The sequence below is a fragment of the Acinetobacter sp. ANC 5378 genome (assembly GCF_013004315.1).
Classification (GTDB): domain Bacteria; phylum Pseudomonadota; class Gammaproteobacteria; order Pseudomonadales; family Moraxellaceae; genus Acinetobacter.
On the sequence record NZ_JABERK010000018.1, the window covers coordinates 1 to 40,463 of the forward strand.

Here is a 40,463-nt window from a genome sequence, read left to right on the forward strand (position 1 = left end):
AAGAGCGGATAGAACAGATAGAGACTGCTCTAAATAATCGTCCTAGAAAGACACTGGGCTGGTATACACCCAGTGATATTATGGCTGGTTTTTATACTGTTGCACTTGCCGCTTGAATCCGCCTTTTTAAAACATGACTATTTTGTGACATAAACATGTCATTCATATGACAGCGGAAAAATAGTCTGGATTAATTGTGATTAGAAATCAGGGTTTAGGCTTCTCGGTTGATAAATCAGAGTTTTTCAAAATATAGTCAATTTCATCTTGGCTGGCTTGATGTAACTTGGCACGAAAGACCGTCACCGCCTGTTCAATGAGTGTTTCCGCTTCTAACTCTAGACGTAAACGCACGCTTTCCAGTTCCGAGAGCACTTCATGGTCATGAATCGACAGCATGCCTTTGGAAAAGTTCAGTGCCGAGCCTTCAGGATTCTTATGATAACGCGCTGTATAAACTTGGGTTTCATGATCTAAAGTTTGACGAATAAAGGCCAAAGTTTGGGTTTGCTCGGCAAATTGTCTGGCTTCATCTAACTGCAAGGCTTGAGCATAGGCAGCTTGTGCTGCACGTTTATTTTCCAGTGATTGCTCTAAAGCACGTTGCTTGCGAAGACGGGCTTCTTCAATCAATTGTGCCTTACGTTCGATATAAGCACGTTCAATTTTTTCATAAGAGAGCTGTTGTGCTTCTTTATCCTTTTCCAACCACTTTTGAATATTGGTTTCAGGTTTCAGTACATTGCAGACGCGGTGTAGGTCATCAATAAATGCCTGACGAACAGCCTCAGGCACATTTAACCAGCGCTGTTTAAAATCTTGACCGACATTTAATGCCACCACATATCTCCTTATTGCAATTGATCGGCTAAAGCTTGAACGTTCGCGGTTCAATACCTAGGCGTCGATATTGTTTAAATTTTTCACGCCCCAACTGTTTTGCCGATTCATTATTTTCGATGATTTCTATAATGTGACTAAATTTATCAATCTGTTCAAGGGCTTGATTGTTAAAATTAAACACAATCCAGTCAGATTGTTCCGGCAGCCGAGATGAAATACAAATCGTGGCCTGTTCCTGATCAATCCCATGCGGAATAAAACTGCTGGGATCAAAACTCCATAATCGTTCATCTAACTGCTGTTGCAAGTCCAAATTTTCACAATACAACCAGATACGTTCCGGTTGTTTCAGAATCTTGCGGCATAAACGGCAAGTGCTTTCCACTTGCCGTTCGGGACTTTTTTCAAATAAGTAAAAGCTAACTTTAGCCATTCGACTGCGCACGATTCGCCAGGAATTGAACCAGTAATGGAACAGGGCGGCCGGTTGCACCTTTCGCTGTACCTGAGTTCCAGGCTGTTCCAGCGATGTCTAAATGTGCCCAGCGGTATTCGCGGGTGAAGCGTTGCAAGAAACATGCTGCAGTCACCGAGCCGGCTTTAGGGCCACCAATATTGGCAATGTCGGCAAATGGAGAATCAAGTTGCTCTTGATAGTCTTCAAGTACCGGCATGCGCCACACACGGTCAAATGAGGTTTGACCAGCAGCACTGATTTCCGCCGCCAGTTCGTCATCCGGGGTGAACAGGCCGGTTAGAACCGAACCTAAAGCCACCACACATGCACCGGTTAAGGTTGCGATATCAATCACCAGAGCTGGGTTGAAACGTTTGATGTAGGTCAGGGTATCGCATAAAACCAAACGACCTTCAGCATCGGTATTTAAAATTTCCACTGTTTGACCGCTCATCGTGGTCACGATATCGCCCGGACGGGTGGCATGACCTGAAGGCATATTTTCAGCTGCAGCAATGGTACCGACTACATGAATTGGCAGTTTTGATTCACACAGCGCACGCATCGTACCAAGTACAGAAGCTGCACCACACATGTCAAATTTCATTTCATCCATACCCGCACCAGGTTTGAGTGAAATACCGCCGCTATCAAAAGTCACGCCTTTACCAACCAGTACGATAGGCGCCTGTTCGGTATTGGCCTGGTATTCCATGGTAATGATGCGTCCCGGACGATTTGAACCTTTGCTGACGGCCAGGAAAGCGCCCATACCAAGGTCGGTCATTTGCAGTTCATCAAGAACGGTTACTTTTAATAGATCCGGATATTCAGCCGCCAATGTTTGTGCCTGTTCCGCCAGATATTCAGGAAAACAGATATTGCCTGGACGGTTACCCAAATCACGGGCCAAGCTTTGACCGGATTGCACTGCATGGATCAAGTCAAGTTGTTGTGAATTTAAAGTGCTATTGTTTGCAATCAGATGAATGTCTTCAAGGATGAATTCATTTTTCTTCGATTTATATTCATCAAAAGCATAACTGGCTTGAGTCAAAGCCAAAGCAAATAAATAATGATGTTCAGGTGCTAAGGCAGAAATATCAATACTGATCTGTTTGAATTTTTTTTGTGACGCTTTGATAATGGTTTGTGCGATTTTTGCTAATTTAGCAGGCTGAATTTCAGCGGCTTTATCGATTCCAATGAGCGCACTATTGGTACATGCTGCCACTTTCCCGACAAGAGCTAAAGATTCGCTTAGACCGGCTTTAAATTGTGCGGCTTCTACTAAAGTATTTAAATCATTGATTTCATAAGCAGTCGCTGCGTTTTGAAGCTGCTCAGAATCGACTAATATCAACAAATAGGGGCTAGATGCATTCTCTTGGAATGACGTATTAATTGTCAGTTTCATGTTCTGTATTCATGCCTTTGAAAGTTTGCAAACCATTAAACCATTGAAACATTTCTATGAATAGAGTTTCAATGCGCAACAACAGTATAGGTTTTATATTTTCACCATTCGGGTAAACTAGCGCTAGTTTTTATTAGCCTCTTTTTTGGAAGAATTAATTTGATTATTCGGCGTTATCTGGTCAAGCAAGTGGTGTCTACATCCTTGGTTGTGATTGCCTTGCTTACCTTGATCATGATGGGTGGTCGACTGATCAAGTACTTTGGCATTGCGGCACAAGGTCGTTTAGATGTCAGTATTTTGTTCAGCATTATTGGTTATCGACTGCCAGAATTTTTAACCCTGATTCTTCCACTCGGCTTTTTTATCGGTTTGATGCTGGTGTTTGGCCGTCTGTATGTCGACCATGAAATGGCGGTAATGAACGGCAGTGGTATCAGTCGGCATCAGCTGGGGCGCTTACTGATTCCGCTGACCGTAGTTTTTCTGGCAGCTCAAACTGTATTGATGGTGTGGATGTCGCCTTGGGGGCTGCGTCAGTTTGAAGAGTTGACCACCAATCAGGCGGTCAGAACCGGTTTCGATCTGGTGCGTCCTAAAGAATTTATTTCCTCGGGTCCCTATACCATTTATGCCGGGGACTTGTCAGAAGACCGTCGTAATCTCAAAGATGTGTTTTTCTACCAACGCGCGGAAAAACCGGGTAAACCTGATGTCATGATTCTGGCCAAGGAAGCAACTCGTGTAGAAGTTGCCAATGAAACGGCCAGTATTGTCGATTTATCTGAAGGGCGCCGTTACGAAATTTTCCCAGGCACACCCAAATATACTCAGGCTGAGTTTCAGTCTTACCGTTTACGTCTGGAAAGTGATAAAGAAGCCAAATTTGAAAGTGCTGAAGTGGAAGGTTTACCGATTGCTAAGCTATGGAGCAATCGTAATGATCCAGTGGTTGTGAGTGAATTGGGCTGGCGGATCTTCGTTCCATTTTCAGTGCTTGTGGCTTTAATCTTGGCGATTGCACTTTCAGAAGTCAGTCCTCGTCAAGGACGTTATTTAAAACTATTCCCGGCTTTACTGATTTTCGCCAGTTTGATTGTGGCACTGATGGCAGTGAAAACCCGTGTCAGTAAAGATGAGTTAGGAATTTGGGCATATCCTTTGGTATTGGTCGTGTACGGCATTGCTGGAGCCTTGTTCTCCCGAAAACAAAAGCTCGCCCCTAAAATCAAGAAACGAATTCAGCAGGCGAGGTCTTAAAATGTTAGCACGTCGAATAATTGCCAAACATGTGACCAAAACCACGGCCCTAGCCATGCTGGGTGCAACGGCTATTTTGTCGGTTCTGCAAGTTTTATTTACCTATTTAGGTGAATTAGGTTCCTTGAATGAAACCTATAATGCATGGCAGGCACTGCAATATGTGTTATGGGGTGCACCCAATTACCTCTATGAAATTTTACCGATCTCTGCATTGATTGGGGCGGTACTTGGTCTGGGCACTTTGGCTTCCAATAGTGAACTGGTGGTGATGCGTTCAGTCGGTATTAGCTTATGGCGCATTGTCGGTTGGGTGATTCGCTCCGCATTAATCTTGGTGGTTTTGTCTTTTGTACTCAGTGAATGGGTGATTCCATATACCAATGAACAGGCTAAAAGTGTCAAAGACCATCGTAGTGTAAGCGAGCTCGGTGAAGTCAATGGTTACTGGACTCGCGAAGGTCAGCGCTTTATTTACATTGATTATGCCAATGCCAAAGGGCAGCTGAAACATGTTCAGGTGGTTGACTTTGATGATAATTATCGCTTGAAAGGTGTTTTAAATGCCGAGCAAGGTCAGTTTGTTAAAGATGGTGCTTGGAATCTAAAAACTGCTGCGCAAATGGATATTCTGCCGCAAGGTAATTCAACCCTGGTGAAAACCGATCAGCTGCCTCTGGCTTTAGCCTTGCAACCGAAATATGTGCATATGGTTACGATTGACCCTGAAGATTTATCGCCGAGTCAATTGGTGAGCTTTATGAGTTATATGCATGAATATAGCCAAGTCCCAAAAACCTATCAGCTGGCATTTTGGAAAAAAGTCGGTTCGCCATTTGCACTCATTGCCTTGGTACTGATTGCCTGTTCCTTTATTTTCGGTCCCTTGCGTCAACAGTCGATGGGTTTTCGTTTGGTGATTGCCTTATTTATTGGCTTGGGATTCTTTTATCTGCAAGACTTTTTGGGCTATGCAAGTTTGGTGTATTCACCTTCACCGGCATGGTTCGTATTTGTACCGATTATTTTCATGATTGTCGTCGGCGGTTATCTGCTGCGACGCGCACGTTAACAGACCCTACAGTGATAAAAACAATGTGCATGATCAGCTTTAGTCATGATCTGCACATAGAGTCTTGACCGAAAATTCGGTAAGATATGACGATTAAATTGTAAACAAAAGAGTGTTCATTATGACGGATGCAACTGCTGGCAAAATCCCTCACGTATTGGTAATTATGGATGGTGTGGGTCATCGCGAAGCGGTCGAAGACAATGCTTTCCTGGCAGCAAAACGACCAAATTTAACTGCTATGCAACAAAAGCATCCCCATGGTTTGATTTCAGGTTCGGGTGAAGATGTCGGACTGCCTGATGGTCAAATGGGCAACTCTGAAGTGGGTCACATGAACCTCGGTGCAGGTCGTGTGCTGTATCAAGATTTTACCCGTATCACCAAAGATATCCGTACTGGCGCTTTTTTTGAACATGAAGTGTTGATTGATGCGGTAGAAAAAGCCAAAGCAGCGAATGGTGCTGTGCATATTTTGGGTTTATTGTCACAAGGGGGCGTGCATGCGCATGAAGACCATATTGTGGCAATGGCTGAACTGGCACTAAAACGCAGTGCTAAAGTTTATCTGCATGCATTTTTAGATGGTCGTGATACGCCACCGAAAAGCGCGCAACCGTCTTTAGAAAAATTAGATGCATTGTTTGCCCAATATCCGGGTCAAGGCCGTATTGCGACCATGATTGGACGTTATTTTGCCATGGATCGTGACAATCGCTGGGATCGTGTTGAACAAGCCTACCGTCTATTGACTGAAGGTGAAGCAGTACGTATTGCCGCAACCGCGGTTGAAGGTCTGGAACAGGCTTATGCTGCAAATGAGTCTGATGAATTTGTAAAAGCCACCCGTATTGGTGAGCTGGCTAAAATTCAGAATGGCGACAGCGTTGTATTTATGAACTTTCGTGCCGACCGTGCGCGTGAAATTACCAAAGCTTTTGTTGAAAAAGATTTTGCCGGTTTTGAACGTAAAGTGGTTCCAAACCTGTCTAAATTTGTGATGTTAACGCGTTACCAGGCGACCATTGATGCGCCTGTGGCCTATATGCCAGAAGCGTTGAAAAACTCGATTGGTGAATACTTATCTGATTTGGGTAAAACACAGCTGCGTATTGCGGAAACAGAAAAATATGCGCATGTGACCTTCTTCTTCAGTGGTGGACGTGAAGATGAATATCCGGGTGAAAAACGTATCCTGATTCCATCGCCAAATGTTGCGACTTATGATCTTAAGCCTGAAATGAGCGCTTATGAAGTTACCGATGAACTGGTTGCTGCTATTAATTCGGGTGAATATGACTTGTTGGTGGTGAACTTTGCCAATGGTGATATGGTTGGACATACTGGTGTATTTGATGCTGCAGTGAAAGCTGTTGAAGCGGTTGATACTTGCCTCGGCCGGGTATATGAAGCAGTGATGGCACAAAAAGGCCATATGCTGATTACCGCTGACCATGGTAATGTCGAGCAAATGCAGGACTATCACAGTGGTCAGGTACATACCCAACATACTACAGAACTTGTGCCTTTCATCTATGTGGGGCCAACTTCAGCGACCATTGCTGAAGGTGGCGTACTTGCAGATGTCGCACCAACCTTGTTGAGCCTCATGCAAATTCCTGTACCTGAAGAAATGAAAGGTCGCAATTTGATTACTTTAAAATCATAAAATTAACCCGATAAACAGGTGAAAGGATGGCTTTACAACGCTGGAAGATGGTTGTCACTTTAACAACGTTATTCATGTGTGTGAGCCATTCTGCACTTGCTGCAGTGAAGGACCAGCCTGTTTTAGATTTTGATGATGAAGTCGAACAGAATTATGCTGAAGTTCCAGTGGAATCGATTCAGCAATTTGTTCAAATCTATAGCATTGTCAAAGAAAATTATGTTGATTCCAAAAATGACGAAGCCTTGTTTCAGCAAGCGATTAAAGGTCTGGTCAGTGGCCTAGACCGCTATTCTCACTACCTCAGTCCTGAAGATTATAAGCAATTATTACAATATACCGAAGGCGATATCGCCTCTGTCGATTTTGAACTGATTTATGATCAGCAGTTACATCAATGGGTGATTCAAGGCTTAAAGGATAATGCCGATTCGGCCAAGCAAGGTTTGCGCAATGGCGTGGCTGTATTTAAGATTGATGATCAAGAACTGAAAAAACTCAATCCTAATCAGGTTAATAGTCTACTCAATGGCTCGATTGGTTCGACCTTAACTTTGCAACTGGCACAAAATAGTCCCCCAATAAGTTTGGTTCGCAGTAAAAAAATAGAAACCGATATACAAGCCAGCGTTTTGCATAATCAGGTTTTAGTGATCAAAGTCAAAGTTTTTCAGCAAGATACTGCCAATGAGATTAAACGCTTAATTGAAGAACATTCTTCCTCACGTCTGAAAGCGGTGTTGCTGGATTTAAGAAATAATCCAGGTGGATTATTGTCGGCTGCCGTTGAAACGGCCGACTTATTTTTGAATCAGGGCGTGATTGTTTCTACCAAAAGCCGTTCTGAAGGCGATCAACAATTTCAAGCCTTACCGAGTTTTGAATTTCAAAATTTAAAGCTGGGTATTTTAATCAATAACCGCTCTGCATCAGCCGCCGAAGTCTTTACTGCGGCAATGAAAGACCATGGCCGCGCTTGGGTAGTGGGTGAAAAAAGCTATGGAAAAGGGGTGGTACAAAAACTTTTCCCGCTTTCCAACGGTGCCGCTTTACAGATGACGGTATCGCATTATTACACCCCGAAAGGGCAGATGATTGAAGGTGTCGGAATTCAGCCGAATCAGCAATACCTGCTGCAACATGAGATGAAAGAGGAAAACTATCTTGAACATGTTGCAGAAATCATTCTAAACCGTAAATAACGGTTTATTCATCATCAGTATCTAAGCCAAATTTCTTTAAGCGGTAACGCAAAGAGCGAAAAGACATGCCCAGTTTTTTGGCTGCGAGTGTTCTGTTCCAGTGGGTTAAGTTTAAGGCATTGAGTAAAATATCTTTTTCAATATTTTCCAGATAAAGCTCTAAACCTTCATCGGGTAACTTTTTAGAAGAAACCAGAATTTCACTACGAAAAGTAGGGCTAGATTCTTGCTGATGATCTAATGATGGGGCTGATGGATAACGTAACGGTGCACTTTGTAGATGCTGTAGGTCAATTTTATCTTCATCACTTAGGGTGATGGCGCGTTCGATAATATTACGCAGCTCTCGAACGTTACCGGGATAATATTGGCTCAGCAAAAAGTTTCTTGCACGTTCAGTCAGTTGTTTTTGTGGAATATCCCATTCTTGGCTAATTTTTTGAATAAAATGATGCGCCAATAAAATAATATCATCACCCCGTTCACGCAGTGGCGGAAGCACCAGATCCATCACATGAATACGGAAGAATAAATCTTGTCGAAATCTGCCTTGTTGCACCAAGGCATCCAAGTCTTGATGGCTGGCACTAATCACGCGAAAATCGACATCAATTTCAGTATCTGAGCCGACGGGACGAATCCGTTTTTCCTGTACGGCACGAAGCAGTTTGACTTGCATGGTTAAAGGCAGTTCAGCAATTTCATCCAGAAATAGACTACCGCCATGTGCAGATTGAATTAGACCTTGTTTGTCTTGAGTCGCTCCGCTAAAGCTGCCTTTCTTATGCCCAAACAGTTCACTTTCCATCAGTTCAGTTGGAATGGCACCGCAGTTAATCGCAATAAAAGGACCTTCATTACGATTACTTAAACGATGTACCAGATTGGCAATGACTTCTTTTCCGGTTCCCGATTCACCGCTAATAAATACAGGCGCCTGAGAACGGGCAATTTTATTTAAGGTAATGCGTAATTGCTGGATCGGCAGCGATTGTCCAATCAATAATTTTTGTTCCAGACGATCTTCTTTGCTTTGGAAATTTTCGATCGGTTTGTTCAACGCTTTTTGTAAGAGTTGTTCCAAATGTTTCTGATTGATGGGTTTGCTGACAAAATCAAAAGCACCTGCTTTTAATGCAGCAATCGCAATTTCCATATTGCCATATGCGGTCAGCACAGCCACAGGTAGGGCTGGAAGATGTTGACCAATCCATTCTACCAATTGCAGTCCATTACCATCCGGTAAATTTAAATCCGTTAAACAGGCATCATATTGATGATCGGAAAGGCATTTTTTTGCCTGTTCAAGACGATGTGCTATATGCGTTTTGATGCCCATGCGTGATAAAGACATTTGCATCAACGTACACAAATCTTCCTCATCATCCACCAATAAAACAAGTGGTTGTCTTTCCACAATTACACCCCAGCAATATTAATTTAAAGCAACACGTAGGCATTCTATTTGAAAGCATGCCCCTTGTTTTTGTTCTACATAGTTAAGTTTTGCTTGGTTTGCTTCACAAAAACTATGTGATAAGTACAATCCTAAACCAGTTCCCGTGATTTCGGTACTAAAAAAAGGTTGAAATAAATAGCTTAAGTTTTTGGATGCCACACCTGTACCAAAATCGCGAACTTCAATTCGGACATTGGATTCATGTGAGTAAATGTTTAACTCAATATGGGAGTGTTCAGGTGAATTATGACGAATGGCATTACGAATCAGGTTAATCAGAACTTGGCGAAATTGTGCTTCATCAAAAGTAATCGAAATTTTATTTTCTATCGTGCATCGAATTTGCTGGATGATATCAGATAAATCTTCTTGAATCATTTGCGGGATAAATTGATTCAGGTGGATCTGTACCGGATGGGTTTCCCTATTTCGCACCATATTCAGGGTGTCTTGGATGATGCGGTCAATACGCTGTGCTTGCTTTGAAATCATCTGGCTTAATAGCTTTTGTTGATCTGGATCGCTATCTAGCAACAGTTCGTTGGCTTGGGCAATCGCAGCCAAAGGATTGCGAATTTCATGGGCAATACTGGCCGACAGTTGCCCTAAAGCAGCCAGTTTTAATTGCTGTACCCTTTGATTCAGCTTACCGGCATCTTGCAGCACCAACAGGGTGAGAGTTTGATGGGGAACCATTAATTTTTGCACTTCGATATGCATATGATAACGGCTCAGCTGTGACTCGAATTGAAATTTTTCACCATCCTGAAGTTGCTCAAATTTAATGAGTTCAAATAAATCAGGCTGTATTTTGTATAAAGGGGATTTGTCATAGGCATAGAGTGGGGGAATCCCTAACAGCATGCACGCTGCAGGATTGCTCAGTACGATATGACAGTTTTCATCTAAAACCAGATAACCCAGTTCAATCTGTTCCAGAATATAACGGTTCAAATTTTGCAGTCGATTGAGTTCCAGAGATTGAGAAAAATTTAAATTTTCCAGCAATTGGAAACGCCGTACCGCAACCTGAGCACTGCCATAGACCACAAAAAACAGAAAAGCCAATAAGGCACTATTGCCAATATTATTGAGTGAAGAAAAATCAAAAATGCTGCCTAAAAAGATTTGATAAATCACGCTAATAACAGCAAAGAGGGTAATGATTAAGGCTTTTTTTGCATCTAATAATAAAGAAGCGGCAAAAATGGTAATCACGAACAGCAGACTTACATGCAGATTCGGACCATCCAACGCTAAAGTCAGTAAACTTAAAGCAATGACATCGACAGCAAATAACAGCGTCAGTTGTTGTGGAATGTTGGTTCGTATTTTTTTAAGACTCAGCAGTTGCATGCAGCCTATCGCTACAAAGCAAATGAGTACGTAAAGATAGAGCTGTGGATAGCGGTAATCTGTATTTAGCTGTGGGTAAGTGAGTGAAAAAATCAGCAGAAGACATGTTGCAATAATCAGTCTGTAGGCGCCATACCAGATGCCTAAATGATACTGATTAAACTCAAAATTTTTGGTGTTTTGCGTCATGCATGTCTTCTAGAAAGCTCAATCAAAAGTATTAAGGTTTAATCAGCCCATAACGAATGGCTAAGTGAGTCAGTTTCACATCACTGTCTAAATTTAACTTTTCAAAGATACGATAACGATAAGTATTGACGGTTTTGACACTGACAAAAAGTTTATCGGCAATTTCTTGTGCACTAATACAATTTACAACCATCATCGCAACCTGCATTTCACGTTCAGAGAGTGCATCAAATGGTGATTGTTGGGTATCTGAAAGGTATGAACTGGCTAGTTGCTCGGCAATGTCTGCACTGAAATACTTGCCCCCTTGCATGACTTTATTGATGGCACGAACCATTTCGGTGACAGGTGCACCTTTGGTGATATAACCTTTAGCGCCTGCTTTAAGCAATAATGATGGATAAGGTTCTTCAGCCAAGCCACTCACTGCAACAACTTTGGTTTCAGGTGCACTTTGCAACAGACGACGAGTGGTTTCTACCCCACCGATGCCCGGCATATTCACATCAAGTAAAACCACATTTGGATGATGGTGACGGACTAAGGTAATCGCTTCTTCCCCAGATTCAGCCTGACCAATCACTTGAACATCCGCATGGTCTTCGAGCATTCGGCAAATCCCGGTACGTACTAATTCATGATCATCTACTACTAAAACTGTGATCACCTATTTCTCCCCTCATATAAAAAAAGCAATTTTTTTGTTACATAAAGCAAAATAAGCTTGCAATGAAATGACAAAATTAGCAATCCTATTATTAATCTTTAAATGAAATGTTAAGCATAAAGGTTTATGCATAAAAGATGTTCACCTTTGTGTTTAAATGTAAGGCATATTTGAGGTAATACACAAATGTATCTTGCCTCCATGAGTTGAGTAAACCATCGTGAAAAATTCAAACAAGTCTTTAATGCATGTGCTGGGTATGTCCATCTTACTGAGCATGAGTTCTAGCAGTTTTGCAGAACTTATCATGGATGCTTCTGGAGGCACAGGTCAAGCTGCTTTAAACTGGTCTTCTGAAGAGGCCAAACAATTACTCAATGGCGATGTTTCGACATTTAGCGAAGAAGCAACGCCACAAGGTTCAACTAAAATTACCACTTCGGTGCGTAGTTCTAATGGTGTGGTTAAACAGTCTGCACCTAAAACTGTACAAATTCTGAATAATTCAAGCTTTGGCGATCAACCCTCTGTCAATGCACGTGCTGCTTTAGTGATGGATGGTCAAACAGGCGAAGTGTTATACAGTAAAAATAGTAATACCGCTTTCCCGATCGCATCCATTACTAAACTCATGACTGCAGTGGTGATCTCGGACGGACGTTTGAATATGTCGGAAAAGATCACTTTGCAACAAGCAGACTTTTCTTGTTCAGGTTGTAAAAGCTCAAGTTCAACCTTGCGTGCCGGTGACAGCATGAACCGTGCAGAAGCCTTGCTTTTTGCTTTGATGAAATCTGAAAATCCAGCAGCAGCTGCTTTAGCCCGGACTTATCCAGGTGGTCGTGCCGCTTTTGTGAGTGCGATGAATGCTAAAGCCAAATCCTTGGGTATGAATTCAACCCATTATTTAGAATCAACGGGTTTGCATCCAGGAAATGTTGCTTCTGCGCGTGACTTGGGGATTTTAGTCAATGCGGCATCACAATATGGCTTGATTCGTCAGTTCTCCACTACGCCGACCTACGATTTTAATTTAGGTTATCGGGTATTGAAATCGAACAACACCAATGCTTTGGTGCGTAATGGTGGCTGGAATATTAATATTTCAAAAACCGGTTATATCAATGAAGCAGGGCGTTGTGTGGTCATGCATACCACATTAAATAATCGTCCAGCGGTTGTCGTATTGCTGGGTGCAGATTCTTCCCAAGCACGTACCAATGATGCAACCCGTTTAATGAGTTGGGTAAGCCAACTTCCAAAACGTATCTAATTTCGTTGATCTAATATCGCTTTATTTATAGCGTAAAAAAGCCCTGCAATTGCAGGGCTTTTTTTATTTCTAATGATGCTAAAAGAATTACATATTAGAAAGAATAGATTCTTTCACTTGATTCATCGTTGCATCAATCGACAGCATGACTGCATCAGAACATTGTTTGATGGCAGTGTCAGGGTCTTTCAAACCGTTACCTGTCACAGTACAAACAATCACTGAACCTTCTTTAATTTTGCCCGCTTTAATGTCACGAATTGCACCGCCCACAGACGCTGCAGACGCAGGTTCTACGAACACGCCTTCGTACATTGAAAGTAAACGTTGTGCTTCAAGAATCTCGGTATCAGTCAGTTCATCAAACCAACCATTCGAGTCACGAACCACTGCTTTCGCATGGTTCCAGCTTTGTGGGTTACCAATACGGATGGCAGTCGCAACAGTTTCAGGGTTTGCAACAGGGCCACCACGTAGGAATGGTGCAGCGCCAGACGCTTGATAACCTGCCATAATTGGAAGGCCAGCAGGTTTAGGACCAGTGAAAGCATCTGTTTCAGCATCGTAAATCACTTGCTCAAACTGTTCTTTCGGCTGATTGGCAACTGCTTCGGTATAACCCATCCAGTGTGCAGTGATGTTACCCGCGTTACCCACTGGCAAGCAGTGGTAATCAGGCGCTTGACCTAAAGCTTCAACAATTTCGTAAGCAATGGTTTTTTGACCTTGCAAACGGTACGGGTTGATTGAGTTTACAATGGTTACAGGTGCTTGATCAGCCACTTCTTTAACCAGGCGCATGCCGTCATCGAAGTTGCCGCGAATTTGCATGGTGATTGCACCGTACATCATTGCTTGTGCCATTTTACCCATGGCAATTTTGCCTTCCGGGATTAAAACAAACGCTTTGATGCCTGCACGTGCAGCATAAGCAGCAGCGGCAGCTGAGGTATTACCGGTAGAGGCACAAATAATGGCTTTAGAGCCCTCTTCAACCGCTTTGGTTACGGCCATGGTCATACCACGGTCTTTAAATGAACCAGTCGGGTTTAAGCCTTCGTACTTCACATAGATTTCAACATCTTTACCAATAATGCGTGGAATGTTCTCAAGCTTGATCAGTGGCGTATTACCTTCGCCTAAAGAGATTGCACGAGTGGTTGCAGATACTGGTAAACGGTCACGATAACGGTCAACTAAACCAGTATAACGATTGGCATTAGACATGATGATGTTCCAATTGTGTGTAGAGCTTGGCAAGGGGAAATACTCCCCTCAACCCGATTAATTATCAAGCGATTCTAAACGAATCCGTACAATTTCGCCATGAATGAAAGGCAATGCTTGAATCTGTTTTAACGCTTCATCCATTTTTGATTCAACGATAGGATCAGTTAAAATCACGATCGGAATAAGGTCTTTTAAGCGCGGTTGCTGCATGATGGCGTCAATACTGATTCCGGCACGACTTAAAATCGTGGTGACATCGGCAAGCACGCCCATTTGATCTTCGGCATTAATACGAATGTAATAGCCCGTGGTCATTTGTTCACGCGTTAAAATTGGCAAATCCGTTAAGGCTTCAAAGGCCAATTGCGGAATGGTTCCGGCGCCATCTTCGGTATAAATGATATCACGAACGATATCCACTACATCCGCGACAACCGCAGAAGCGGTTGGACCTGCACCTGCGCCAGCACCGTAATAAAGGGTTGGACCGACTGCATTGGCTTGTACCAGAACCGCATTTTTCACGCCGTTAACATTGGCAATCAGCTGATCATCTGGAATTAAAGTCGGATGCACACGTAATTCAATTCCGGCATCGGTACGGCGTGCAATACCCAAGTGTTTGATACGGAAGCCCAAGTCTTCTGCATATTTCACATCTTGTGCAGTGACTTTGCCAATCCCTTCAGTAAAGACTTTATCAAACTGTAGCGGAATACCAAATGCACATGAAGCCAGAATCGTCAGTTTATGTGCAGCATCAATCCCTTCGACGTCAAAGGTAGGATCTGCTTCGGCATAACCCAGTTCTTGCGCTTCTTTCAGTACATCTTCAAAAGCACGACCTTTTTCACGCATTTCACTTAAAATGAAGTTGCCTGTACCATTAATAATACCTGCCAACCAGTCAATTTTATTGGCTGCCAAACCTTCACGGATGACTTTGATAATTGGAATACCGCCGGCAACCGCCGCTTCATAGGCAATCTGCACGGCATTGTCTTCGGCCGCTTTAAATAACTCATTGCCATGTTCAGCCAATAGCGCTTTGTTTGCAGTCACAATATGCTTGCCATGTTTCATGGCTTCCATGATGACTTCATAGGCAGGGTGGATACCGCCCATGACTTCAACCACGACATCAACATCAGGCTGACGCACGATATCGAGCAGATCAGCACTTTGTTTTACAGATTCTGGAAGATCCAAATCAGGACGCGGACGACGTGTACCGACATGGGTAATTTCAATTTCTCGACCGGTGCGACGTCTAATCTCAGCAGCGTTTTCTTTTAAAAGTTTAAGGGCACCACCACCTACAGTACCAAGACCGAGGATTGCCAGACGAACTGGTTTCACGTCACACTCCAATATCTAATCAATTTTAAGCGAACCTAGATCATAGCTAAAAAAAGCATGAGACTCTAGGAAAGAAATAACTTTATCTGCAACTATAAAAAACAGTAATTTAACGAATAAAAATTAGTTATTTAAGCGCTCTACCAATTCCTCTGGAGATAGGTATCCACCGAGGTAAACACCCTCTTGATTATAAATCGCAGGGGTACCATTTACGCCCATATTCAGACCCAATTGGTACTGTGCTCGGACTGGATTTTTACAGGTTGCAGGAGCAAGCGGCGCACCGGCAATCGCTTGATTAAAAGCAGCCTGACGATCTTCACTACACCACACGCTTTCCATGGCTGGCATGAACTGTTCGCCACGTGGCCATGCGATATAACGCACTTCAATGCCTTTGGCATTAATTTCGCTCATGTGTTCATGCAGTTTATGGCAATACGGACAGCTGGCATCGGTAAATACATACACAATATGCTTGGTTTTGCCTTGGGCTTTATAAACCAGCAGGTCTTCAGTTTTTAAGCTCGCCAGTAGTTTTTTATTGGCAGCAGATTGCAGGTTTTCACTGACATTGTGAATTTTACTGTCGCCTAAACGCAGTACATCCCCTTGAATAATGTATTTCCCATCTGCGGTGGCATAAACCGATGACATACCTTCAAGATTGACCCAATACAGATTCGGTACTTCAGTGGCTTTAATATCTAAAACTTTGGCATTGATATTGGCTTTTTTAAAGTGCTGTTGCAGAGTATTAATCAAACGCTGCTGTGCATTGCGCTCGGAAATATTCGATGCCTGTCCGGTTGCGGGTGCACTAGCAGTTAAAGTGCCTTGCTTTTTTTCATCGTTATTTGAGTTGGAACAGGCAGTGATTAGCAGGCTACTTGCGAAGGTGCATGCAATAAAAATTTTTGAGCGGGTAAATGACATAAATAACCCTTTCTTTTAGCTATAGATAAAAATTGGTGGCTTAGCATAACAAAAAAAAAGCCACGCTCGTTAACACTTCTTGGTCTTAGATGATGAATGAAGATCAGGCTAAGCACGCGGATGATGGGTAGCATGCAGTTGTTGCATTCGGATTTGAGCCACGTGGGTATAAATTTGCGTGGTCGATAAATCACTATGACCCAATAACATCTGAACGACACGTAAGTCTGCGCCATGATTGAGTAAATGGGTGGCAAAGGCATGGCGTAAAGTATGCGGCGATAATTCGGCCTGCACCTCAGCTTGGAGCGCATAGCGTTTAATCGCATACCAAAAATTTTGTCGGCTCATAATGCCACCGTGCTGGGTTAAAAAAACATAGTCGGTGGCAGATTTATACAGACTGGAACGTGCTTCATTCAGATATTTTTCAATCCACTCACAAGCCACTTGTCCTAAAGGCACCAAGCGTTCTTTATTGCCTTTACCGACAATACGTAAATAGCCTTGTTTCAAATTAATCAATTCAAGGCGCAAATTAAGGAGTTCAGTCACCCGTAACCCGCAAGCATACAGCACTTCGAGCATGGCTCGATCACGTAAACCCAAAGCCGTTTCAACATCGGGGGCATGAATTAAGGCTTCAACTTCTTGTTCGGAAATATCTTTGGGTAGCGAACGACCAATTTTAGGCGTTTTGTGGGTCGCAACCGGATTGTCAGAGCGCAGCTTTTGTTCACGTAAAAATTTATAAAAAGAACGTAATGCAGAAAGTGATCGCGCAATCGAGCGCGGACTTTTGCCTTGTTTAGTCAGGTTTAATAGAACATCGGAAATGTCATCACTGTTCCAATCCGGCATTGAGTTGGGATTACATTCACTACATTGAACTAAATCAGACAGATAGGCATTACGGGTATGCGGACTGACGGTTTGTGCAATTAAATAATCTCGGAAACCCTGTAAAAAACTTAAATGTTCAGGAATGCTCACAGGAGCAGGGATACGAGGTTTTTTATTAAGCATGTCACTTCTACATTGAATGAAAAATCCAAGTTTTTCTTGGCTTGGATCAATTTAGAACAATTCTGCAGTAATGTCGATGTAACAGAACAAGATGAGAATTGGAATCAAACCTTACTTGGTAATTATTCTCATTTGTTTGTATACTGTTCAAAATATTTTAGGATTAGATGCGGTGCGTTTATCTGATTTAAAAGTGAAACAAACAGCCATCATCAGCAAAGTCAACAGAACTTTAGATGGCAATATTGCTCAAAACGATTTAGTGGCAAGTCGTTTAGAGACTCTAGGTTTTGTTCCGGGCACAAAAGTACAGGTTATTACCAAAGGTATTTTTGGTGGCGACCCGATTTTGATTCAAGTTGGATTTACCCGATTCGCACTGCGTAAAGTTGAAGCTGAAAAAATTGAAATTAATCTTGAGGGAGCACCTGCATGAGTGATGCGCTGCGTATTGCCCTGGTAGGTAACCCAAACTGCGGTAAAACATCATTATTTAACCATCTGACCGGTACCCGTCAAAAAGTCGCCAACTATGCCGGTGTCACGGTTGAACGTAAGGTGGGGCAGTTCACCTTGCCGTCGGGTAAACCGGTTCGCGTTCTGGATTTACCTGGAACTTATAGTTTAGATGCCACCAGTCCGGATGAAGCGATTACCCGTGATGTGGTACAAGGTAAAATTGCCGAAGAAGGTCAACAAGATGCGTTCTTGTGTGTGGTGGATGCCACGAACCTGAAACTGCATTTAGGTCTGGTTTTGGAAATGATCGAGCTAGGCCGTCCAATTCTACTTGTGCTGAATATGATGGATGAAGCGCGTCGCCGTGGCATGCAAATTAATACGCAAAAATTGTCGGAACGTTTAGGCATTCCTGTGGTGGAAACCGTTGCGGTGCGTAATTCGGGCATTGAAAACCTGATGAATGCGCTGGATCAAGGTAAATATTCGATCCCGCATACCGAGCTCAGCGGCTTGACGGGCGATAATCATCATAAAATCACTACGATTTTGCATGATGTGGTGTATTCAGTTGAGCAGGAAGATAAACGTTCCGACTTCCTCGATAAAATATTTTTACATCCAGTCTTCGGTTTGGTCAGTCTTGCACTAATGATGTTTGTGGTTTTTCAGGCGGTATTTGCCTGGGCTGCACCCTTTATGGATGGGATTGAAGCCTTCTTTGGCTGGCTGGGTGAATATGTTGGACAGCACATATCGCATCCATTACTGAACAGTTTGGTAGTCGATGGCATTATCGCGGGTGCGGGTGGTGTGGTGGTGTTCTTGCCACAAATTTTGATTCTGTTCTTCTTCATTCTAGTCCTGGAAGAATCAGGTTATTTACCGCGTGCTGCGTTTTTGCTGGATAAACTGATGTTTAAAGCCGGTCTTTCAGGTCGTGCCTTTATTCCGCTGTTGTCCAGTTTTGCCTGTGCGGTCCCGGGGATTATGGCAACCCGCAGTATTAGCGACCCACGCGATCGTTTAACCACGATTTTTGTTGCACCGTTAATGACCTGTTCAGCCCGTTTACCGGTCTATGCGTTATTGATTGCCGCCTTTATTCCTGAATATATGGTTTGGGGTGTGTTTAACCTGCAAGGTCTGGTGTTGTTTGCTCTATATATGGCCGGGATTGTCAGCGCGCTGATGGTATCTTTCGTTCTGAAATTCTTTCAAAAAGATAAATCACAACATATGTTGCTGATGGAATTACCAAGCTACCGTTTTCCAGATGTGAAAAGTATTTGGATTGGTTTGCTGGATCGCGCCAAGATCTTCCTGAAACGTGTCGGTGGCATCATTTTTGCGCTGTCTATTTTGCTGTGGTTCTTGTGTACCTTCCCGCAAGCCCCGCAGGGTGCGACTGCCCCGGCAATTGATTATTCCTTTGCTGGAATGCTGGGTCATGTGATGCAGCCGATTTTTGCTCCACTGGGCTTTAACTGGCAAATTTGTATCGCCTTGATTCCTGCCATGGCCGCACGTGAAGTGGTGGTGGCTGCATTGGGTACAGTCTATGCGCTTTCTGCGGTAGATGAGGATGCCATGTCACAAGGCTTGGCCTCTATTATCGGTGGCACAGGTGACCTGGGCTGGTCATTGGCGACCGGTTTATCACTGCTGGTCTGGTTTATCTATGCACCACATTGTCTGGCGACACTGGCAACGGTGAAACGTGAAACAGGTTCATGGAAAACCGTGAGCTTTATGACCGCTTATTTATTTGGTTTGGCTTATTTGATGTCTTTCCTGACCTATCAAATTGCAACCCACTATTTGGGTTAATTGGATTGGGTTAAGTTGACTGAAAATAATCTGCACAGGAGATTGAGATGATTGAAGTTGTGATTGTTGCGGCATTGGTGATGTGGAGTGCAATTGTGGTCTTCAAAAAGGTGTTTCCTGAGACGGCAAACTCAGTCTTCATGCAGTTGTCCAGTTTTTGTGCCAAGCAGGGCTGGCTCACTTTAGCCAAATGGTTAAAGCCGGCCATGGTTTTGGGCTGTGGTGGAAGTTGTGGCTGTTCTGCAACTGAGGATAACGTTAAGACTAAACCGGAAGTTCAGGCCGTAAAGTGGAAATAAATTCCGAGTTTGTGCTCAATTTAAAAAAACCGTCTTTTTTATGACGGTTTTTTTACGCGCGGACACAAAAAAAGACTCATAAAGTCAAAACAGAAAAAGCATTCAAAAGAGCAAAGTGCTAACATTTTGCCAGTTTTAAAAACATACCAAGATATGGGGTAAAAATGTTAATACAACGTGGTGGATTAAAAGTCGTTGCAGGACTCGGAATTTCAGGTGTTGCAGCAGTAAACTTCTTACATGAAAATGGCTACCGCGTTGCAGTAACAGATTCTCGAAAGACGCCACCGGGACACGATCAAATTCCAAGCGAAGTTCAAACCAGTTTTGGTCAGCTCGATCAAGAGATGTTATTACAGGCCGAAGAAATTGTGATTAGCCCGGGTCTTGATCCAAAACTTCCTGAAATTCAGATCGCGATTGCCAAGGGCATTCCTGTGGTCAGTGAAATCCAGATTTTACGCCGTGCCACAGATAAGCCGATTATGGCAATCACCGGTTCAAATGCCAAAAGTACCGTCACAACACTGATTGGCTTAATGGCGAAAGATGCGGGAATTAAAGTGGCAGTGGGAGGTAACCTTGGTCGTCCGGCACTGGATTTAACCAAGGATAATCCTGAACTGTATATTTTGGAACTTTCCAGCTTCCAGTTGGAAACCACCTCTAATTTGGCCGCAGAAGTCGCAGTTGTGCTTAATTTGAGTGAAGACCACCTAGACCGTCATGGCGATATGTTTGGTTATCACACTGCAAAACACCGTATTTTCCAAGGTGTGAAAAAAGTGGTGTTTAACCGTGATGACTCACTGACTCGTCCCTTGGTTCCAGATGCGACACCGATGCAAAGCTTTGGTTTAAATGCCCCGGATATGAATCAATACGGCATCTTAAAAGAAGATGATGGCACAATCTGGTTGGCACGTGGTCGTGAACGCCTGTTAAAAAGCACAGATATGTACATTCAAGGGACACATAATGTAGCCAATGCCTTGGCTTGCCTGGCTTTGGGTGAAGCGATCGGTTTGCCGCTGGACAGCATGCTGGAAACGCTGAAAACCTTTAAAGGCTTAGAGCACCGCTGTGAATTTGTCAAAGAAGTGAATGGCGTACGTTATTACAATGACTCCAAAGGTACCAATATTGGCGCGACATTAGCCGCTATTGACGGTCTGGGTGCTGCAATTGAGCCGCAACAGGGCAAAGTGGCGATTGTTTTAGGTGGTCAAGGTAAAGGGCAGGATTTTACGGCCTTACGTGATGCCCTCAGCAAATATGTCAAAGTCGCGGTATTGATTGGTGAAGATCGTGCAGTGATTGAAAAAGCCATTGCCGGAACAACAACATTGCTTCACGCGGAATCGTTAAAAGAAGCAGTAGAATTATGCCAACAAAATACACAAGCCAATGATGTGGTGCTATTGTCACCTGCATGTGCAAGTTTTGATATGTTTAAAGGTTATAGTGAACGTGGGCACCAGTTTGTTGAATGTGTGAACACACTTGCTTAGAAGAATGATAAGGAACGTTGTATGGCTGGGTTAGCTCAGACGACCATAAGTAAAATTAATCAGGTCTATAATGAGTGGGGAGCTAAAATCCCCGCTGAAGTTACACCGCGTAATGTGCTGATTTTTTGCGTGATTGCCTTGCTGTGTATCGGCTCAATCATGGTGGCATCGGCATCGATGCCCTATGCAGACCGGTTACATGAAAATGCATTTCACTATGTGATCCGACATGGGATTTCAATTCTTGTGGCTGCGGTAGCCGCATTTTTGACCTACAAAGTGTCGTTAAATATCTGGTTCAATAATACCTTTCCCTTGTGGATTATGACCATTCTGTTGCTGGCGGTGGTTTTAGTGGTCGGCACGGAAGTCAATGGTTCCACCCGATGGATTCGGATTGCCGGTTTTACCTTGCAGGCCTCCGAAGTCGCCAAAGTCATGATGGCTATTTTCACCGCCGATTACGTGGTGCGCAGGGCAGAAGAGGTTCGGAACAATCTCTCCGGTCTGTTCCGCTTGGGCGGGGTCATGGTGATTACGGTCGGTTTGATTCTGGCGGAACCGGACTTGGGTGCAACTGCAGTGATTGTCTTGATGATTTTGGGGGTGTTCTTTTTAGCCGGTGCACCACCAATCCAGTTTATCGGTTTTATGCTGGCGATTATTCTGGGTTTAGCTGCTGCGATTATCTTTGAGCCATACCGCTTACAACGCGCGCTATCTTTTACCGATCCTTGGGCTGATCCACTAGGCACCGGTTACCAGCTTTCCAACGCCTTAATGGCTTTTGGTCGGGGGGAATGGGTTGGAGTGGGGCTGGGACACAGTATCCAGAAAATGTCCTATCTCCCTGAAGCCCATACCGACTTTATGCTGGCAATTTTAGGTGAAGAGTTTGGCTTCTTTGGCATCGGTACCGTGTTGGTCTTGTCCTTTGTAATGCTGGTGTGCTGTATTAAAATCGGTCATCGTGCTTTGCAACACCAATATTTACGCGCAGGCTATTTGGCCTATGGCATCAGTATTATTTTCCTGCTGCAAATTCTGGTGAATGCAGGAATGAATATGGGCATGCTGCCAACCAAAGGTTTGACCTTGCCGTTTATTAGTTATGGCGGTTCATCGTTAATTATGTGTGCAGTGATGATCAGTTTGATTTTAAAAATTGATGCCACCACGCAAAAAGCCAATCCAAGTAAAGAAGAATCCAGCTTCTAAGTTTGCGAGTTGCTAAGTTTGGCTATTATTCCTTAATCTGGCTGAGCATGGTTTAACACTGTGCTTGGCATTTCAGTTCCACAATTCAGACATTTCACAAATTCTCCTTTCGCCTTTGAAAGGGGAATCAGTGGAATAAAAAATAAAGAAAAATAATTACGTTGCTGTTTTAATTCATATCCGCTTCTGGTCCTGCATACCGGGCAAAGAAACTGACTTTTTTCGATGACTTTGGTTTTCGGACCGATGCCAAAAATAAAAAACATAGACTGAGCTCTTTTTTGAGGTTTAGCTTTTAGCTTAGCGCATTTTTGATTTTATAAATAAGTGCCTTGCAGTTGCATTGTGTGTGGAATCTGTTGGGTATCCCACTGTGCGATAGCTTGCTTGAGCATATGTGCTGGAGTGTCTAAATCGACTTCAGCTTGATGCAAGGCGCGAATCGCTTGCTGGAGTAATTCAGGTACGCGGTTGAGATCGAGGGCTTGTGCCATGTTCTGTTTAGAGAGCTTTTGTCCCTGATCGTTCATGGCTAAAGGCAGGTGCATATATTCAAGTTTTGGATAACCCAGTACTGAACCGAGCCAGATTTGCCGTTCAGTGTTATCTAGCAGGTCTGCACCACGAACCACATGGGTCATACCTTGCAGATAATCATCCACCACCACAGCCAGTTGATAGTTAATAATGCCATCTCGACGCTTGAGCACAAAATCTCCAAGGTCTTGTTGCAGATTGGAACAGTGCGTTCCTTGCAGGCGATCGCTAAAGCAAATTTCTTGATCGGATACTTTGACACGAATGGCTTGCTGCTCAAAAGGCAGATTTAAATCGCGGCAAGTGCCAGTATAGATATGATTTGAACCCAGCATTTTTCGGGTACATTGGCAGGCATACACCAGATGGTTTTGATGCAGTTGATCAATGACAGCATCGTAGATGTCTAGGCGGTCTTTTTGGAAAATGATTTCTGCATCAGCTTCGAACTGAAAGGCTTCAATTGAACGCAGGATATGATCTTCACTACCGGGATAAATACGCGGAATGTCGGTATCTTCAATCCGAACCAGCCATTTACCATTATGCGCACGTGCATCACAGTAACTGGCGACAGCCGTAATCAGTGAGCCAAAATGCAAAGGGCCGGTTGGCGATGGCGCAAACCGACCCACATAAGCCATCCTGTTATCCCCCTCCTGGATTAAAGGAGGGGTTAGGGGAGGATTATTAAGCATTAACTGCAATTAACCGTTATTTTGCTTCTCTTTGATTTCTGCTAAAGTTTTGCAGTCAATACAAAGGGTTGCAGTTGGACGCGCTTCAAGACGGCGCAGACCAATTTCAATACCACACGTTTCACAGAAACCATAGTCATCGTTTTTAATCGCTTCAATTGATTGCTCAATCTTACGGATCAATTTACGTTCACGGTCACGTGTACGGAGTTCAATCGCAAACTCTTCTTCTTGTGTCGCACGGTCATTGACGTCAGGCAATGCAGTATTTTCATCCTGCATGGTGTTTAAGGTACGATCCACTTCAGACATAAGCTCTTCTTTCCATGCCAACAGAATTTGGCGGAAATGTTCAAGCTGTCCTTCGGACATGTATTCTTCATTTTTTTTCGGCTGATAAGGTGCAATACCAAATAAGCTAGCAGTAGAACCACTTTCTGACGCTTTTGGCTTGGTTTTTCGCACACGTTTTGTAGATTTTTCATCTACAACATCAGTTTGTTCGTCCAAGACTTGATTTTGGTTGTCATTCGCCATTTAGGGCATTCCTCATCATATACGTATTATCTATACGCAAAAAATATGGTGATATGCAAGTGTTTTTATCCAACCCTCAGGAGATTCTCCTTCGAGGGGCGTCATCATATAGACTTTTTGTGCTTTTTGATAGTCTTTGATGCTTGGATTCAATCCATCACGTTTCCTTTTGAAGCCATAAAGTAATAGAAAAAAAGCAAAATGAAAAGTTAATAACCTGAAATTTCAACATTAATTTTTTGTTGCACCTTTTCGGTACGATAAATTTCAGTTTGTAACTCGCCATTTGCTTTCAAATGCAGCACCCGAAACCCCGGTGCTTCTTCATCGAGCGCAAAATCATCACTTAAAGGTTTGAACTGGACACAGGTTGAAGGCGTTGAAAAAAACTGAATATTTTTCCATTCATTTAGGGCATCTTGATGAACATGACCACTTATTACCGCCTTCACATTAGGGTGCTTGGCTAAAATGTCGGTTAAATTTTCAGTGTTTTTCAACTTATGTTGATCGATCCACTTTGAATGCATATCGAAAGGATGATGATGACATGCAACAACCACAAATTGTTGTTGGAATTTAGATAAAATTCGATCCAGTTGTTGCAGTTGCTCTTCCTCAATCCAGCCATCAATTTTGCCACGCACAGCGCTATTTAATAACACCATGCTCCATGGGCCAAAATGAATCGCATGAACCTGATTTTGATTATGGTAGAAAGGGAACAGATCAATATTGTCATGATTTCCGGGAATTTGATAAAACGGGATACCTAAACGCTGCATAAATGCCAAATAACGGCTATAGGTTTCTTTCACAGGCACTTGTGCTAAATCACCGGTATGAATGATCGCATCCACATTTGGATATTGCTGCTGAATTTGCTTCATCACTGCATGAAAGCTCTGTTCAGGATTTATGTGCACAAATTCTAAATCTTTCTGATTCATCAAATGTGTATCTGAAATTTGAATAATGGTCCAGTCCTGCCGGGTTTCATTGTAATTGGATAAAGTCATGTCTGACTCCTTAGACATTCCTTGTCGTTTTAATATGTTGTTGCAACCATTGCAATGCCATAATCACCGGTGCATTTCTTAATCGGCCATTGCTGAATAAATTTTTAATTTCACTGTAGTCAATCAGATGCAATTGAATATTTTCGCCTTCATCATGCATACCAAAGATCCCGCCTTGTTCAGGAAGATTCGCGTGTGCACTGTATAAATGAAACAATTCTGAGCAGGCACCTGCAGATGGATAAAAACTGAATAAGTGCTGTAACTGATCAATCTTACAACCCGACTCTTCTAAACTCTCACGGCGGATACAGCTTTCAGGGGATTCATCACCATCCAGCACTCCGGCAATAATTTCCAGTTGCCAGGCTGAATCTGAATCATCCATCGCACCGACACGAAATTGTTCAATTAAGGCAAATTTTTGTTGGGCATCATCATAAATCAGTACACCCGCAGCTTCAGGTCGGTGAATAAGTTCACGTTGAATTACGGGCGTGTATTCAGTTTGATTAAATAAACGATGTTGGAGACTGACTTTTTCAACCTGAATGAAGCCACGGAACAGATATTCACGTGACTGGATTTTGACTTCGTCGCTGTTATATGTTGCTTGTCTAATAATATTCATATAGCTCAGTCAGGATGAAAAGCAATCATTCATCCTAACCGAGAATTTTATGAAAATAAAAGAGTTTTTTGCCAAATTAAAGCTTGTGGTACAATTTTTGACCATGTTCTTGGTAGGTGGTTTTCATCGTTTCGAATCCCGCTTCTATCTCTGCATTTTGTTCTTGGCTATGTTCCGCGTTGCTTTGATTTTTCGCATAATCTCTCACATTTTGGGTGATTTTCATCGAACAGAACTTAGGTCCGCACATCGAACAAAAATGCGCTGATTTATGCGCTTCCTTCGGCATGGTCTCATCATGCATGCTGCGTGCGGTATCCGGGTCAAGACTCAAGTTAAACTGGTCTTCCCAACGGAATTCAAAACGCGCTTTCGATAAAGCATTGTCACGTACTTGTGAACCCGGATGACCTTTGGCTAAATCGGCAGCATGGGCAGCAATTTTATAAGTGATGATGCCATCTTTAACATCTTTCTTGTTTGGCAAGCCCAGATGTTCTTTCGGGGTGACATAACACAACATGGCTGTACCGTACCAACCAATCATCGCTGCACCAATTGCTGAAGTAATATGGTCATAACCCGGAGCAATATCTGTAGTTAAAGGTCCTAAAGTATAGAAAGGTGCTTCCTGGCAGACTTCCAGTTGCAGATTCATGTTTTCCTTAATCATATGCATTGGCACATGACCCGGACCTTCAATCATCACTTGCACATCATGTTGCCACGCGCGATGGGTCAGTTCACCCAAAGTCCGTAATTCTGAAAATTGTGCTTCATCATTGGCGTCCTGAATACAACCCGGGCGTAAGCCATCGCCTAAACTGAATGATACGTCATAGGCTTTCATGATCTCGCAGATTTCATCAAAATGGGTATAGAGGAAGTTTTCCTGATGATGTGCCAGACACCACTGCGCCATGATGGATCCACCACGCGAGACAATACCGGTCAAACGGTTTGCGGTGAGGGGAACATAGCGAAGCAATACACCAGCATGAATGGTGAAGTAATCCACGCCTTGTTCTGCTTGTTCAATCAGGGTGTCTTTAAAGATTTCCCAAGTTAAATCTTCAGCAACACCATCGACTTTTTCCAGTGCTTGATAGATCGGAACGGTACCAATTGGAACTGGAGAATTGCGAATAATCCATTCCCGTGTTTCATGGATGTTTTTCCCGGTCGACAAATCCATGATGGTATCTGCACCCCAACGGGTGGCCCAGGTCATCTTCGCTACTTCTTCATCAATGCTTGAACCAAGTGCCGAGTTACCAATATTGGCATTGATTTTGACCAGAAAATTACGCCCAATAATCATTGGTTCAATTTCAGGATGGTTAATGTTGGCTGGAATAATCGCACGACCTTCAGCCACTTCCTGACGCACAAATTCAGGGGTGATTTCGGTTAGGTTTTTCGCTCCGAAGTTTTGACCGACATGTTGGCGTGCATCCACACCTTCAAGCTGGCGCTGATTTTCACGGATGGCGATATATTCCATTTCCGGGGTAATGATGCCCTGACGCGCATAGTGCATTTGGGTGACATTTTTGCCTGATTTGGCGCGACGCGGTTTTTGAATATGTGCAAAACGAATTTCTGCGGTACGAATATCTTTTAGACGTTCCTGTCCAAAGGCGGAAGTCAAAGTATCTAGTCGTTCGGTATCTAGACGCTCTTCAATCCATGCTTCACGAACATTGGGTAAACCTTTATTCAGGTCAATTGCAACTTTAGGATCGGTATACACACCTGAAGTGTCATACACCAGAATATCCGGATTCTGTTCGCCGCCTAAACCGGTCGGGGTCTCGGTCAGTTCAATGGCACGCATCGGGACTTGAATGTCGGCGCGAGAACCCTGGATATAGACTTTTTTTGAAGCGGGTAAAATACGGGTGAGATCTTTAGCATCTTGCTCATGTTGAGCAGAAATATCTGTTGCAGATAGATTCGTTAACTGGTTCATTGCAATGATCCTTATGAATGACATCAACGAATCAAGCACGACCAAAAACGTGGCGGATTTATCTGGTGTAATTCATTGAGAAAATCAACAAAACAGATAAATTGAGGGCTTCAGTTTTTAGATGCTTGATTCCTACGCAGGTCTTAACCTGATCAGGTTCAACGGTACTTGTGCTTAAGTTCTTTATAGAAAGAACTGACACAATCTCAGCGAGCAATTACTCGCGCTCCGTCAAGCGATGGACAAATATTAACATGCCCAAGCACTAAAAAACATTCACATTAAATATCGCTTTTATGTGGTTCTAGAGGTCTTTAATTGAAAGGGTTTGATTAGAGACAAACGGCATCACTAAAACAATCACGTGTTTTAGACCGGTTTAAATTTTGCAACCCTAAATACTGATCTAATTGTTTGAGTGTGAGCTGAGGTTCAGACATCGTTTGTTGTTCTTTTGGGCTTAACTGAACTGGAATTTCTTTTAAGCGCTGCTGTTCGGATAATTGTAGAAATTGCATAAATTTTGTCGCCTGAAGCGCTAAATACGAATTTTTGACCCGAGCTAATTTTTCAAATTCATCCATCGAACTACTTTGGATGGCATGTTTATCAGTATAAGTGTCAGAGACAGGCGAGTCGTTCATGCCCTTAAATAAAAACAGGGTATACATCTGCAAAAGATACGTTGCATCTTTGCGATAGCTACTTTTAGGATATTGATTTAAATATTCTTCCCAAAATAAGGCGCGAGTTGCAATCTCGTGTGGCTCAATCATTAAGGTATCTTCAACAAACACAGGCATCATATTCTGTGTCGCCAAATTTTCGATAAATACCTGTTCTGCTCGCGGCATATAAGGGGCAAAAATTTTGGCTAAATATTCAGGGCTACGACGATAATTGACCAAGCCTTTGCCTGCATCAAACAGCTCGATGTAGGCCTGACCTTTATGTTTCAATAAATATTGGTCACGTAGATTCAGTTGTTCAAAATGGTTTTGCTGAATGGTTGGATGCTGGGATAAATCAAAAGCATACGCTTCAAAAGCCACTTGTTGTGGCGGTGTTCTATCCACGGTTAAGAAGTTGTTATACATTTGATTAGACAGGGCCAACAAATGTTGTTGTTCAGAAAATGTAGACAGCGGTAGGCATAATTTTAAATCTTGATTGATCTGTTCTAATGCGAAAGTGGTACGTTCAGCATTAATTTCTGCCATATTTTTTTCAATATTTTTGCATAATAAAGATAAATCCACCGTTTCATCTTGCTGCGATTGTTTTTGTAGCGGTTCTGGAATAGGCTGAGGTTCAGGTTTTTGACAGCCGAGCAAAAGCATCAAAATGACAAAAGGAAGGCATCGCTTTACAGAGGATTTTTTTTTGAAAGGCACAGTCATTCGATATCTGGATACATGCAGCAATGATTTTGGTGGATTGCGGCTATTTTATAGCTGAAAAAGATTTTGTCTGTGTAGTATTGTGCAGGAGTTTAGTTACGTGCTGTGATCATGGACTAGCATTTTATAGATGAATCGATATAGCATGGCGAATTGTAAAAATTATACGGAAAATTAAGGAGATCACTCTAATATTGCATAGTTTTCTTTGAAATATGCGTGTTTGCAGATGGTCAGGTACGGTGCAGGGATTTACCATAAAAAATGAATATAAAAATAGTCATCAGTGCATGTGTTTTACTGATAAGTCCATGCAGTTATGCTTTGGATTTGGTTGAGGCGTATCAACGTGCAAAAACTACCGATCCAAACTGGCAAGCTAATCTTTTACAGTATGAAGCAGATCAATTAAATCTGGGGATTGCGAAAGGAAATTTACTTCCGACCATTACTGTTTCTGGAAATGTCACGCGTAAAAGCCAAGATGCGAATCAGGCCAGTATTCCCGGTTTTCCTGCGGACGCATTTAGTTCGTCTTCTTCAACCACTAAACAAATTGCCATGACTGCACGGCAACCGATTTTTCGTTGGGATGCCTGGGAAGGTTTAAAGCAAGTTAAAACCTCAGTCAGTTTGAGTGAAATCAATTTGCAGCTACAACGCCAAGAACATATTTTAAATGTATCCGAATCTTATTTTAATGTGCTGCGTCAACAAAGTTTAACCACGGCCAATTTACAAGAAGAAAAAGCCTTGTTGGAACAGCTCAATTTAATGAATGCCAAATTGCGCGAAGGTCTGGTTGCAAAAAGTGATGTCAGTGAAGCCAATGCACAATACGAAAGTGCACGCGCCAACCGGATTGCCACTCATGTGCAATTGATTTTGGCGCAAGAACAACTGGCACAAATCATTGGACCCTATCGCGAAAACTTGGCGATACTCAGAGACGATTTTCAGTTTCAAAAACCTTATCCGGCAGACTTGGAAGCATGGACCGCTTTAGCACTGAGTCAAAATCTTTCCATTCAGCAAGCAAAGATTCAACAGCATTATGCCGAAGATCAAAAACGCGTCGAAAAAGCCGCGTTATATCCGCAAATTGAAGCGGTCGGTACTTATGGCTATATCAAACAGTCCCCACAAAATGTGGTTTCCAGTGATGGTCAGTTTGATCAGGTCGGTGTGGAAATGAACTGGAACGTATATAACGGTGGACGCACGCAAAAATCCATTCAAAAAGCCGCAGTGAATGTGAAAAAAAGTCAAGCCCAGCTGGATGCTGCCATTCGTAAAGCCAATACTGATGTAAAAAAATCCTATATGCAGGTGGAAACTGATCAGGCTAAACTACAAGCGCGTAAAGCGGCCATGGATTCGGCCAGTATTGTTTCTCAAGCCTCTAAAGCCCAATATCAGGAAGGTTTGAAAACCATGGTGGATGTGCTTTTGGCACAACGAAATGCTTTTTCTGCCAAACAGGATTACCTAAATGCACAATATGATTACTTGATTAATGTGCTACGTTTGAAAGCTGCTGTTGGCAAATTAACAGAACAAGATGTTGAAGAAATGAATGCTTGGCTGATCGATAAAGCAGTCAAACCAGCCAGCTAAACATTTGGATGTTTGTCATCAAAGCTTCATATTAGATATGATTTAATATTGACCAAGATTTTTAATCCTAAAATTGCTGTTGTGGAGTACGCCCCCTTGCCAAATAATCCGGTGTTGAATCACCATATTTCTTCGCAATTCAATGAAGAGTTACAGGATGTAAATACCAAATTTATGACCATGGGTGGTATGGTTGAACAACAAGTTGCCAACGGTATTCGTGCTTTATTAGACACCGATGCAAGCTTGGCGATCGATGTGCAATTTCAGGACAATGTCGTCAATCGTTTAGAGACGGAAATTGACGAAGCCTTAACCCTGATTTTGGCACGCCGTCATCCTGCGGCAATTGATTTGCGTATGGTAATAGCCATGTCTAAAGCCAATACCGATTTAGAGCGTATTGGTGATGAAGCGGCAAAAATTGCACGTATTGCACAGAATTTGTGTGAAGAAGGCAATTCACCACGCGGCTATATGGAAACCCGTCACATTGGTAATCAGGTGCGGGTGATGATTCATGATGCCTTAGATGCCTTTGCGCGTTTAGATGTCGATCAAGCCTTGCGTGTCTTACTTGCCGATGCCGACATTGACCGTGAATATCAATCGGCAACCCGTACCTTAATGACCTATATGATTGAAGATCCACGTCATATTTCACGTGTGATTAATGTGTTATGGGTACTGCGTTCTTTGGAGCGAATTGGTGACCATGCACGCAATATTTCTGAACAGGTCATTTATATGGTCAAAGGTTTAGACGTGCGTCATACCAGCGTTGCAGAAATTGAAGAGAAAGTCCAAGAACGTTAATTTCTGGAATTATTAAAGTAAAAAGCCTGCAAATTGCAGGCTTTTTTAGTTTGGATAAATTTTTCTTTATCAGATCGATAGCTTGGTGGATGGCTCAGTTCTAAATAATAATGACTTAATAATAAAGAATAAAACTTTAAGATGAGTAAAATAAATTTGACTAATAAGTGTTACTTATTTATCAAAAAGTGTACAAAAATATATATAATCATAACAAATGTAGGTTGTTTTTAAAAAAGCAAAGTCCGTTCTCCGAACAATAATGATTTTCGTACATTTACGGTAACTAACGCATGTAAAGAAGGTCATTATCTGTTTCAGCGTAGTCATACACTTTACTGAAGATAACCTTGCACAAGTCTTATGAATGAAATGACATATTTGAGAGAGTGCTGATGATCATTGATGAAAGTAATAGAGAAGATATCTCTCGAATTTACTTTTCTGTCCAGTTAAAGTTTGTTGTGTCTCTCATGGGCGCTTGTTTTTGGACAGTATTTTCAATATGGATTGCCCAAGACTGGATGCATGATCTCAGCACGCATATTGGTCATTTTTTGGCTGTTTTCTTGATTTATGGCATTGCTATTATTCCAGGATTTATGAATTCATTCGCGGCTTTAAGCTTGATGATGGACAGGAGACCAAAGAGACAGCCGTTACCTTCTTATCCTGGCATTACCATGTTGATTGCCGCCTATAATGAAGCTGCCTCAATACAAGATACTTTAGTGAGTATCGGTATTTAAAAATATCCAGGCCTCCTACAAGTCATTGTGATTAATGATGGTTCTCAGGATGAAACTGCAGATATTGTCCGAAAAGCCCAACAAAAATTTCCCTGGTTAACTTTACTTGATTTAAAGAAAAATGCAGGTAAGGCACATGCATTGAATGAAGGACTGAAACTCGCTCACCATGATTTGGTGATCACAGTCGATGCGGATTCTTACTTACATCGTGTTGCATTAATTAATATTGTCGAACGCTATATGGTGGATCCACCTAACACACGTGCGGTTGCAGGTAAGATTCTGGTACGTAACTCTCGTGAGAATTTGCTAACCAGAACTCAGGAATGGGACTATTTTCTCGGTATTGCAGCGACCAAGCGTATGCAGTCCCTGTATCAGGGAACCTTAGTGGCTCAAGGTGCTTTTTCTATTTATGATCGCAATGCCTTGATAGAAGTGGGTGGATGGCCTGAATGTGTCGGTGAAGATATTGTACTCACCTGGGCCTTGTTGAAGGCTGGCTATCGTGTGGGACATTGTGAGGATGCCTGTCTGTTTACCAATGCACCCACGACGCTTAAAGTATTTGTTAAACAGCGTCAGCGTTGGGCCCGTGGCATGATTGAAGCATTTATTAAACATCCCGGGATTTTAATTAAGCCGAGATTATCCACATTTTTTATTTATTGGAACCTGGTTTTCCCTTGGCTAGATATTGCCTTTACCTTTGGTTTTATACCAGGAATCATCCTGGCGTGTTTTGGACATTACTGGATTGTCGGTATTATGACTCTGGCATTGTTGCCTATGGCATTCTTACTAGGACTATTAAATTATTCGATTGAACGCAGAATGTTTGACGATCTGGAACTCAAGGTGCGGAAAAACTTTATTGGTTTTTTATTGTATGTACTCACATATAGTTTCTTATTACAGCCCGCCAGTATTTTAGGGTATTTAGATGAGTTGTTCAAAACACGAAAAACATGGGGGACAAAATGAAAAACATAAAAACTGGAATCTATGTGCTTGTTCCTTTGCTCATCAGCATCACTACACCTAGCTTGGCAAATGGATTAGAGGAAGGGCAGACACAAAGTGAACGTGCTGCTGGAACGGAATTCTTTTTTAGTGATGATAGCGAAGGTTTTCAAACCCGTAAACTATCGGCAGAATTTCTACCTCAATATGAAAATGCAGATCATTACTTAGGTGTACGTGCCAGTGCTTATCAGTATAAAGCTGAGGACTGGAGTCGAGATGGTCAAAAGATCTCATTTATTGGACGTGAAATTGATTCTGCTACAGCAAATGGCTGGTCCTTGGAAGCCGGTGTATTTGAGCAGGGTGATCATACCTTATTCACCTTTGATGGCAGTTATCGAACACCGCTTGCTCAAAAGACAGTATTGGAAGTTTTCGCTAATCGTGACTGGGTAGAAACTCAATCCGCTTTGGATCAGGGGACGAATTTCACTTTCGTGGGCGCTGCACTGGATCAGGGCTTAGGTGAGCATGTCACAGTCATCGGTGTAGCGGGATCACAATTTTTTTCAGACGATAATCGCCGTGATCATGGCCGAATTAAATTGATCTATCAGCCTTCTCTCGACTTGGGACTGACACTTCAGGCCCGATATCGTACCTACCGTAGTAGTGAAGAGGATGTGGGTGGAGCGTATTTCAACCCTCAGGATTATGAGGAGTCGATGTTGGCCCTAGGTTGGCGTAAGCGCTTTGCCGGATGGTCTGCTGGTTTAACCGCTGGTTTCGGACGTGAAAAAATTAATGCGGATCCGAGCCAATCCACCCGGCTATTTGAATTGAACTTGCAAAGCCCAATTCGTGGGTCACAGTTTCTACGCATGAATGCCGGATATAACCGCAGTGCTTCTTTTTATGGACCAGATTATGATTATCACTATATAAAAGGTGAGTGGATTGTACGATTCTAGTCCGGTCTGAATAAAGAATGGGGTTATGAATAGGTGTTGTGACTTTAGTACAGGCCAAATAATCCCTTATTCTCTTTTAGGACATACCCAATTCAGGACTGAGAGCTTAAATGAATTGACCGCGTTAATGATATTTACATGCTTAAGATTTGCTGCCAAGTTCAGCTGCTGAGCGATTTATTAAGGTGGTTTAATAAATACGCTTGGTGGTTAATACGGGGGTAAATCATATAAGCACTAACTATGCGTTTCTTCCTCAGAATCCTCCTCAAAAGTTTTGGCAATCTTTTCAATATTTAGGCTCTTGGCCATGGCATCAAAAATTTCTTTATACACACCTTCTTGATGATAGAGCGCATCATGTTCGCCGTGTTCGGCAATGCAGCCTTCTTTCATCACATAGGTGTAATCGGCATCAATAATTTGCGACAGACTATGTGAAATCATAATCACGGTTCGCCCTTGTTTGATTTGATCCAGACTTTGTTTGATTTGCTCCGAGGCAATTGCATCTAAACTGGCCGTCGGTTCATCCAGAAAAATAATCGGCGGGTTTTTGAGAAACATGCGGGCAAGTGCAATTCGTTGTTGTTGACCGCCTGAAAGCATCAAGGCATCGGCTTCATAAGCATGCGGAAGCTGTAAAATTTGCTCATGAATCGAGGCCTTTTTGGCAGCATCCATGACATCTTCAAGACTGGCATTGGTTTTACCATAACGAATATTGTCAAAAATAGAACCTTGGAAAATATGATTTTTTTGCAGTACCAAACCAATATGATCGCGTAGATATTGCGTGTCGATCTCTTCCAGATTGATGCCATCGAGTTGAATCTGTCCGGATGCGGGTTGATAGAATTTATCCAGTAAACTGATCAATGTTGATTTTCCCGCACCAGATAAACCGACCAGCGCGGTGATTTTATTCGGTTGAATCACCATGTTGATATTCTTTAAGGCATGATGCCCATTGGGATAATAAAATTCGACATTTTTCAGTTCGAACTTGCCTGTGATGGCCGGTTTTTTTGCGCCACTTGGTTCAATTTCATGATCGGCTTCCAAAATTTTAAAGAAGCTTTCCGAGTAAATCATCGCATCATTGACTTCATCATAAATTCGATGCAAGGAACGAATCGGGGCAGAAACATTATTGAATAACAGCACATGGTACATAATCATGCCGATACTCATCTGACCATCCAGCACAAAATATGCGGTTAAAATGATGATCAGCACAATACCAATCTGCTCGATAAAGGTTTTTAAACCGTCAAAAAGAAAGCTGGTTTGACGGGTCTGCATCTGGTTGGCAGTGAGTTCTCTTTGTAATTTAAGCTGTTTGTCAGATTCAATCGATTCACGGTTAAAAGATTTAATCACGGTAATTGAGTTAATAATACTTAAGATGCCCTGGCTCTTTTTTTCACGTCCATCGCGCAGGTTACGTCGCCATCCACCGAGTTTCTGTGCCTGTTTATAGGTCAGCCAAAAATAAATTGGCACAATACTTAAAGCTACCAGTCCGACATAAACATTGGCATAGAACATCAGCCCAAGTGCCACAATCGCGCTGGTAAATAACGGTAAAATATCAATAAAGAAAATTTGCACCAGACGTGTCAGTGAACCAATGCCACGGTCAATACGGGTCTGTAATTTACCGGCCTGATTATTGTCTTCATTAAAAAACGCCAGCCGATAAGTTAGAAATTTTTCAATAATGCCTTGGGCTAAATCTTGCGAGACAAAAATGCGCAGCTTTTCACCATAAAATTTTTGTCCAAATTGCACGAAGGCATTGATGACTTCTTTGCCCAATAAGATGGCAGAAATGGTGATCAGAATGTGCCAGCCTTCAGACAGTCCCAACCCCGCTTCAATCAGCCGGTTAATGCTATCAACCGCATACTGTAAAGTCAGTGCATTGACCTGTGCGGTGAAAGAGCCGATCAGGGTTAAAACCAGCGTTGCGAAAACCAATAAACGATAAGGACGTACAAAAGGTCGAAGCTTTTGGAATAAGAGCCATAAATTCATATGCAATTTTTTTATTGTTAAGCTTAATTTCAGTCTAAGCCTGATGATTGGATGTCACAAGCGCATACAATGTTTTGAATTGTGTACAGACACAATCGGCTAAAATAAAAGTGAATCTTCTCTTTATATCTAATGATGAACTTTGATTTATTTGCGCCTGAAGCTCAAGCGAATGTGTTGCCCTGTGATGGGGTAGTGGAAGATTTCGGTTTAATTTTAACGTCTGAGCAGAGTGAAAAATATTTCCGTTATTTTTTAGCCACTTTGGCATGGCAGCATGATGAAGTCATTTTGTTTGGTCAACATCATAAAACCGGACGTCAAGTGGCATGGTATGGCGATGAAAATTACCAATATCACTATTCAGGTACATTTAAGCAGGCGCATCTGTGGAATCCTGCACTCTTTCGTTTAAAACAACATATCGAAAAGCTGGTCGGGCATAGCTTTAATTCGTGCTTAGCCAATTTATATGAAAATGGTACCCAAGCCGTGGGTTGGCATAGTGATGATGAGGCTGCCTTGGTATCCGCTACGGGGCAGGAAACTGTTATTGCTTCTTTGAGTTTGGGGGCAACCCGTAAATTTAGTTTTAAGCATAAACACAAGGCAGAAAAAGTCGATTTGCTTTTACATAGCGGACAGCTGATTGTGATGCGAGGCAAGACTCAACAGTACTGGAAACATGCCTTGATGAAATCGACACGGATACTCGAACCGCGGATTAATCTGACCTTCCGTTATTTTTTCTAAAATGATGTATTTGATCGGCTAAAAATAAAGCCAAAAAAAAAGCTCATGCATAGGCACGAGCTTTTCTCTGAGGATGTTGCACAAATTGTCATGGAATACAACTGGCCACATGAAGAACTATAATCATATTATGAGAATGGGGTTAATAATACAATAAAAAAATAGGCTTTGTTTTTCATTAATTGATATTTAATTGAATTTAAATGAAATTTTTAAAGATCATCCTCTTTAGATAATTCAGCAAATTTTTTCTCTACCAGTGCTGCATTTTCCTGCAAAATTTCGATCAGCTTCTGAAAATTAATAAATTCAAAGCGATTTTTAGAGCCTAATAAGGTCAAGGCCAAAGGTGGTTCTTTGCTGGAAAATTTTACCGGAATAGAAAGACTAGCCAAATTTGGATCCACTTCTCCATTAGAAAAATAATAACCCTGCTTTTTAATCTGTTTCATCTGCAACATAAACGCTTCTTCGCTATGGGCAAATCCAATTTCAGACAGTTCGGTCGCAAAGCGCTGGTAGTAATCCAAAATGCGTTGTTTAGGTAAATGTGCCAAAATCACTTTAGCAGAAGAACCCTTATAGATAGGGCGAGGGCAACCACGACCATAAATCAGCGTGGTCATGTCTTTATACAGTTCATGATGAATATCGATACACGAATCATAATTCAAATGCGTGAGCAGACAGCTGAATTCAGTACGTTCCACAATTTGCTGCATAAAGGGGATGCTGATCTGCACCAATGGATCGGTGGTACGGGAAATGTAGTCCAAGACTGCAATTTTGGAACCCAGCGTATAGTCACCTGAAGTACCACTTAAGCGCTGTAATAATTCTGAAGATACGAGTTCTTTTAAATACCGGTAACTGGTAGGTTTAGACAGTCCTAATTCCTCACTAATGATATCGACATTAATGATAGGGCGAGACACCGAAAATAGATCCAAAACGGTGAGAATCTTACCAAAACTAGAAATTGCCATAAGTACCTGCTTGGTCAAAGCATATAAAAAGAGAAAGTAACACGTATTACTTTATAACAAAAAAATAGCCAGAGGAGAGCTTTTGTTGGGGCACTGCTGTATTTGTCAGCATTTAAAACTATTTTATAACTTAGGGCATGTCATCTATTAAGTCAGATCATCGTTGAGGCAAGCTAGACTGCTGGCAGGAAGTTTTGAGCCAGTTGGTCATAGCGTGTGGCAATACCACGATACTGCTTCAGCTTGGTAAAAAAAGTTCTTGATCAGATGCTTTGCTTTATAGATATATCGGTCATCATTACGCTGATCAATAGCGTTTATCTTTGTTGCACTTCATCTGAGAATCTAAGTAATTAAAAAGCCATTCAGTTTTGAATGGCTTTTTTGTTTCAATGGCTTTTCATAAAATTAAGGTGTAAGCCCTTCAGGATTACGATACCAGCTTTCAATAAAAAGCGCAGCAGCAACACTATCCGCAGACAGTTTTTTAGCGCGACCTTGAGCCTGATAATGACCCAATTCATCGCGTGCTTCACGAGTAGTTAAACGCTCATCCACCATTAAAGTTTCAATATTGGTCTGATGGCGTAAACGACGGGCAAACTTGCGTGAACGTGTCGAAAGTTCGGATTCACTATCATCCATATTCAGTGGCAAACCGACTAGGAATAAGGTGGGTTGATGCTGTTTCACGATTTTCAGTAATTCATCCCAGTTGGGAATCCCATCTTTCATCGGAAACAGGGCAAGGGGATTGGCACTTTCAATCAATGATTGACCGACTGCCATGCCCATTTTTTGTGTACCAAAATCGAATGCCATAATCAGCTGGGGTTGTGATAAATCAGGCATGTCCAATCTCTGATGAAAGCCAGGTACGGTCTACGCCCATTTTTTTATAGGCAGCATCCCAGCGGTCGTCGTAAGGTAAGTTAAAAATTAAATCCATATCTGAATCACAGATGAGCCAGTCGCCACGTGATAGTTCTTTTTCAAGCTGGTTTTTGCCCCAACTCGCATAACCCAAGGCAATTTGATAACGTCCAACGCCTTCGTTATGTGCAATGGCATCTAGAATATCTTTAGAGGTGGTGATGCAGACATTTTCACCCACCGCAATGGATGAATGCCAAGTCGGTTGACCGGTATGCAGCACAAAGCCTGCTTCCGGGCGTAACGGTCCACCCTGTAATACATCATGGGGATTTACATTATCCGCTTCAATTTCCAGATCATTCAATAATTCTTTAATTGAAAGACCAGAAGGGCGGTTAATGATAATGCCTTGAGCACCATCTTCATCATGTCGTGCCAAATAGATTACTGTATTGGCAAAAAAATCATCGGCTAAATCAGGAGGTGCAATCAGACAGCGATGTGTCAGAAACTGTTTGGTCATCTGAGCAGTTCTCCTAAAGTCAGTATAATTTGCAGTCTGCAAAAGTGATGAATGGCGGTAAGTTACCTGATTTCAATCACTCAAACTGACTATTCCTTGATTGTATTTATCCCATAAAAATAAGTTGCTGACAACTTGGCTTTGTTGAAACTGAGTAGATAGAAAAATAAAGTATGATTTTAAAGTTTATTTAAAGAGGTTGTTAAGCCATATTTTATTTTAAGACATAGTAAATTTCATTATTCTGATTAATTTTTTAATTATCTAGATGCAATCTAAAAATATTAAAAAATACAGTTAAAATAATAATACTGAATAAATATAAATAATGTTCATCAAGATAACTTATATTACCTATATTTATGTTTTAACAATAAATTGATTTTATGGATTTTCATTGTAACTTAATTTTTTCTAAAGAAATATTAAATATTTTTAAAATTTATATCTTGGTTGTAGGTTTTCAATTGAGTGCAGTTTATGATTTTAGTTAGATAAAAAAACGATTAATAATAGATCTCTTGCGAAAGTAAAAAATTGTTTATACTAGCCCCATGAAATATGAAAATTTAACTCGATTTAATGATGGGGAATTTAAACGACTCGTTGGAGTTCCTCGTCCATTATTCTTAAA

36 protein-coding genes, 3 pseudogenes and 1 riboswitch are annotated in these 40,463 nt (G+C 42.1%); of the genes and pseudogenes, 17 read left to right on the top strand and 22 right to left on the bottom strand.

The features are described from left to right. Positions 1–116, top strand: a pseudogene (locus HLH16_RS06115) (IS30 family transposase); the annotation flags it as partial. Positions 117–207: 91 nt separating this feature from the next. Here the strand turns inward: HLH16_RS06115 and blhA are convergent. Genes blhA through HLH16_RS06130 form a run of 3 tightly spaced genes read right to left on the bottom strand, consistent with a single transcriptional unit; the run spans position 208 to position 2,717 of the window. Then, a complete protein-coding gene (gene blhA, locus HLH16_RS06120) occupies positions 208–843 on the bottom strand; it encodes a cell division protein BlhA (protein WP_252151787.1) in 636 nt (211 codons plus the stop codon). 25 nt (positions 844–868) lie between these two features. Further along, entirely contained in the window at positions 869–1,276 is a 408-nt protein-coding gene (locus tag HLH16_RS06125; RefSeq protein ID WP_171528663.1) for a DNA polymerase III subunit chi, read from the bottom strand. Continuing rightward, positions 1,269–2,717, bottom strand: coding sequence for a leucyl aminopeptidase (locus tag HLH16_RS06130; protein WP_171528664.1), 1,449 nt, complete (start codon positions 2,715–2,717; stop codon positions 1,269–1,271). Before HLH16_RS06130 ends, HLH16_RS06125 begins: the two co-directional genes overlap by 8 nt. A gap of 159 nt (positions 2,718–2,876) precedes the next feature. Between HLH16_RS06130 and lptF the strand changes: the two genes are divergently transcribed. The 4 genes from lptF to HLH16_RS06150 all read left to right on the top strand — a co-directional run bounded on the left by lptF (position 2,877) and on the right by HLH16_RS06150 (position 7,920). Then, positions 2,877–3,977 (top strand): LPS export ABC transporter permease LptF, encoded by a 1,101-nt coding sequence (gene lptF / locus HLH16_RS06135; RefSeq protein ID WP_171528665.1) that lies wholly within the window; start codon positions 2,877–2,879, stop codon positions 3,975–3,977. 1 nt (position 3,978) lies between these two features. Then, complete coding sequence (gene lptG, locus HLH16_RS06140; protein WP_171528666.1) at positions 3,979–5,049, top strand: LPS export ABC transporter permease LptG; 1,071 nt, start codon at positions 3,979–3,981, stop codon at positions 5,047–5,049. A 121-nt stretch (positions 5,050–5,170) separates the two neighbouring features. Next, positions 5,171–6,718 (top strand): 2,3-bisphosphoglycerate-independent phosphoglycerate mutase, encoded by a 1,548-nt coding sequence (gene gpmI, locus HLH16_RS06145; protein ID WP_171528667.1) that lies wholly within the window; start codon positions 5,171–5,173, stop codon positions 6,716–6,718. Between the two features lie 26 nt (positions 6,719–6,744). Next, positions 6,745–7,920, top strand: a complete 1,176-nt coding sequence (locus HLH16_RS06150) for a S41 family peptidase (RefSeq protein ID WP_171528668.1) — start codon at positions 6,745–6,747, stop codon at positions 7,918–7,920. 4 nt (positions 7,921–7,924) lie between these two features. On the opposite strand, the gene HLH16_RS06155 is transcribed toward HLH16_RS06150, so the two are convergent. Genes HLH16_RS06155 through gacA form a run of 3 tightly spaced genes read right to left on the bottom strand, consistent with a single transcriptional unit; the run spans position 7,925 to position 11,591 of the window. Further along, positions 7,925–9,340 (bottom strand): sigma-54-dependent transcriptional regulator, encoded by a 1,416-nt coding sequence (locus HLH16_RS06155; RefSeq protein ID WP_171528691.1) that lies wholly within the window; start codon positions 9,338–9,340, stop codon positions 7,925–7,927. Between the two features lie 15 nt (positions 9,341–9,355). Beyond that, on the bottom strand, positions 9,356–10,924 hold the full coding sequence (locus tag HLH16_RS06160; RefSeq protein ID WP_171528669.1) for a sensor histidine kinase: 1,569 nt from the start codon (positions 10,922–10,924) through the stop codon (positions 9,356–9,358). 31 nt (positions 10,925–10,955) lie between these two features. Further along, positions 10,956–11,591 carry a response regulator transcription factor GacA gene (gene gacA, locus HLH16_RS06165; RefSeq protein WP_131267965.1) on the bottom strand — a complete coding sequence of 212 codons (636 nt, stop codon included), beginning with the start codon at positions 11,589–11,591 and terminating at the stop codon, positions 10,956–10,958. Between the two features lie 220 nt (positions 11,592–11,811). Here gacA and HLH16_RS06170 point away from each other — a divergent pair, with 220 nt between their 5' ends. Continuing rightward, positions 11,812–12,864, top strand: a complete 1,053-nt coding sequence (locus HLH16_RS06170) for a serine hydrolase (RefSeq protein ID WP_171528670.1) — start codon at positions 11,812–11,814, stop codon at positions 12,862–12,864. Positions 12,865–12,951: 87 nt separating this feature from the next. Here HLH16_RS06170 and thrC read toward each other — a convergent pair whose 3' ends face one another. From thrC to xerD, 4 genes are all read right to left on the bottom strand, one after another. Continuing rightward, the gene (thrC, locus tag HLH16_RS06175; RefSeq protein WP_171528671.1) at positions 12,952–14,091 is read right to left on the bottom strand and encodes a threonine synthase; all 1,140 of its coding nucleotides are present in this window, start codon (positions 14,089–14,091) and stop codon (positions 12,952–12,954) included. A 57-nt stretch (positions 14,092–14,148) separates the two neighbouring features. Then, positions 14,149–15,453, bottom strand: coding sequence for a homoserine dehydrogenase (locus HLH16_RS06180; RefSeq protein WP_171528672.1), 1,305 nt, complete (start codon positions 15,451–15,453; stop codon positions 14,149–14,151). Between the two features lie 123 nt (positions 15,454–15,576). Beyond that, positions 15,577–16,392 (bottom strand): DsbC family protein, encoded by an 816-nt coding sequence (locus HLH16_RS06185; RefSeq protein ID WP_171528673.1) that lies wholly within the window; start codon positions 16,390–16,392, stop codon positions 15,577–15,579. Positions 16,393–16,500: 108 nt separating this feature from the next. Continuing rightward, the gene (gene xerD / locus HLH16_RS06190; RefSeq protein WP_171528674.1) at positions 16,501–17,418 is read right to left on the bottom strand and encodes a site-specific tyrosine recombinase XerD; all 918 of its coding nucleotides are present in this window, start codon (positions 17,416–17,418) and stop codon (positions 16,501–16,503) included. Between the two features lie 172 nt (positions 17,419–17,590). On the opposite strand from xerD, the gene HLH16_RS06195 reads away from it, so the two are divergent. The 5 genes from HLH16_RS06195 (at position 17,591) to ftsW (ending at position 22,735) form a co-directional block, all read left to right on the top strand. Beyond that, complete coding sequence (locus HLH16_RS06195; RefSeq protein WP_131289590.1) at positions 17,591–17,854, top strand: FeoA family protein; 264 nt, start codon at positions 17,591–17,593, stop codon at positions 17,852–17,854. Next, positions 17,851–19,707 carry a ferrous iron transporter B gene (gene feoB, locus HLH16_RS06200; protein WP_171528675.1) on the top strand — a complete coding sequence of 619 codons (1,857 nt, stop codon included), beginning with the start codon at positions 17,851–17,853 and terminating at the stop codon, positions 19,705–19,707. Before HLH16_RS06195 ends, feoB begins: the two co-directional genes overlap by 4 nt. A gap of 47 nt (positions 19,708–19,754) precedes the next feature. Further along, the gene (locus HLH16_RS06205; RefSeq protein WP_171528676.1) at positions 19,755–20,006 is read left to right on the top strand and encodes a DUF6587 family protein; all 252 of its coding nucleotides are present in this window, start codon (positions 19,755–19,757) and stop codon (positions 20,004–20,006) included. Between the two features lie 164 nt (positions 20,007–20,170). After that, on the top strand, positions 20,171–21,517 hold the full coding sequence (gene murD, locus HLH16_RS06210) for a UDP-N-acetylmuramoyl-L-alanine--D-glutamate ligase (RefSeq protein ID WP_171528677.1): 1,347 nt from the start codon (positions 20,171–20,173) through the stop codon (positions 21,515–21,517). A 21-nt stretch (positions 21,518–21,538) separates the two neighbouring features. Further along, a complete protein-coding gene (ftsW, locus tag HLH16_RS06215; RefSeq protein WP_171528678.1) occupies positions 21,539–22,735 on the top strand; it encodes a putative lipid II flippase FtsW in 1,197 nt (398 codons plus the stop codon). A 32-nt stretch (positions 22,736–22,767) separates the two neighbouring features. Here ftsW and HLH16_RS06220 read toward each other — a convergent pair whose 3' ends face one another. The 7 genes from HLH16_RS06220 to HLH16_RS06250 form a co-directional block, all read right to left on the bottom strand. After that, on the bottom strand, positions 22,768–23,001 hold the full coding sequence (locus HLH16_RS06220; protein ID WP_171528679.1) for a zinc-ribbon domain-containing protein: 234 nt from the start codon (positions 22,999–23,001) through the stop codon (positions 22,768–22,770). A 51-nt stretch (positions 23,002–23,052) separates the two neighbouring features. Further along, positions 23,053–23,970: a tRNA glutamyl-Q(34) synthetase GluQRS gene (gluQRS, locus tag HLH16_RS06225; RefSeq protein WP_171528680.1), complete on the bottom strand. Its 918-nt coding sequence runs from the start codon at positions 23,968–23,970 to the stop codon at positions 23,053–23,055. Between the two features lie 9 nt (positions 23,971–23,979). After that, positions 23,980–24,507 carry an RNA polymerase-binding protein DksA gene (dksA, locus tag HLH16_RS06230; protein ID WP_067722416.1) on the bottom strand — a complete coding sequence of 176 codons (528 nt, stop codon included), beginning with the start codon at positions 24,505–24,507 and terminating at the stop codon, positions 23,980–23,982. 209 nt (positions 24,508–24,716) lie between these two features. Continuing rightward, positions 24,717–25,526, bottom strand: a complete 810-nt coding sequence (cpdA, locus tag HLH16_RS06235) for a 3',5'-cyclic-AMP phosphodiesterase (protein WP_171528681.1) — start codon at positions 25,524–25,526, stop codon at positions 24,717–24,719. A gap of 10 nt (positions 25,527–25,536) precedes the next feature. Further along, positions 25,537–26,157, bottom strand: a complete 621-nt coding sequence (locus HLH16_RS06240; RefSeq protein WP_171528682.1) for an NUDIX domain-containing protein — start codon at positions 26,155–26,157, stop codon at positions 25,537–25,539. 76 nt (positions 26,158–26,233) lie between these two features. Then, positions 26,234–28,129 (bottom strand): phosphomethylpyrimidine synthase ThiC, encoded by a 1,896-nt coding sequence (gene thiC / locus HLH16_RS06245; RefSeq protein ID WP_171528683.1) that lies wholly within the window; start codon positions 28,127–28,129, stop codon positions 26,234–26,236. Positions 28,130–28,241: 112 nt separating this feature from the next. After that, a riboswitch (TPP riboswitch) is annotated at positions 28,242–28,370 on the bottom strand. Positions 28,371–28,461: 91 nt separating this feature from the next. Beyond that, a complete protein-coding gene (locus tag HLH16_RS06250) occupies positions 28,462–29,529 on the bottom strand; it encodes a hypothetical protein (protein WP_214646630.1) in 1,068 nt (355 codons plus the stop codon). 264 nt (positions 29,530–29,793) lie between these two features. Here HLH16_RS06250 and abuO point away from each other — a divergent pair, with 264 nt between their 5' ends. The 5 genes and pseudogenes from abuO to HLH16_RS06270 all read left to right on the top strand — a co-directional run bounded on the left by abuO (position 29,794) and on the right by HLH16_RS06270 (position 34,651). After that, on the top strand, positions 29,794–31,146 hold the full coding sequence (abuO, locus tag HLH16_RS06255) for a multidrug efflux outer membrane protein AbuO (protein ID WP_171528685.1): 1,353 nt from the start codon (positions 29,794–29,796) through the stop codon (positions 31,144–31,146). Positions 31,147–31,242: 96 nt separating this feature from the next. Continuing rightward, entirely contained in the window at positions 31,243–31,962 is a 720-nt protein-coding gene (gene phoU / locus HLH16_RS06260) for a phosphate signaling complex protein PhoU (RefSeq protein ID WP_214646633.1), read from the top strand. Between the two features lie 395 nt (positions 31,963–32,357). Beyond that, positions 32,358–32,711, top strand: a complete 354-nt coding sequence (locus HLH16_RS15735; protein ID WP_250850239.1) for a glycosyltransferase family protein — start codon at positions 32,358–32,360, stop codon at positions 32,709–32,711. Positions 32,712–32,726: 15 nt separating this feature from the next. Beyond that, a pseudogene (locus HLH16_RS06265) lies at positions 32,727–33,698 on the top strand (glycosyltransferase family 2 protein); the annotation flags it as partial. Further along, positions 33,695–34,651, top strand: a complete 957-nt coding sequence (locus HLH16_RS06270; RefSeq protein ID WP_171528686.1) for a hypothetical protein — start codon at positions 33,695–33,697, stop codon at positions 34,649–34,651. The pseudogene HLH16_RS06265 and the gene HLH16_RS06270, both read left to right, overlap by 4 nt. Positions 34,652–34,888: 237 nt before the next feature. Here the strand turns inward: HLH16_RS06270 and HLH16_RS06275 are convergent, their stop codons facing one another. Next, on the bottom strand, positions 34,889–36,691 hold the full coding sequence (locus tag HLH16_RS06275) for an ABC transporter ATP-binding protein (RefSeq protein WP_171528687.1): 1,803 nt from the start codon (positions 36,689–36,691) through the stop codon (positions 34,889–34,891). 135 nt (positions 36,692–36,826) lie between these two features. On the opposite strand from HLH16_RS06275, the gene HLH16_RS06280 reads away from it, so the two are divergent. Then, the gene (locus HLH16_RS06280; RefSeq protein WP_171528693.1) at positions 36,827–37,444 is read left to right on the top strand and encodes an alpha-ketoglutarate-dependent dioxygenase AlkB family protein; all 618 of its coding nucleotides are present in this window, start codon (positions 36,827–36,829) and stop codon (positions 37,442–37,444) included. 212 nt (positions 37,445–37,656) lie between these two features. On the opposite strand, the gene HLH16_RS06285 is transcribed toward HLH16_RS06280, so the two are convergent. The 4 genes and pseudogenes from HLH16_RS06285 to HLH16_RS06300 form a co-directional block, all read right to left on the bottom strand. Then, the gene (locus tag HLH16_RS06285; protein ID WP_171528688.1) at positions 37,657–38,430 is read right to left on the bottom strand and encodes an IclR family transcriptional regulator; all 774 of its coding nucleotides are present in this window, start codon (positions 38,428–38,430) and stop codon (positions 37,657–37,659) included. A 173-nt stretch (positions 38,431–38,603) separates the two neighbouring features. Continuing rightward, a pseudogene (locus HLH16_RS06290) lies at positions 38,604–38,724 on the bottom strand (IS5/IS1182 family transposase); the annotation flags it as partial. A 114-nt stretch (positions 38,725–38,838) separates the two neighbouring features. Further along, positions 38,839–39,282, bottom strand: a complete 444-nt coding sequence (gene ruvX, locus HLH16_RS06295; RefSeq protein ID WP_171528689.1) for a Holliday junction resolvase RuvX — start codon at positions 39,280–39,282, stop codon at positions 38,839–38,841. Then, a complete protein-coding gene (locus tag HLH16_RS06300) occupies positions 39,275–39,829 on the bottom strand; it encodes a YqgE/AlgH family protein (RefSeq protein ID WP_171528690.1) in 555 nt (184 codons plus the stop codon). Before HLH16_RS06300 ends, ruvX begins: the two co-directional genes overlap by 8 nt. Positions 39,830–40,463: the final 634 nt, after the last annotated feature.

Coding starts and splice junctions, on each gene's coding strand:
- gpmI (WP_171528667.1), top strand. CDS start 5,171: ATGACGGATGCAACTGCTGGCAAAATCCCTCACGTATTGGTAATTATG.
- HLH16_RS06125 (WP_171528663.1), bottom strand. CDS start 1,276: ATGGCTAAAGTTAGCTTTTACTTATTTGAAAAAAGTCCCGAACGGCAA.
- HLH16_RS06285 (WP_171528688.1), bottom strand. CDS start 38,430: ATGGCAATTTCTAGTTTTGGTAAGATTCTCACCGTTTTGGATCTATTT.
- HLH16_RS15735 (WP_250850239.1), top strand. CDS start 32,358: ATGATCATTGATGAAAGTAATAGAGAAGATATCTCTCGAATTTACTTT.
- lptG (WP_171528666.1), top strand. CDS start 3,979: ATGTTAGCACGTCGAATAATTGCCAAACATGTGACCAAAACCACGGCC.
- xerD (WP_171528674.1), bottom strand. CDS start 17,418: ATGCTTAATAAAAAACCTCGTATCCCTGCTCCTGTGAGCATTCCTGAA.
- HLH16_RS06280 (WP_171528693.1), top strand. CDS start 36,827: ATGAACTTTGATTTATTTGCGCCTGAAGCTCAAGCGAATGTGTTGCCC.
- feoB (WP_171528675.1), top strand. CDS start 17,851: ATGAGTGATGCGCTGCGTATTGCCCTGGTAGGTAACCCAAACTGCGGT.
- dksA (WP_067722416.1), bottom strand. CDS start 24,507: ATGGCGAATGACAACCAAAATCAAGTCTTGGACGAACAAACTGATGTT.
- murD (WP_171528677.1), top strand. CDS start 20,171: ATGTTAATACAACGTGGTGGATTAAAAGTCGTTGCAGGACTCGGAATT.
- HLH16_RS06240 (WP_171528682.1), bottom strand. CDS start 26,157: ATGAATATTATTAGACAAGCAACATATAACAGCGACGAAGTCAAAATC.
- ftsW (WP_171528678.1), top strand. CDS start 21,539: ATGGCTGGGTTAGCTCAGACGACCATAAGTAAAATTAATCAGGTCTAT.
- HLH16_RS06160 (WP_171528669.1), bottom strand. CDS start 10,924: ATGACGCAAAACACCAAAAATTTTGAGTTTAATCAGTATCATTTAGGC.
- gluQRS (WP_171528680.1), bottom strand. CDS start 23,970: ATGCTTAATAATCCTCCCCTAACCCCTCCTTTAATCCAGGAGGGGGAT.
- HLH16_RS06185 (WP_171528673.1), bottom strand. CDS start 16,392: ATGTCATTTACCCGCTCAAAAATTTTTATTGCATGCACCTTCGCAAGT.
- HLH16_RS06275 (WP_171528687.1), bottom strand. CDS start 36,691: ATGAATTTATGGCTCTTATTCCAAAAGCTTCGACCTTTTGTACGTCCT.
- HLH16_RS06220 (WP_171528679.1), bottom strand. CDS start 23,001: ATGTTTTTTATTTTTGGCATCGGTCCGAAAACCAAAGTCATCGAAAAA.
- HLH16_RS06250 (WP_214646630.1), bottom strand. CDS start 29,529: ATGACTGTGCCTTTCAAAAAAAAATCCTCTGTAAAGCGATGCCTTCCT.
- HLH16_RS06205 (WP_171528676.1), top strand. CDS start 19,755: ATGATTGAAGTTGTGATTGTTGCGGCATTGGTGATGTGGAGTGCAATT.
- thrC (WP_171528671.1), bottom strand. CDS start 14,091: ATGTCTAATGCCAATCGTTATACTGGTTTAGTTGACCGTTATCGTGAC.
- abuO (WP_171528685.1), top strand. CDS start 29,794: ATGAATATAAAAATAGTCATCAGTGCATGTGTTTTACTGATAAGTCCA.
- HLH16_RS06130 (WP_171528664.1), bottom strand. CDS start 2,717: ATGAAACTGACAATTAATACGTCATTCCAAGAGAATGCATCTAGCCCC.
- HLH16_RS06150 (WP_171528668.1), top strand. CDS start 6,745: ATGGCTTTACAACGCTGGAAGATGGTTGTCACTTTAACAACGTTATTC.
- cpdA (WP_171528681.1), bottom strand. CDS start 25,526: ATGACTTTATCCAATTACAATGAAACCCGGCAGGACTGGACCATTATT.
- thiC (WP_171528683.1), bottom strand. CDS start 28,129: ATGAACCAGTTAACGAATCTATCTGCAACAGATATTTCTGCTCAACAT.
- ruvX (WP_171528689.1), bottom strand. CDS start 39,282: ATGCCTGATTTATCACAACCCCAGCTGATTATGGCATTCGATTTTGGT.
- HLH16_RS06270 (WP_171528686.1), top strand. CDS start 33,695: ATGAAAAACATAAAAACTGGAATCTATGTGCTTGTTCCTTTGCTCATC.
- HLH16_RS06300 (WP_171528690.1), bottom strand. CDS start 39,829: ATGACCAAACAGTTTCTGACACATCGCTGTCTGATTGCACCTCCTGAT.